This is a genomic window from Streptantibioticus silvisoli (assembly GCF_027947535.2).
Taxonomy (GTDB): Bacteria; Actinomycetota; Actinomycetes; order Streptomycetales; family Streptomycetaceae; genus Streptantibioticus_C; species Streptantibioticus_C silvisoli.
In genome coordinates this window covers 115343-172000 of sequence record NZ_JAAGKO020000010.1, presented here as the reverse complement: position 1 = coordinate 172000, position 56658 = coordinate 115343, and the positions used below count along the sequence as shown (strand labels likewise).

Below are 56658 nucleotides of genomic sequence, written 5' to 3'. Positions count from 1 at the left end.
GCTCTGCGGCAGCACGTCGTACCCGGGCGAGTGGCTGCCGCCCGGGTACGACGTGCTGCCGCAGAGCGGCGGCGGCCTGGACGAACGGCTCGCCGCCGCCTTCGCCGCGCACGCCGGCGCTCCGGCGCTGCTGGTCGGCATGGACACCCCGCAGCTCACCGCGGCCGACCTCGCGCCGGCCACCGGTCCTGCCGCCTGGTCCCGGCACGACGCCTGGCTCGGACCGGCCGAGGACGGCGGCTTCTGGGCGCTCGGGCTGGCCGCCCCCGACCCGGCGCTGCTGCGCGGCGTACCGATGTCCACCCCTCGCACCGGGCAGGCCCAGCGCGACCGGCTCACCGCGGCGGGACTGCGCGTCGGCACCCTGCGGCGGCTGCGGGACGTCGACACCGCCGCCGACGCCGAGGCGGTCGCCGCACTGGCGCCGCACTCCGCCTTCGCCGCGCGACTGGCGCACTGCGCGGTCCACCCGGCCGGGGCCGTGACCGCGTGAGGGACCAGCTGACCGCGCGCCGCGTCGCGTTGCTGCGTCCCTGGGTCGACGACCCCTACGCGCGGGCGGTGCGGGCCGGCCGCGGACCGCTGTTCCTGCGCAGGTCGGACGGCTGGATGCTGCCGCTGGACGTGGAACGCTGGTGCGCCGAGGCGGACGGCGCCGACACCGCGCTGCTGCGCCGCTGCCGCGGTCCGGTGCTGGACATCGGCTGCGGGCCGGGCCGGCTGGTCGCCGCGCTGGCCGCCCGCGGGGTGCCCGCGCTCGGCGTCGACCTGAGCCCGGCCGCGGTGCGCCGCACCCGGCGCACCGGCGGCGCGGTCCTGCGGCGTTCGGTCTTCGACCGGCTGCCGCGCGAAGGCCACTGGTCCACCGCCCTGCTCGTCGACGGCAACCTGGGCATCGGCGGCGACCCGCTGGCGCTGCTCGCCCGCATCCGCCAACTCGTCGCCCCCGGCGGGCGGTTGCTCGTGGAGGCCGCCGCCCACGAGGTGGACGAACGCCTGACGGTACGCGTCGAGGACGCCGTCGGCCGGCACGGCGGCGAGTTCCCCTGGGCCCGGCTGGGCAGCGCCGCCCTGCGCGACGTCGCCACCCGCACCGGCTGGCTGTCCGGCGAGCGCTGGACCGACGACGGGCGGCCGTTCGCCGAACTGATCCGGCCGGCCTGACGCCCGGGCCCGGCGCCGGAGACCGGGCCGGTCCGGTGGGAGCGCCAGGACGCGTCGGCCCGCCGGCCCCGCAGCCGGAAGGAGTCTCGCGGCCGGTGGGAGCCCCGCAGCCGGAAGGAGTCTCGCCCCCGCCGAGGGAGTTCCGCGGCCGAGGGAGGTCCCCCCGAAGCGAGCCCCACCGCCGGAAGGAGCCCCGCGACCCGGTGGCAGCCCCACCGCCAGAAGCAGCCCCACGCCGGAGGCAGCCCCACCGCCGGAGGCAACTCCACCGCCGGAGGCGGCCCCACCGCACGCGGGCGGCTCACGGCTGGAAGCGGTAGCCGATGCCCGCCTCGGTGATCAGGTGGCGCGGGTGCGCGCGGTCCGGTTCGAGCTTGCTGCGCAGGGTGGCGAAGTAGACCCGCAGGTAGTTGCCGTGCTTCTCCGACCCGGCCCCCCACACCTCGCGCAGCAGCTGATGACCGGTGACCACCCGTCCGGGGTTGCGCAGCAACGGCACCAGCAGTCGCCATTCGGTGGGCGTCAGGTGTACCGGGGCGGCCCCCTCGCCGGTCGCGGTGATGGTGAACGTGGCCAGGTCGACGTGGTACCCGCCGATGTCGACGGCCGCCGCCGCGTCGAGCACCGGCGGGCGCCGCAGGACGGCGCGCAGCCGGGCGAGGAGTTCGCCCATGTCGAACGGCTTGGTGACGTAGTCGTCCGCACCGGCGTCGAACGCGGCGATCTTCCCGGTGGTGTCGGTCCGCCCCGACAGCACGATGATGGGCGCCGACGAGCCGGCCCGCAGCCCCTCGATGACGTCCAGGCCGGACACGTCGGGCAGGCCGAGGTCGAGCAGCACCAGGTCCGGCGGCCGGCGGGACGCCAGGCGCAGGGCGCTGCCGCCGTCGCGGGCGGTGGAGACCTGGTAGCCGCGGGCCGTCAGGCCGATCTTCAGGGCCCTGAGCAGCTGGGGTTCGTCGTCCACGATCAGTACCCGTCGCACCCGGCGGCCTCCTCACCGGTTCGTCGCGACGCGCCGGCCTCAGCGGCGTGCGGTGACGCGCCGGCCTCCGCTGTTCGCGGATACCCGGTCGCCCCACCGCCGTGCGGTAACGCCGTGGCGGCCGGCAGGGAGACGACCATGGACAGGCCGCCGCCGGGCGTGTCCTCCGGGGTCAGCGTGCCGCCCATCGCCTCGGTCAGGCCGCGTGAGAGCGCCAGGCCCAGGCCGAGCCCGGTGGAGTTGTCGGTGTCGCCCAGCCGCTGGAAGGGCTGGAAGACCCGGTCGCGGTCCTGCGGTGCCAGTCCCCGGCCGCGGTCGACCACCCGCAGTTCGACCCGGTCGCCCAGCGCGCTGGCGCTGACCAGCACACCCTTGCCGGGCGGGCTGTGCCGCAGCGCGTTGGCCACCAGGTTGGCGACGACGCGTTCCAGCAGCGGCGGGTCGGCCCGGATGTCGGGCACGGTCTCCAGGCCCTGGGTGGTGACCGGCACGGTGGTGGCCGGCAGGCCGTCCAGCGCGATCGGCAGGATGTCGGCGAAGGCGGTGGGCTCCAGGCGCAGGGTCAGCGCGCCGGCCTGAAGGCGGCTCATGTCGAGCAGGTTGTCGATGAGCCGTTTGAGGCGGCCGAGCGACTCGTCGGCGGTGGCCAGCAGTTCGTCGCGGTCCTCGTCGCTGAACTCCACGTCGCGGCTGCGCAGGCTGCTGACCGCGGCCCAGCCGCTGGCCAGCGGCGTACGCAGGTCGTGGCTGACGGCGGCCAGCAGCGCGGTGCGCATCCGGTCGGCGGCCCGCACCGGTTCGATCTCGGCGGCGGCCTCGGCGAGCCGGGCACGTTCCAGGGCGGCGGTGACGTGCGCGGCGAAGGCGGTCAGCACCCGGCGTTCGGAGGCCGCCAACTGCCGCCCGCGCAGCACCAGGACGCTGTCGGCGCCCACCGCGACGGTCTCGGCCGGCGGGTCCTCGCCGGCACCGCGTGGCGGCCCGCCGGAGTCGACGAGGGTGGCGGACTCCATGCCGAACGTCTCGCGGGTGTGCTCCAGCAGCGCGGCCACCGCCTGGTCGCCGCGCAGGATGTTGCCGGCCAGCGCCGACAGCGTCTCCGCCTCGGCGGTGGCGTTCGCCGCCCGGCGCGACCAGCGCAGCGACCGGTCGACCACGGCGGCGACGGTGACGGCCACCAGGGAGAAGACCGCCAGGGCCAGCGCGTTGTTGAACTCGTTGATGGTGAAGCGGCCGATGGGCGCGATGAAGTAGTAGTTGAGCAGCAGCGAGGCGGTCACCGAGGCGAGCAGCGCGGAGACGACCCCGCCGATGCAGGCGACGCCGACCACGGTGAACAGGAAGAGCAGCGCCTCGCTGGTCAGGTTGAGGTCGCCGCGGTCGTGGGAGAGCAGCAGGGTCAGCAGCACCGGCAGGACGAAGCCGGCCACCGGCCCCGCGACCTTGCGCGACAGCGGCAGCGAACTGCTGGGGGCCGGCGGCAGGCGCCCGCGGCCGGCCCGTTCGTGGGTGACGATGTGCACGTCGATGTCGCCGGACAGCTCGGTCGTGGTCTCGCCCACCCCGGACCCGGTCAGGAAACGCAGCAGCCGGCCGCGGCGGCTGGTGCCCATCACGAGCTGGGTGGCGTTCGCGGCCCGTGCGAAGTCCAGCAGCGCGGACGGCACGTGGTCGCCGATGACCGAGTGGTAGGTGCCGCCGAGCGATTCGGCCAGCTCCCGCTGCCGGGCCAGCGCGGCCGGTGAGGCGCCGGCCAGGCCGTCGCTGCGCGCGATGTGCACGGCGAGCAGGTCCCCGCCGGCCGACCGGTCGGCGATCCGGGCCGCCCGGCGGATCAGCGTGTCGCCCTCCGGGCCGCCGGTCAGCGCGACCACCACGCGTTCCCTGGTCTCCCACACCCGCCCGATGCCGTGTTCGAAACGGTAGCGCCGCAACGCCTCGTCGACCCGGCCGGCCACCCACAGCAGGGCCAGTTCGCGCAGCGCGGTCAGGTTGCCCACCCGGAAGTAGTGCGACAGGGCGGCGTCGACCTTGTCGGGGGCGTAGATGTTGCCGTGGGCCATCCGGCGCCGGATCGCCTCGGCGGGCATGTCGACCAGCTCGATCTGGTCGGCGCGCCGGACCACCTCGTCGGGGATCGTCTCGCGCTGCGGAACGCCGGTGATCTTCTCCACCACGTCGTTGAGCGACTCCAGGTGCTGGACGTTGACGGTGGTGACGACGTCGACGCCGGCCGACAGCAGGACCTCCACGTCCTGCCAGCGCTTGGTGTGCCGGCCGCCCGGCACGTTGGTGTGGGCGAGTTCGTCGACCAGTGCGACCTGCGGGCGGCGGGCCAGCACCGCGTCGAGGTCCATCTCCTCGAAGTCCGAGCCGCGGTAGCCGCGCCGGGCGCGGGGCAGCACCTCCAGGTCGTCGAGCAGCGCACCGGTCAGCGGGCGGCCGTGGCATTCGGCGAACGCCACCACGACGTCGACCCCGCGGGCGGACCGGCGGCGTCCCTCGTCCAGCATCCGGTACGTCTTGCCGACCCCCGGCGCCGCACCGAGGAAGACCTTCAGCCGGCCGGGGCGTGCGGCGTGGGGGGATGCACCGGTGACGGCGGGCTGCGTCACGTGCGAACCTCCTGAGTCGTGATCGCGCACGGCCCGGAAGCGGCAGGCGTGCTGCGCGCTTCCGGGCGGTGACAGTGGTGGGAGGCGCGGCTATCCGAGCCGGGCCAGTGCCAGGTTGAGGTCCACGACGTCGACCCGCGGCTCGCCCAGGAACCCCAGGGAGCGCGACCGGACGTGGCCGGCTACGAGCCGGTGGACCTCGGCCGCCGGCAGGTGGCGGACCCGGGCGACCCGGTCGACCTGCTCGTAGGCGTACGCCGGGGAGATGTCCGGGTCGAGTCCGGAGCCGGAGGCGGTGACCGCGTCGGCCGGCACCCGCGACTCGGGGACCCCGTCGAACGCGGCGACGGCCGCCTTGCGCTGCTTGATCGCCTTGATCAGCACCGGGCTGTTCGGGCCGAGGTTGGAGGCGCCGGACGCCGTCGGGTCGTAACCGCCGGCCGACGGGCGCGGCTGGAACCACTTCGGGTCGGGGCCGGCGTCCTTGCCGGGCAGGGTGAAGTCCTCACCGAGCAGGCTGGAGCCGACGACGCGGCCGCCGCGCTCGACCGGGGACCCGTCGGCCTGGTGCCGGAAGGCGGCCTGGGCGACGCCGGTGACCAGCAGCGGGTAGGCGATGCCGGTGATCACGGTGAAGACCAGGAGCATCCGCAGGGCGGTCAGGTGGGTGCGGACCGCGGGGGGAAGATGGCTGGGCATGATGGGTGCCTTCTGTCCTTGGTGTGCCGGTCAGCGCAGGCCGGGGATGAACTGGACGACCAGGTCGATGAGTTTGATGCCGGCGAACGGCAGCACCAGCCCGCCGGCGCCGTAGACCCAGATGTTGCGGTTGAGCAGCGCGGCCGCCGAGGCGGGCCGGTAGCGCACGCCGCGCAGGGCCAGCGGGATCAGCACGACGATGATCAGCGCGTTGAAGATGATCGCGGAGGTGATCGCGGACGCCGGGCTGTGCAGGCCCATGACGTTGAGCCGGTCCAGGCCCGGGTAGGCGCTCGCGAACATCGCCGGGATGATCGCGAAGTACTTCGCGACGTCGTTGGCGATGGAGAAGGTGGTCAACGCGCCCCGGGTGATGAGGAGTTGCTTGCCGATCTCGACGATCTCGATGAGCTTGGTCGGGTCGGAGTCCAGGTCGACCATGTTCCCGGCCTCCTTGGCGGCCGAGGTGCCGGTGTTCATCGCCACCCCGACGTCCGCCTGGGCCAGCGCCGGGGCGTCGTTGGTGCCGTCGCCGGTCATCGCGACCAGCTTGCCGCCCTCCTGCTCCTTCTTGATCAGCGCCATCTTGTCCTCGGGCGTGGCCTCGGCGAGGAAGTCGTCGACGCCGGCCTCCTCGGCGATGGCCTTCGCGGTGAGCGGGTTGTCGCCGGTGATCATCACCGTCTTGATGCCCATCCGCCGCAGCTCGTCGAAGCGTTCGCGCATGCCGGGCTTGACGACGTCCTTCAGGTGGATGACGCCCAGCACCCGGGCGGTGCCCCCGCGGCGTTCCGCGACGACCAGCGGGGTGCCGCCGGCCGCCGAGACCCGTGCCACGATGTCGGTGACCTGGGTGCCGGTGGCCCCGCCGTGTTCGGCGACCCAGGCGGCGACCGACGCGGCGGCGCCCTTGCGGACCTGCCGGCCACCGTCCGCGGACGGCAGGTCCACGCCGCTCATCCGGGTCTGTGCGGTGAACGGTACGAACTCTCCGCCGTCCGCCGAACCGTCGCCGCGCACCCCGTACCGCTCCTGGGCCAGTACGACGATCGAGCGGCCCTCGGGCGTCTCGTCGGCCAGCGACGACAGGTGGGCGGCGGCGGCCAGTTCACCGTCGCCGACGGCACCGACCGGCAGGAACTGCGCGGCCTGGCGGTTGCCGAGGGTGATGGTGCCGGTCTTGTCCAGCAGCAGGGTGTTGACGTCGCCGGCGGCCTCGACGGCGCGGCCGGACATGGCCAGCACGTTGCGCTGCACCAGCCGGTCCATGCCGGCGATGCCGATCGCCGACAGCAGCGCGCCGATGGTCGTCGGGATGAGCGCCACCACCAGGGCGGCCAGCACGACGATGCTCTGGCCGGCGCCCGCGAAGATCGCGAAGGGCTGGAGGGTGACCACCGCGATGAGGAAGACGACGGTCAGCGAGGCCAGCAGGATGTTCAGCGCGATCTCGTTGGGCGTCTTCTGCCGGGCCGCGCCCTCCACCAGGGCGATCATCCGGTCGATGAACGTCTCACCGGGCCGGGAGGTGATCTTGACGACGATGCGGTCCGACAGCACCTTCGTGCCGCCGGTGACCGCCGAGCGGTCGCCGCCGGACTCGCGGATGACCGGTGCCGACTCCCCGGTGATGGCCGACTCGTCGACCGAGGCGACCCCCTCGACCACGTCGCCGTCGCCGGGGACGACCTGGCCGGCCTCCACCACGACGTGGTCGCCGAGCGTCAGCGTCGCGGCGGCCACCTCCTGCTCGGCGACCCCGGTCGCGCCGGGCCGCCAGTCGGTCAGCCGGCGGGCCACGGTGTCGGTCCTGGTGCGGCGCAGCGTGTCGGCCTGCGCCTTCCCGCGCCCTTCCGCGACGGCCTCGGCGAGGTTGGCGAAGACCGTCGTCAGCCACAGCCAGGCGGTGATGACCCAGGCGAAGACCGACGGGTCCTTGACCGCGGACAACGTGGTCAGTACGGCGCCGACCTCGACGACGAACATCACCGGGTTCTTGGCCATGACCCGCGGATCGAGCTTGCGGCAGGCCTCGGGCACCGAGGCGAGCAGCTGCCCGGGGCCGATGCCGCCGGCCGAGACCCGGTGCGGGGCCGCCGGTTCGGCCGGCGGCTGGACGGTGGTGGTGGACATCAGTGCAGACCTTCCGCGAGCGGACCCAGCGCGAGGGCGGGGAAGTAGGTGAGTCCCACGACGATCAGGACGACGCCGGTCAGCAGGCCGACGAACTGCGGCCGGTGCGTGGGCAGCGTTCCGGCGGTCACCGGGACCGGTTGCTGGTGGGCGAGCGACCCGGCCAGCGCCAGGACGAAGATCATCGGCAGGAAGCGGCCGAACAGCATGGCCAGACCGAGCGCGGTGTTGTACCAGTCGGTGTTGACACCGATGCCGGCGAACGCCGAGCCGTTGTTGTTGGCGGCGGAGGTGAACGCGTAGAGCACCTCGGAGAAGCCGTGCGGGCCGGAGTTGAGCATCGAGGCGCGCTCACCGGGCAGCGACATCGCCACCCCCGCGCCGATCAGCACGATCGCCGGCGTGGTCAGGATGTACAGCGAGGCGAACTTCATCTCCCGGCCGCCGAGCTTCTTGCCCAGGTACTCCGGGGTGCGTCCGACCATCAGGCCCGCGACGAACACCGCGACGACCGCCAGGATCAGGATGCCGTAGAGCCCGGAACCGGTGCCGCCGGGAGCGATCTCGCCCAGCATCATGTTGAAGATCGTCATGCCGCCGCCGCCCGGCGAGAACGAGTCGTGGAAGGAGTTGACGGCACCGGTGGAGGTCAAGGTGGTCGACGCGGCGAACAGCGCCGATCCCCAGATGCCGAACCGCTGCTCCTTGCCCTCCATCATGCCGCCGGCCAGATGCCCGGCCGAACTGCTCACGCTGTGCAGCTCGTTGACGGTGATCAGCGCGACCGAGGCGGCCCAGATCAGGCCCATGACCGCGACGATCGCGTAGCCCTGCCGGTGGTCGCCGACCATGGCGCCGAAGGTGCGCGGCAGGCTGAAGCCGATCACCAGCATCAGGTAGATCTCGACCAGGTTGGTGAACGGGTTGGGGTTCTCGAACGGGTGGGCGGAGTTGGCGTTGTAGAACCCGCCGCCGTTGGTGCCCAGTTCCTTGACGGCCTCCTGGGAGGCGACCGGTCCGCCGGTGATGCCCTGGTGCTGGCCGGCGATCGTGGTGACCGTGTGCACCGCGTGGAAGTTCTCGACCATGCCGCTGGCCACGAAGACGATCGCGAAGACCACGCACAGCGGCAGCAGCAGCCGCCACACCACCCGGGTGAGGTCGACCCAGAAGTTGCCGACCCGGTCGGTGCGGTTGCGGGTGAAGCCGCGGATCAGCGTGGCGACCACCGCGATGCCGACGGCCGCGGAGACGAAGTTCTGCACCGCCAGCCCCGACATCTGCACCAGGTGGCCCATCGCCGACTCGCCCGAGTACGACTGCCAGTTGGTGTTGGTGACGAAGGAGGCCGCGGTGTTGAACGACTGGCCGGGGCCGATCCCGGGGAAGCCCAGCGACAGCATCAGGTGGTGTTGCAGGCGCAGGAAGCCGTAGAGGAAGACCACCGAGACGGCGGAGAACGCCAGGACGCCGCGCAGGTAGACCGACCACTTCTGGTCCGCGTCGCCGTCCACCCCGGCCAGCCGGTAGACGAACCGTTCGGCCCGCAGGTGCTTACCGGTGGTGAGGAGGTGGGCCAGGTAGTCGCCCAGCGGCCGGTAGGAGGCGGCCAGCACGGCGATCAGCGCCAGCACCTGGAGCCAGCCCGCGAGGGTGTCGTTCACTAGAACCTCTCGGGGAAGATCAAGGCGGCCACCAGGTAGCCGACCAGGGCCACGGCGACGACGAGACCGACGATGTTCTCGACACTCACAGCCGTTCAACTCCCTTGGCTATCAGGCCGAGTACCGCGAAAACGGCAACGGTGAGCACGATGAGGACCACGTCAGGCATGGGTAGGGCACCCCGCAGTGAGATGAATGGGACACGCGGCACGGTCTGCCCGTACGGCGGGCGACGCCGCCGCGGGATCCGGGCCGTTCCGGTGCTGGACCGGTGCCCACAGCGAAGCGCAGGAACGGCCCGCCGCACCCGTCGTTGACGGCGCCCTGACGGTCGCCCGGCGCGTTTTAACACCTTCTTGACGCCTGCGCCCTGTCTTATGACCTGCTGATTTGGCATCGTCACGCCGTCGGCCGCTGCTCACCGCGAGCGCGCGGCGGACCGGCACAACGGCCGACCGCCCACCGGCGGCCGGTCATCGGCGTGATGGGAGAACACGGTGACCGCCTCAGTCCCTACGGGACCAGGTACCGGGACAACAGCAGGAACCCGGCTGCGCGCGTGGCTGCTGGAGGGGCTGTCCGACATGGGCAGGCAGCCCGGCGCGCAGGCCGCCGACTCCGGGCACCGGGGCCAGCAGTGGTGGCGGGTGATGTGCCTGACCGGCGTGGACTACTTCTCCACCCTCGGCTACCAGCCCGGTATCGCCGCGCTGGCCGCCGGGCTGCTGTCACCGGTCGCCACCGTCGTGCTGGTGGTCGTCACGCTGGCCGGCGCGCTGCCGGTCTACCGCCGCGTCGCCCGCGAGAGCCCGCGCGGCGAGGGCTCCATCGCCATGCTGGAGCGGCTGCTGTCGGACTGGAAGGGCAAACTCTTCGTCCTGGCGCTGCTCGGCTTCGCGGCCACCGACTTCCTCATCACCATCACGCTGTCCGCCGCCGACGCCGCCACGCACATGGTGGAGAACTCCCACCTCACCAGCCTGCTCCAGGGCCATCAGATGATCATCACCCTGGCCCTGATCGCCCTGCTCGGCGCGGTCTTCCTCAAGGGCTTCCTGGAGGCCATCGGCGTCGCCGTCGTGCTGGCCGGCCTCTATCTGGCCCTCAACGTCGTCGTCGTGATCGTCGGCCTGTGGCACATCGTCAACGCCCCGCACGTCATCCCCGACTGGACCCACGCGCTGACCGTCCAGCACGGCGACCCGCTGATGATGATCGGGATATCCCTGATCATCTTCCCCAAGCTGGCGCTCGGCCTGTCCGGTTTCGAGACCGGCGTCGCCGTCATGCCGCACATCGAGGGCGACCCGTCCGACACCGAGCAGAACCCGGCCGGCCGCATCCGCGGCGCCCGCCAGCTGCTGACCGCGGCCGCGGTGATCATGAGCGTGTTCCTGGTGCTGACCAGCTTCATCACCACGCTGCTCATCCCGCAGTCCGCCTTCCGGGCCGGCGGACCGGCCAACGGCCGCGCCCTGGCCTACCTGGCCAACGAGTACCTCGGCTCGGCCTTCGGCTCGGTCTACGACTTCTCCACCATCGCGATCCTGTGGTTCGCCGGCGCCTCGGCGATGGCCGGCCTGCTCAACCTCATGCCGCGCTACCTGCCCCGTTACGGCATGGCCCCGCACTGGGCCCGCGCGGTACGGCCCATGGTGCTGGTCTTCACCGCCGTCGCCTTCCTGGTGACCTGGCTGTTCGACGCCAACGTCGACGCCCAGGGCGGCGCGTACGCCACCGGCGTGCTGGTGCTGATCTCCTCCGCCGCGATCGCGGTCACCATCGCCGCCCGCCGGGCCGGCCAGCGCGGCTGGACCATCGGCTTCGCGGTCATCTCGGTGGTCTTCCTCTACACCACCGTCGTCAACGTCTTCGAACGCCCCGACGGGGTGAAGATCGGCGCCTGCTTCATCGCCGGCATCGTGCTGGTCTCGCTGCTGTCCCGGCTGGCCCGCGCCTTCGAACTGCGGGTCACCGACATCGCGCTGGACGCCATGGCGGAACGTTTCCTGCGCGACACCGCGCACCGCACGATCCGGCTCATCGCCAACGAGCCCAGTGACCGCGACGCGCGGGAGTACCTCGACAAGACCCGCCAGATTCGCGCCGACAACGACATCCCCGACGGCGACGACCTGATCTTCGTCGAGGTCACCGTCCGCGACCCCTCCGACTTCGAAAGCACGCTGCGGGTCAGCGGCGAGGTGCGGCACGAACGCTTCCGGGTGCTGCGGGTCGACAGCTCCAGCATCCCCAACGCGCTCGCCGCCCTGCTGCTGCTGGTCCGCGACCGCACCGGCCAGCGCCCCCACATGTACTTCGAGTGGACCGAGGGCAACCCCTTCAGCCAGTTCCTGCGGTTCTTCCTCTTCGGCCGCGGCGAGGTCGCCCCGGTCACCCGCGAGGTGCTGCGGGAGGCCGAACCCGACCGCGACCGCCGCCCCCACGTCCACGTCGGCTGACCCCCGCTCCCGCACGGCGACGCCGGCTCCGGCAGATGCGGAGCCGGCGTCACCGGGCGGGCATGCCTACTTCTTGCCCTTGCCGTTCTCGAACTGGGCCAGCGCCAGCCCCAGGCCGAAGAAGGTCGGCGCCCATTCCCCGACGTAGATGCCCCACCGGTCGGCACGGTCCACGCCCTGGCCGGACTCGGCCTTCATCGACCCCGCCCAGCTCAGCACCGACAGGCCGATCGACCCGATCGCCGCCAGATAGGCGTGCTCACTGCGGACACCGGCATCATGAAGCCGCTCGATCACCATGCGAAACTCCCTCGGATGGATCAATTTGCGCAGACCACTCCATTGGCTCACACAATGGACGGCGGCGCATCGCGGAATCCGGCGGCCCGGCCCGGTACCGCGCACCGGACGCGCCGGCGCCGGCCGACCACGGTGCGACGCGGATCGGGTACCGGGTGTACGGACCGGGGCGGGCGTCACCGGTGCCGTGCCCGCCGCCGAAGCGGCTGCCGCCGCAGCGCCTGGCCGTAGCGCCTACCGGGCGTCGCGCCCACCGCCGCAGCGCCCACCGCCGCCGCGCACACCGCCGTAACGCCCACCGCCGTAGCGCAACCGGTGCCGCACGCCGCCGCCGCGCACGCCGGTGCCGCCCTCCCGGTGCAGCCCTGCCGGTGAAACGCCGGCGCGCGGCCCGGCGCCTTGGCCGGCGGGGGAGGCGGATGCCACCGTGAGCGGCGTGCGCCTTCGAACCACCGTCACCGCGGTCCTGCTCACCGCCCTCGTCGCCGTCACCGCGGTCACCGTGCTGGTCGGCGGCACCCTCGGATCGCCCGGCCGGCTGCCGTGGTGGTACGCCGCCGGGTGGGCGCTGTTCGCCGCCGCCGCGTGGTCGGTGCGGGCGGTGCCGGCCCGGGCGGCCGTCGCCCTGGTCGCGGCCGGCGCGGTCGCGCTGTGCGCCGCCGGCCTGCTGGCGCCGCCGCGCACCAGCGACGACATGTACCGCTACGCCTGGGACGGCCGCGTGCAGGCCGCCGGCGTCTCCCCGTACGCCGACCCGCCGGACTCGGCGCACCTGGCACGGCTGCGGGACCGGTGGCTCTTCCCGGCCGGCGCCTGCCACGCCTGGGACCTGCGCCGGACGCCGACCGGGGTGTGCACGCACATCAACAGGCCGTCGGTGCACACCATCTACCCGCCGGTGGCCGAGGGCTGGTACCTCGCCGTCCACGCGCTGTCCCCGGCCGGCGCCCGGTGCCGGCCGTTCCAGATCGCCGGCGCGCTGCTGGCGCTGGCCGTCACCGGCGCCCTGCTGTGGATCTGCCGACGCCGCGGCCTCGACCCGCAGCGGGCCGCCTGGTGGGCGTGGTGTCCGGCGGTGGCCCTCGGCGCCGTCAACGACGCGCACGTGGACACCCTCGGCGTACTGCTGACGGTCGCCGCGCTGGGCGCCGCCGCCGGCACCCCGCGCGGTGCGGTGCTGCGCGGCGCCGCGGCGGGCGGGGCGATCGCCGTCAAGCTGCTGCCGGTGCTCGCCCTGCCGGGTGCGCTGGCCGGCGCCGCCGCGCGCGGTACGGACCGCCGCCGGCCGGCGCTGCTCGTCCTGTCGGCGCTCGCCGTGGTCGCCGCGAGCTACCTGCCGTACGTCGCGGCCTCCGGCGCCGGGGTCATCGGCTACCTCCCCGGCTACCTCCAGCAGGAGGGCTACGACCGAAGCTCCGTCGGCCGCTTCGCCCTGCTGCGGACCGTGCTGCCCGACAGCTGGGCCGGCCCGGCCGCCGCGCTGGCCGTCGCCGCGGCCGCGGTGTACGTGCTGCGCCGCGGCGACCCGCGCCGCCCGTGGAGCGGCGCCCTGTCGGTGTACGGCATCGCGCTCCTGGCCACCTCGCCCGCCTACTACTGGTACGCCCTCGTCATCGCCGCGCTGGCCGCGCTCGACGGCCGCTGGGAATGGCTGGCGGTCCCGGCCGCCTGCACGGCGCTGTACCTGGAGGGAGCCCTCGGCGGGGCCCGGTTCACGGGTCAGGCCACGACGTTCGCCCTGGCGGCCACCGTGATCGCGACCGGCTCACTACTGCGCGCCCGCGCGGCCATCAGCACGCGCACCACGTCGCCCCCCGCACCACTCGCCGACCCCGGCACGCCTCAGCAGACCGATGACCGGGTGGCGCTCGACCGGGTGGACTGACGTGAAAGTGACGAGGCGTCAGCGCGTTGTCGTCAGGCGCCTGTTGGCCTCGCGCGGGCAACTCAGCGCTGCCATAAGCTTGTTGGCCTACGGATGCCAATGCCGGTCAGGGGGGTGGCCCTTGCTGGCTGGGTGCTCAAGGCCCCTTCAGCGCGAGCCCGTTGATGCCCCCGCCCTCAACGCCCGCCCTCCGCCGTCCCGTTGCCCAGGACGATGCCGCCCTCCCTCAGGGCGCCAGCACCGCGCCGTGGCCCACCAGCAGGATCACGTCGATCGCGGCCACCGCGAGCACCGCAAGGAACGGCAGGCGGCCGTCGGTGCCGGGGAGGACTGCCGCGCCGGCCGACAGGGCGACGGTGAGCGCGAGTGCGGTCAGGGCGGCCGGGCCGGGGGAGCCGGGCGGGCCCAGCAGGAGGACGGCGGAGGCGGTCGCCAGCGAGCAGCCGGTCACCGCGCGCGACCAGCGGGCGCCCATGCGCTGCGGCAGGCCGCGCACGCCTGCCGCCAGGTCGGCGTCGATGTCCGGCAGGACGTTGGCCGTGTGGGCGCCGAGCCCCAGCAGCGCGCCGGCCGCCGTCGCCCAGGCGGGCGGCCACGGGTGGGAGGGGAGCCCGAGCGTGACGAAGGCCGGGAGCAGGCCGAAGGCCACCGCGTACGGCAGCCAGGAAAGGGGGGTCCGCTTCAGGCGCAGGTTGTACGCCCAGCCGGCCGCCACCCCGGTCAGGTGTGCCGCGCCCGCCGCGAGACCGGCCGCCAGTGACAGCGGGACGCAGGCCAGCAGGGCGACCAGGGCCGCCGTCGCCACCGTGCGCGGCGCCAACTCCCCACGGGCCAGCGGCTTGTCGCGCCGGCCGGCCGCCCGGTCGCGGGCCAGGTCGACCCGGTCGTTGCACCATCCGATGGACAACTGCCCGGCCAGCGTGGCCGTCCCGACCGCCAGGCAGCCGAAGGGCGCGCGCCCGCAGGAGACCGCGAGCGCCGTCACCACGGCCGCGACCAGCAGCGCGGGGGCCGGATGCGCGGCCCCCAGCAGCACGAACGCCCGCCGGGGCGGCGCGGTGGCCGGTGCGAGCGCGGCCCGGTCCGACGACATGCGCGCATGCTACGCCACCGCCGATGCGTTCCGTCGTCATTGCGCATGCTGTGCGACATCAGTCCGTATGCTGACGTTATGACACGAATCGCGGCGGTCAGCGGAGTTCTCCCGCCGCACCGCTATGCGCAGAGCGAGATCACCGACGCGCTGGCGGCGGTCTGCCTTCCCCCGGGGGCGGACCGCGCCGTGTTCGACCGGCTGCACGCCTGCGCCGGGGTGCGGCACCGGCACCTCGCCCTCGAACTGCCGCGCTACGGGACGCTGTCCGGCTTCGGCGAGGCCAACGACCTGTTCATCGAAACCGCGCTCGACCTGGGGGAGCGGGCGGTGCGCGACGCGCTGGACGCGGCCGGGCTGCGCGCCGACGAGGTCGACCTCGTGCTGTCCACCTCCGTGACGGGCATCGCCGCCCCCTCCGTCGAGGCGCGGCTGGCGGGCCGGCTGGGGCTGCGGCCCGACGTCAAACGGCTGCCGGTCTTCGGCCTCGGCTGCGTGGCCGGCGCGGCCGGCCTCGCCCGGCTGCACGACCACCTCACCGGCCACCCCGCCGACGTCGCGGTGCTGCTGTCCACCGAACTGTGCTCGCTCACCCTCCAGCGCGGTGACACCTCGGCGGCCGGGATGGTGGCCGGCGCGCTGTTCGGCGACGGCGGCGGCGCGCTCGTGGCGGTCGGAACCGACCGGGCCGCCGACCACACCGGGCCGGTGGTGCTGGACACCCGCAGCCGGCTCTACCCCGGCACCGGCGACCTGCTCGGCTGGGACATCGGCGACCGCGGCTTCCGTATCGTGCTCGGCGGCCAACTGCCCGACGTGGTACGGCTGTCGGTGGCCGAGGAGGTGCGCGACTTCCTGGCCGGCCACGACCTCAAACCCGACGACGTCACGGCGTGGATCTGCCACCCCGGCGGCCCCAAGGTGCTCGACGCGCTCCAGGAGTCGCTGGGTCTGCCGGCCGACGCCCTGGAGGCGTCCCGCCGTTCACTGGCCGAGGTCGGCAACCTCTCCTCCGCGTCCGTCCTGCACATCCTGCGCGACGTCCAGGCCGACCGCCGGCCGCCGCCCGGCGCCACCGGACTGCTGCTCGCCCTCGGCCCCGGCCTGTCCTCCGAACTCGTCCTGCTGCGGTGGTAGTTGTGTCCCCCTACACCGTCCTGATCCTCCTCGTCGCCCTCGAACGCCTCGTGGAGCTGCGCGTCGCACGCCGCCACGCCGCGTGGAGCCGGCAGCGCGGCGGCACCGAGTACGGCCGCGGCCACTACCCGGTGATGGTCGCCCTGCACACCGCACTGCTGGCCGGCTGCCTGCTCGAAGTGCCGCTGCTGCACCGGCCGTTCAGCCTCGCGCTCGGGCTGTCGGCGCTCGCCGTCGCGGCCGCGTCGCAGGGCCTGCGCTGGTGGTGCGTCACCACGCTCGGCCCGCGCTGGAACACCCGCGTCATCGTGGTGCCCGGCCTGCCGCTGGTACGCCGCGGCCCCTACCGGCTGTTCGGCCACCCCAACTACGTGGCCGTCGTCGCCGAAGGCGTCGCCCTGCCGCTCGTCCACGGCGCCTGGCTGACCGCTACCGTCTTCACCCTCGGCAACGTGCCACTGCTCGCGGTGCGGCTGCGCTGCGAGAACGCGGCGCTGGCCCACGCGGTCGCAAGCCCGGCGCGGGGCGGTCCTGCTGGAGGCGTGGCGGCGACGGGCGTTGCCGGGGGAGCGGCGGCGGCCAGCCCTGACGGGGGCCTCGCGCCGGCCGGCGTTGACCGAAGCCGCCCGCCGACCGTGCCCCACGGAAGCCCCGCACCGACCGGCCTCGACGGAAGCCGCCCGCCGACCATGCCCCACGGAAGCCCCGCACCGGTCGCCGCTTCCGATGCCGCCGCGCCGACCTCCGCGCCGACCGGTGCACCGACCGCCAAGCCGACCCGGTGATCGACCTCCTGGTGGCCGGCGGTGGGCCGGCCGGGCTGGCCACCGCCATCCACGCCCGGCTGGCCGGCCTCGACGTCACCGTCGTCGAACCGCGCGGCGCACCGGTGGACAAGGCCTGCGGCGAGGGACTGATGCCGGGTGCGGTCCGGGCGGCCGCCGCCCTCGGCATCACCCCGCCGGGGCAGTCGTTGCGCGGCATCCGCTACCTCGACTGCCGCGACGGCGAACCCCGGTGCGCCGAGGCCGCGTTCCGCACCGGGCCCGGCCTGGGCGTGCGGCGCACCGCGTTGCACGACGCCTTCGCGGCCCGCGCGGCGCAGCTCGGCATCCCGGTGGTGGCCGGGCGGGTCGGCACCGTCAGCCAGACCGGCAACTCGGTGAGCGCCGCCGGGCACACCGCCCGTTACCTCGCCGCCGCCGACGGACTCCACTCCACCGTCCGGCACGCCCTCGGCCTGCACCGGCCGGCCGGCCCGCGCCACCCGTCGCGCTACGGGCTGCGCCGGCACTTCGCCGTACCGCCGTGGACCGACCACGTCGAGGTCCACTGGTCGCCGCGTGCCGAGGCGTACGTGACGCCGGTCGGCGCCGGGCTGGTCGGCGTCGCGGTCCTCACCGGCGACCGGGAGCCGTTCGACCGCCTGCTGCCGCGCTTCCCCGTGCTGTGCCGCCGGCTGCGCGGCGCGGACGCCACCGCGGTGCGCGGCGCCGGACCGCTGCGGCAGACCGCGACCGCCCGGGTGGCCGGCCGGGTGCTGCTGGTCGGCGACGCGGCCGGCTACCTCGACGCCCTCACCGGCGAGGGCATCGCGCTGGCCCTGGCCTGCGCGCCGCGCCTGGTGGAGTGCGTGCTCGCGGACCACCCGCAGCACTACGAGCGGGCCTGGCGGGCCGCCTCCCGCCGCTACCGCCTGCTGACCGCCTCACTGCTGTGGCTGCGCCACCGCCCGCTGGCCGCACCCCGCATCGTGCCGACCGCCGCCCGGCTGCCGCTGCTCTTCGGCGCGCTGGTCAACCAGTTGGCGTAGCCCGGCGGTGGGCCTCCTGCGCGGGGACGGCGGTGCGGCTCCGGGGGAGCGGCCAGCCGCCGTTCCGCGACACCGGGCCGGTCGCCGGCGGCACGGGACGTTTCACGTCAATCCCTGCGCGGCGAGCGGGAGTCGGCCTCGTGGCCTGATGGGTTACCGGGCAGGACTGCCTCCGCATCGTGGAACGCGTTACGTCAACCGGTCCACGTGACGGGCGAGTTGGCGCCGCGATCCAGCGGACCGTTCCCCCGACCAGCTCCCGGCGCAGCGGAGTTGGTGCCGCAGGCCGGCCAGAGCCTCGGGCGGGGGCTGCCGCGCCACGGAACGTTCACCGTCAACCGGCCAATACGGGCGGCGAGTTGGCCCCGCCCCAACGGACCGCCCGGCTGCACGCGCCCCGCCGCCCCGCACGACCTCCCCCGTCACCCGCCCCCCGGTGCGGGAGAGTCGGCCCCGACCCTCGGCGAGGCCCCCGGCGGCCCGTCCGGCAACAACGCCGCCGCGTCGTGGAACGCCCGGCGCAGCGCGACGATCCCGGTGCCTTCGCGGGTCGGGTGTACGCGGTTGGTCAGCAGGACGGCGTACCGACCGGTGGCGGGGTCGATCCAGATGCTGGTGCCGGTGAAGCCGGTATGGCCGAAGGAGGCCGGGCCGAAGGTGTGGCCGACGGGGGAGCCGGTGGGGTCCTGCCCCTGCCAGGCCAGGGCGCGGCGCAGGTTGAGGGTGTCGGTGTGGCCGGCGGTCATCAGCGCGAAGGTCTCCGGGCGCAGCAGTTCGCGGCCGCCCGCCGCCAGGGACCGGCCGAGGCGTTCCATGTCGTCGAGGGTCGCGAACAGCCCGGCGTGGCCGCAGACCCCGCCGAGTACGACCGCGTTCTCGTCGTGCACCTCGCCGGCCACCACGCGGCCGCGCCACGGGCAGTCCTCGGTGGCCACCGCCCGTGCCCGGCGTTCGGCGTCGGGGGTGAAGACGGTGTCGGTCAGGCCCAGCGGCACGCACACGTGGTCGCGGACCAGGTCGGCCAGCGACCGGCCGGCGGCGGCCTCGGCGATCAGACCCAGCAGGATGAAGCCCTGCGAGGAGTACTCGACGGCCGTCCCCGGCCCGGTGCGCGCCGGCATCCGGCCGATGGCCGCCAGCAGCGCGGCCCGGGTGGGATGGTCGCGGTAGAGCGGGGTGCCGCCGCGCAGTCCCGAGGTGTGCGTCAGCAGCTGACGCACCGTCACAGTGGCTTTGTCGCTGTCCCGGTAGCCGCTGAGGTGGTCGCCGACCGTGTCGTCGAGGGTGAGGGCGCCGGTCTCGGCCAGCCGCATCACCGCGAGCCCGACGAGCGGTTTGGTGACCGAGGCCAGGTCCCACAGCTCACCGCCGTCCAGCGCGTCGCCGTCCCGGCTGCGCCGGCCGGTCCAGCCGCGGTCGGCCGGCCCGTGCGCGGTGCCGACCGACCAGGCGGCGCCGGAGTACACCTGCCGCTCGCAGCCGGCGGCGAGCAGTTCCGCCAGGGGGCTCACGCCGGTTCACCGCCGCCCGTGCCGTCCAGCGCCGTCAGCCGTGGTCCGGTCGCGCCGAGGTCCGCGGAGATGCTCCGGGCGGCGGCGCGCACCATCGCGCCGTACATCGCGACGGCCTCCGCGCCGAGGGTGAAGGTCAGTCCGCGCACGCCGATCGCGCCCGCCACCCGCCCGTCGCCGCCGAGGACCGGCGCGGCCACCGACCGCACGTCCGGCTCGTCGTACTCGTCGTCCACCGCGTAGCCGACCCGGGCCGCCTCGCGCACCGCCTCCCGCAGGACGCGCGGGTCGGTGCCGCGCGCGGCACCGGCGGCCCGCGGTCCGGCGGTCAGGAACTCCTCGGCGCGCTGGTCCGGCAGCGCGGAGAGCATCGCCAGCCCCGCGCCGCTGCGGTGCAACGGCACCCGGCCGCCGGGCCGCACCCGCATCCGGTACTCCCGGGCCGGTTCCGACACCTCCAGGTAGACCGCCTCGTCCGCGTCCAGCACCGCGTAGTAGGCGAGCTGGCCGGTGCGCTGCCGCAGGTCGGCCAGAGCGGGCCGGGCCAGCCGCAGGTCACGGCCGGTGTCGAGGGCGGCCGCGGCCAGGCCCAGCAGGCGCGGTCCGACCCGGTAGGCGCCGCCGGCCGCGGCGTCCACGAAGCCGTACTCGGCCAGGGTGCGCAGGTGGCGGTGGGCCGTCGGCTTGGACAGGCCGGTGCTGCGCGCTATGTCCGCCAGCCGGTGGGGTCCGGCCCCGCGGGTGAGCGCCTCCAGGACCTCCATCGCCTTGTCGACCGGCCCCTTCGCGGGGCCGGGCTCGGTGGACTGGGTGTTGACCGCTTTCGGCATGTCGCTTAGCTTAGCGCAATCGCATTCCATTTTCCGGAACGGATGTGTTGCCCAGTGGAACGATTGCGTTCAGCGAGAGCGGCCGGCCGAGGACATCCGCCGCGCCGCGCCCTCCTGCGGTTCGGCGGCCTGCTCGTGCCCGCCGTCGCCGCGCCGGCCCTGCTCACCGGCTGCGGGACCGACCCGGCGGGCGCCGCGGGCAACGTCCTGCGGGTCTCGCAGTCCGGCGACCCGAAGACCATGGACCCGCACAAACAGGGCGACATGACGTCGATGAACGCCCTGATCAACATGTTCGACACCCTCACCACCCACGACCTCGCCAACCGGCTGCGCCCCCGCCTCGCGCTGTCGTGGACCGCCCGCGACGAGCACACCTGGCGGTTCCGGCTGCGCCCCGGCGTGACGTTCCACAACGGCGAGCCCTGCGACGCGGCGGCCGTGAAGTTCAGCGTCGAGCGGGTCCTGGACCCGAAGACCGAGTCACCGATCGTCGAACTGCGCTACGTCAAGGACGTCACCGTCGTCGACCGCCTCACCGTCGACCTGCACACCACCCAGCACGACCCGATCCTGCCCGCCAAGCTCTCGCTGTTCGGCGGCGTCGTCGTCCCACCGAAGTACATCGCCGACGTCGGAAGCGCCGGATTCGCCCAACACCCCGTCGGGACAGGGGCGTTCACGTTCGTCCACTGGCAGCCCGACCAGGAACTGCGCATGCGCGCCAACCCCCGCTACTGGAACGGCCGCCCCGCCGCCGACCAGCTGGTCTTCACCCCCGAACCCAACTCCGCCTCCGCGCTCGCCGCCCTGCAGAGCGGCCAGACCGACCTCGTCGCCGGCCTGACCCCGGACGCCGCCCAGCAACTGGCCGGCTACACCGGCGTCACCCTGGAGAGCGACCCCGGCATCCGCACCGCCTACCTCTCCCTCGACACCCTGCACGGACCCCTGCGCGACCGCCGGGTGCGCCAGGCCCTCAACCACGCCATCGACGTGCCGCTGCTGATCAAGGCGGTCCTGGGCGGCAAGGCCCGTGAGGTGCCGGCGATGATCCCGCGCGGCGCCTTCGGGTTCGACCCCTCGCTCAAGGCGTTCAGCCGCTCGGTCCCCACCGCCCGCGCGCTGCTCGCCGAGGCCGGCTACCCGCACGGCTTCAGCACCACGCTCACCGCCTCCAACCTCGACTCCGACGTCGCCCAGGCGATATCCGGGTTGCTGGCCAGGGCCGGCGTGCACGCCTCGGTGAACCTGCTCGACCCCGGCACCTACGCCACCCGGCTGACCTCCGACAACCGCGGCGCCCTCGGCCCGGTCTACCTGGCCGCCAGCACCGTGTGGACCCTCGACGGCGAGAGCATGCTCCAGTCCAACGTCCGCAGCGACCGCCGGCAGAGCCGCTGGCACAACGCGCAGGCCGACCGGCTCGTCGACGCCGAGGAGCTGTCCGTCGACTCCGACGCGCGCATGCGGGCCTTCACCGACCTGCAACGGCTCATGCTCACCGAGGCGCCCTTCGTCTCCCTCTACCAGCTCGACAACATCCTCGCCCGCAACTCCCGCCCCCGCTGGCGGCCCGGCGCCGCCGGCTCGCTGGACATGGCCACCGCGGAGGTGTCGCGGTGAGCACCGTCTCCCTCCAACGCCCTGACGCCCCCGCCGGCCGCCCGCCCCGCACCCGGCGCGGAACCGGCCTGGCCCGCATGCTGCTCGGCCGCCTCGGCAGCGCGCTGCTGGTGCTGCTGTGCACCGCGACCGTCTCCTTCTTCCTGGTCCGCCTGTCCGGCGACCCGGTCAAACTCCTGCTGCCGCCCGACGCCACCGCCCACCAGGAATCCGTACTGCGCGCCTCCCTCGGCCTGGACCGGCCGCTGTACAGCCAGTACCTCGCCTTCCTGCGCGGCATCCCCCGGTTCGACTTCGGCACCTCGATCTTCTACAACCAGCCGGTCGGCCACGTGCTGGCCCAGCGCCTGCCCGCCACCCTCGAACTCGCCGCCGGAGCCCTGGTGGTGACCCTGGTCATCGCGATCCCGGCCGGCATCGTGGCGGCCATGCGACGCGGCCGGGCCACCGACCGCGGCGTGATGACCGGCGTGCTGCTCGGCCAGTCCACCCCGCCGTTCTGGATCGGCATCCTGCTCATCCTGCTGTTCGCCGTCGAGTTCCACCTGCTGCCCGCCTCCGGCTACGGCACCTTCGCCCACCTCGTGCTGCCCTCCGTCACCCTCGCCGTCTACTCGGTGGCCGTCGTCGCCCGGCTGCTGCGCTCCTCACTCATCGACGCCCTCGCCTCCGACCACATCCGCACCGCCCGGGCCAGGGGCCTGGGACCGGTCAAGGTCGTCCTCACCCACGGCCTGCGCAACGCCTCGCTGCCGGTGGTGACCGTGCTCGGCCTGGAGATCGGCAGCCTGCTGGGCGGCGCGATCCTCACCGAACAGGTCTTCTCCTGGCCCGGCGTCGGACAACTGACCATCGAGGCCATCACCAACCGCGACTTCCCCCTGGTACAGGCCACCGTGCTGTTCTTCGCGGCCACCTTCGTCGTGGTGAACCTCCTGGTCGACCTGTCCTACACCCTCCTCGACCCGAGAGTGCGGACCACCCGATGACCGTCACCTCACCCGTCCTGCCCGCCGCGGCCGGCACCGCGACCGCCCACCGCCACACCGTGCTGCGGACCCTGCTGCGCAACCGGCTGGCCGTCGTCGCGCTGGCGGTCCTGGCCGTCCTGGTGCTCGCCGCCGTCCTCGCACCGCTGATCGTCCCCTACGACCCCAACGCCCAGAACCTGCTGCAACGCCTCCAGCCCCCCGCCTGGCTGGCCGGCGGGCACCGCGCCCACCTGCTCGGCACCGACGAGCTGGGCCGCGACATGCTCTCCCGCGTCATCTACGGCACCCGCGTCTCGCTGCTGGTCGGCGCCGGCGCGGCCCTGCTGGCCGGCACCGTCGGCACCGCCGTCGGCCTGGTCGCCGGCTACTTCGGCGGCTGGCCCGACCGGCTGCTGATGCGGCTGGCCGACGTCCAACTCGCCTTCCCCGCCATCCTGCTGGCGCTGGCCGTCATCGGCTTCCTCGGCTCCGGCCTGGGATTCGTCATCCTCGTCCTGGGCTTCACCGGCTGGGTCTCCTACGCCCGGGTGGTGCGCTCCGAGGTCCTGTCGCTGCGCACCCGCGACTTCGTCACCGAGGCCCGCGCGATCGGCGTCACCGACACCGCCATCATCCGCCGCCACCTGCTGCCCAACGTCACCGCACCGCTGGCGACCATCGCCACCCTGCACGTGGCCGCCGCGATCGTGGCCGAGGCGTCGCTGAGCTACCTGGGCCTCGGCGTGCCCAAGGAGACCGTCACCTGGGGCGGCATGCTCGCCGACGGCCAGCTCTACCTGGGCACCGCCTGGTGGGTCGCCGTCTTCCCCGGCCTGGCCCTGATGATCACCTCCCTCGCCGTCAACCTCACCGGAGACGCCCTGCGCGACGTCGCGGACCCGAAGGCGTACCGACGATGACCACTCCCGCACCCCTGCTCGAAATCGACGACCTGCGGGTCGACTTCCGCCTCGACGACACCACCGTGCACGCCGTGCGCGGCGTGAGCCTGGAGGTACGGCCCGGCGAGACCCTCGCCGTCGTCGGGGAGTCCGGCAGCGGCAAGACCGCCACCGCCTTGTCCGTGCTGCGCCTCAACCCCGAACCGCCGTGCGCCTACCCGGCCGGCGCCATCCGCTTCGACGGCCGCGACCTGCTCACCGTCCCCGACCGGGAACTCGGCCGGATCCGCGGCGCCGACATCTCCATGGTCTTCCAGGACCCGATGACCAGCCTCGACCCGCTGCAACGCGTCGGCGCCCAGGTCGCCGAGGTGCTGCGCCACCACCACGGCCTGCCGCGCTCCGCCGCCCGGCACTCGGCGCTGGAGGCGATGGACGAGGTCGGCATCCCCGACCCCGAACGCCGCTACCGCCAGTACCCGCACGAACTCTCCGGCGGCCTGCGGCAACGCGTCATGATCGCCGCCGCCCTGGTGGGCCGGCCCCGGGTGCTGATCGCCGACGAACCCACCACCGCGCTCGACGTCACCGTGCAGCGGCAGATCCTCGACCTGCTCGTCGGGCTGCGGCAACGGCACGACATGGCCGTCGTGCTGATCACCCACGACCTCGCGGTGGTCGCCGAGACCGCGGACCGCGTCGTGGTGATGAACGCCGGCGAGATCGTCGAGACCGCGGACGTCCACGACCTGTTCGCCCGCCCCGCCCACGACTACACCCGCCGTCTGCTGGCGGCCACGCCCCGATTGGAGCCGGCATGACGCTGCTCGAACTCGACGGACTGCGCAAGGAGTTCGGCGCACGACACCGCACCGTCGCGGTCGACGACGTGACGTTGACGGTGCACGAGGGCGAAACCCTGGCCCTGGTCGGGGAGTCCGGCTGCGGCAAGACCACCTTGACCCGGCTGCTGCTGCGCCTGCTGGAACCCACCGCCGGCACCGTGCGCTTCGACGGCCGGGACCTCGCCGCCTTGTCCACCGCCGAACTGCGCCGGGTCCGCCGCCAGATGCAGGTCGTCCTCCAGGACCCCTACTCCAGCATGAACCCGCGCATGCGCGTGCACGACATCGTCGCCGAACCCCTCGTCACTCACGATCCGGCCGCCCGCGGCCGCCGCGGCCGGGCCGCCACCGCGCAACGCGTCGCCGCCCTGCTGGAGGCCGTCGGCCTCGACCCGGGCATCCGGGACCGCTACCCGCACGAGTTCTCCGGCGGCCAGCGCCAGCGCGTCTCCATCGCCCGCGCCCTCGCCCTGGAACCACGCCTGGTGGTGCTCGACGAACCCACCAGCGCGCTCGACGTCTCCGTGCAGGCCCGGGTCCTGGACCTGCTGGCCGAACTCCAGCAACGCCTGGGCCTGACCTACCTGTTCGTCTCCCACAACCTCGCCGTCGTCCGCCAGGTGGCCGACCGGGTCGCCGTCATGCGCCGCGGCGCCCTGGTCGAGGTCGGCACCGCCGCCGACGTCTTCGGCGCCCCGCGGCACCCCTACACCCGCCAACTCCTCGACGCCGTCCCCGTACCCGACCCGCGCCGCGCCCGGCGCACCCGCGACACCGCGCCCCCGGCGAACGCCCCGCGCGACCCCGCCGGCCCCGACCGGCCCGCCGACCCCACCGGGCAGGTCCGGTGACCGGCGCGAACGGGAGGGGCCCGGCCGTGCGCTCAGCGCTGCGACAGGACGAGCCCGGCCCCGCCGAGCAGCGCCACGTCGTCCACGGCCGCCGCGCTGACCAGCACCGTCGGCTCCTCGGCGGCCACCGAGGCGCCGTCGGCCCGCAACCGCTCCTCGATCAGCGTCCGGAAGCGCTCCCCGCCCTCGCGGGCCTCACCGTGCAGCACGAACAACCCCGGCGCGAACAACTGCTGAACGTTGACCAGCCCCAGGGCGAGGTTCGCCGCGTACTCCTCGACCACCGCACGGGCCGCCGGGTCGCGGCTGGTCACCAGGGCGCCCAGCGTCAGACCGCTGCCGAGCCCGGCCTCGCGGGCCCGCTCCCGCAGCCAGCGGGTGGTGGCGACCGACTTCCAGCAGCCGCGGCCCCCGCAACTGCACCGGTTGCCGCTGGCCGCCACCGTCATGTGGGCGCCGCTGCGGCCGCCGTGCGGGGCCAGCACCTCGCCGTCGTAGAGGATGCCGACGCCGAGGACCTCACCGGTGGAGACCGAGGCGAAGGTGCGCCGGCCCCGGCCCGCGCCGAACCACCGGTCGCCCAGCACCTGCAACCGCGCCCGGTGCTCGACCCGCACCGGCCGGCCGGTCAGCGCCCGCAGCCGCTCGGTCACCGGATAGCCGCGCAGCGCCGGCACGTCGTTGACCTCGATGATCAGCCCGGCGCCCGGATCGACCAGGCCGGCCGCCGCGACCCCGATGCCGGTCGGCTCGTGGCCGGCGAAGACCCCGGCGGCCCGGGCCAGCGCCGCGTCGATCTCCCGCCGGCCGGCCGAGACCTCGTACACCGCCTCCTCGCGGGCCAGCACCCGGCCGGACATCGTCAGCACCGCCGCCCGTACCCGGCCCGGCACCAGCTCGACCGCGCCCAGCGTCCGCGCGCCGCCGGGACCGGCCGGCGCCGGCCGGGACTCGGGCACCAGTCGCAGGGGAGGGCGTTCACGGGCCATACGCCGACTCTGTCACGTCAGCCATGGAGGGAAGTAGCCCCGTGACCCTTTTGACGCTCACCGAACTGACCTGGCGGGAAGTGCGCGCGGCCGGTGCCGAGGGCATCGCGCTGCTGCCGATCGGCTCCCAGGAGCAGCACGCCGGCCACCTGCCGATGGGCACCGACACGCTGCTCGCCGAGGCCGTCATCGACCGGGCGGCCGTCCACCTGACCCGGCACGGACCCGCGCCGCGGCTGGTCCGGCTGCCCGCCCTGCCGTTCGGGCACAGCCCCCACCACCTGTTCGCCGCCGCCGTCTCGCTGTCCGCCGCCACCCTCGGCGCGGTGCTCGACGACGTCCTGGACTCGCTGGCCACCAGCGGCTACCAGCGGATCATGGTGGTCAACGGCCACGGCGGCAACGACGAGATCATGCGGCTGGCCGTCAAGCGGTTCGCGCTGCGCGCCGAGGTCACCGTCGCCGCCTGCTCGTACTGGACCGTCACCGACCGTGACGGCGCCGGCGACACCGGCGACGCTGACGACACCGGCGACGGGGAGCGGCCGGACGTCACCCCGGGCCACGCCGGCTGGTTCGAGACCTCGCTGATGCTCGCCGCCCACCCCGGCCTGGTCCGCACCCCGGTACCGTCCCGCGCCCCCGTCGAGCCGCCCCCGCTGTTCGACCGGCCGCCGTACCCCGGCCTGACCGTCGAACGGCACGGCGAATGGCAGCGCGTCGGCGGATCCACCGACGACGCCTGCGGCGCGGACGCCGCCGCCGGCCACCGGCTGCTGGACGCCAGGGCCCGCGGGCTGGCCCGCGCCATCCGCGCGTTCGACGCGGCCACCCACCCCGGGCGGGCAGCCGCCCACCCGAGTCAAGGAGAAGAATGAAGATCACGGATGTCGACGTCTGGGTGGTCAACCTCCCGCTGGTCAACCCGTTCACCAGCTCGTTCGAGACCAAGACGGGCGAGACCCGCACCGTGGTGCGGCTGCGCACCGACTGCGGGGTGGAGGGCTGGGGCGAGACGATGTGGGGCCGGCCGGTCGCCGCGGTCGTCCGCTCGATGGCCCAGGACCTGATCGGCACCAGCCCGTTCGCGCTGGAGGCCTTCCACCGCAAGCAGCACATGGTGCCGTTCTTCCACGGCTACCTCGGGTACGCCGCGATCGCCGCCCTCGACGTGGCCTGCTGGGACGCCATGGGCAAGGCCACCGGCCAGTCGGTCACCGACCTGCTCGGCGGCGCGGTGCGCGACGAGGTCGCCATCACCGCGCTGGTCACCCGGGCCGACGCCCCCGGCGCCGGTGCCGCCGACCTGCCCGGCGCGCTGGCCGAGCACGCCGCCCGGGTCGTCGCCGAGGGCGGCTTCCGGGCCGTCAAGCTCAAGGGCACCAAGGACGTCGCCGGCGACGTCGCCATCATGCGGGCGCTGCGCGGCGCGCTGCCCGCCAGCGACCTGCGGGTCGACCCCAACGCCGCCTGGTCGGTGCCCGACTCGGTACGGGCCGGCATCGCCCTGGAGGAACTGGACCTGGAGTACCTGGAGGACCCCTGCTCCGGCATCGAGGGCATGAGCCAGGTGCACGCCAAGGTCCGCATCCCGCTGTGCACCAACATGTGCGTCGTGCGCTTCGAGGAGTTCGCCCCCGCGATGCGGCTCAACGCGGTCGACGTCATCCACGGCGACGTCTACAAGTGGGGCGGCATCGCGGCCACCAAGGCGCTGGCCGCGCACTGCGAGACGTTCGGCCTCGGCATGAACCTGCACAGCGGCGGCGAACTCGGCATAGCCACCGCCGCCCACCTGGCCGTGGTGGCCAGCACCCCGGTGCTCTCCCGCGCCATCGACAGCATGTACTACCTGCATGCGGACGACATCACCGAACCGCTGCACCTGGCGGACGGCCGCCTGCGGGTACCGACCGGCCCGGGGCTCGGCGTGACCGTGGACGAGGACAAGCTGCGGCACTTCGCCGCCGTCAACGAACGAGAAGGAGACCTCACCGGATGACCCGCCACCCCGTCCGCACCGCCGGCGCGCCGCTGCCCAAGGGCGCCTACAGCCAGGGCGCCGAGGGCGGCGGCCTGCTGTTCACCGCCGGCTTCGGCCCGCAGGACCCGCGCACCGGCGAGGTCGCACCGACCGCGCGCGAGCAGACCGCCCAGGTCCTGCGCAACATCGCCGCCGTGCTGGCCGAACGCGGACTGACCCTCGACGACGTCGTGAAGGTGACCGCCCATCTCCAGCACCTGCGGCGCGACTTCGCCGAGTACGACGCCGCCTACCGCGCGTTCTTCACCGAGCCGTTCCCGGTACGCACCACCGTCGGCTCCGACCTGATGGACATCCTGGTGGAGATCGACGTGGTCGCCACGACACGCTGACCGCACCCGCGGTTCGTACCGCACCGGTGCCGGGAAGCCGCCGGTTCGGATCGCGCCGGTACTGATCGCCGCCGCCGGGGGCCGCCGTACCGGTGCCGGGCCTGCGCCGGAGGCCGCCGCACCGCCGCCGGTACGCACCGCACCCCCGCCGAAGGCCGCCACACCGGTGCCGGGCCCCCGCCGGCGGCCGCCGCACCGGTGCCGGGCCCCCGCCGGTACGCACCGCCCCCCGGGGAGCCGCCGCACCGGTGCCGGGCCGTCGCCGTCAGGGCGGTCCGGCCGGGCGGCGGCCCCACGGCCGGCTGAAGCGGACCGCGACACCGGGGGAGTACAGCACGCTGACCGGGGCGCCCACCGGTTCCGGCAGGCCGGCCGCCCGTACCACGTCCTCGCGCAGGTGCAGCAGTTCGGCCCGGTACAGCGGCCAGCGCGGGTGGGCGTTCGGCAGGAAGGCCGGCCGGCCGAAGAACGCGCTGTGCATGCCCCAGCGCGCCGTCAGGAAGTGCTCCAGCGCGGTGGGCTCCTCGATGCGTTCGCCGACCCGGACCGTCAGGTCGCAGCGCGCGCCGCGCGGCCCGGGCCACCGGCGCCGGCCGGTGTAGGCGACGGTGTCCGCCTCTTTGCGCACCGCCATCCGCGACCACAGGTACGGCAGCCGGAACAGGCCGCGGGCCACCAGCACCGGCGCCAGCCGGGAGGCGTCCAGCGAACGGAAGACCACGCCCCGCCGCCCGTGCGCGTCCACCGCGTACAGCCGCACGTTGGTCTCCGGGAACGACCCGAAATACGGGATGCCCGGCAGCCGGAACCACCCGATGCGATGTATCCGGAAGGCGACCAGACCGACGTAGGTGTCCGCTCCCAGGGTGTCGGGCACGGTCCCCGGCGGCAGCAGCGGCGCCACGTCCCGCGGCGCGGCCGGCCAGTGCAGAAAGGTCAGGTCCAGCCACTGCTGGCTCAGCAGCGGCCGTAGGGCGGAGACGGGCGGGTCCGCGGTGATGGCCTGCGGAACGGCGGGGTCACCTGTCACCCGGTCAGCATGCCAGCCGCGGGCCGCCGCCGGCCGCAGCGGTGGAACGCGTCGCGCCGCACGGGCTGCGATGATGGGCGACCGGTGATCACCGCGCCCCGGGACCGGCCGGCGGGCGCGGTCGGCGTCGCGACGGCGGCCGTACCGGGTCCGGTACCGCGGCCCGCCGGGGGCGGCGGAGCACATCCGACGAGGAGTCGAGTGACATGAGCGTGGTCTTCGTGCACGGCAACCCCGAGACCGACGCGATCTGGGACGCGCTCGTCGCACGGCTGGAGCGGGATGACGTCGTGCTGCTGTCGCCCCCCGGGTTCGGCGCGCCGGTGCCGGACGGGTTCGGCGCCACCGTCACGGACTACCGGGCCTGGCTCATCGCCGAACTGGAGGCGCTGGAGACCCCGGTCGACCTCGTCGGGCACGACTGGGGCGGCGGTCACGTCGTCAACGTGGCGATGACCCGCCCCGACCTGCTGCGCAGCTGGGCCACCGACGCCATCGGGGTGTACGACCCGGACTACGTCTGGCACGACATGGCCAGGGGCTGGCGTACGCCGGGCCGGGGCGAGGCGATGATCGCCCGCGCGATGGGCGGCACCATCGAGGAGCGCACCGCGCGGGCGCTGCGCATGGTCGGCCGGCCGGAGGTGGCCGCCCGGCTGGCCGAGGCGCAGGGCCCGGAGATGGGCCGGTGCGTCCTGGACCTGTACCGCTCCGCGTCCGAGCCGGTGCTCCAGGAGATGGCCCGGGACCTGCCGGTCGCCGCCACCCGCCCCGGACTCCAGATCACCGCCACCGACGACACCTACGTCGGCACCGCGGACATGCGCCGGCGCACCGCGGAGCGGGCGAACGCCCAGGTGGTGGAGCTGCCCGGCCTGGGCCACTGGTGGATGCTCCAGGAACCGCGGCGGGCGGCGGAGGTCCTGACCGACTTCTGGGCGCAGCTGCCCTGTTGATGTCGGGGACGGCGGGATGAGGTCAACCACACTGCCTAGCAGGACGGTTGACGGTGTGTCAGGCGGCCGGGGATGGGCCCGGCCTGCCGACCGCGCCTGAACTGCCCGGCGGCATCGACCACTTCAGGGACCGGGGTCGGCCTCGAAGTCTCCCGGCACACCCGGTCGTGCGGTCGGTCGACCGCCTCTCCCGCACCGGCCCGCCGGTCCACCGGGCGGGTCCGCCGGGCCTGGTGCGCGGCGGACCCGGTCGGCTCACTCGCTGAGGGCGGGGGGCGTGTAGCCGCCCATCGGGCGCACGCTCAGGCTCGCGGCGGCCGCGCACGGCTCGCTCGACGCCGCCTTGAGGATGCTGGCGTGCAGCTGGGTCCCGCTGATCCGGGTGGGCGCCGCGTGGCTCTCGGCGGCACCGGCCGGCGCGGCCGCGACGAGCCCGGCGGCCAGCAGGGTGGCGGCCACCGCGGCGGCGCGTGCGGCGTTACTGGGTTTCATGGTGTTCCCCTCTACGTCGTTGCTCACGTGAATGAACTCGGTGGGACGGAACAGGACCGGGCGCCTGGCGCGACTGTAGAGGAACGGTGCCCGCCCGGGGAGGCGGAACCGGCCACCGCGAACGGCAACATGCTGGCGGTACGGACCGGTTGACGGAACGTCAAACGGGGTGTCGCGGGCGAGAGCGCCCGTGCGGTGCGCTTCCGGTGCGGTCTCCGCGCGGGAGCGTCCGGTGCCGTGCTCAGTGCCCCGCGGCGGCGGAGTCCGGCCCGAGCGCGATCGGGTTGCTCCAGGCACGCCCCGCGCCGCTGTCCTCGACGGTGACGCGGCAGTACCCGTGCCCGAACATCGCCACCGGCAACGAGCACTCCGTCAGCGGCGGCCGTGGTGCCCGGTGCCGGGGCTGCCGCTCACCGCCCGCCACCTACCGCTCACCGCCTACCGGCCGTCCCCGCCCCCGTCCTCCTCCGCGCCCCCACCCCGCTCCTCCGCCAGGTCCTCCACCGTGCGGCCCGTACGTACCGAGGCGGGTTCCGTGCTGACCGGGTCGCGGCGGCGGTCGGCGGTCTCGTCGGCGGTCTTGACGAGGATCCAGCGCTCCTTGCCGCGGTCGGAGCCGGTCCGGGTGAGGGCGTAGCCGCCGTGCAGCTTGCGGCCGTCCAGCCAGAACTTCACGTGGCCGCGTTCCACGCCGTCGGCGATCGCGGTGACCTCGCCGTCCTTGCCGGGCAGCGGGCGGTACTCGCCGGTGTCCCAGACGATGACCTCGCCGCCGCCGTACTCGCCGCGCGGGATGACGCCCTCGAAGTCGGCGTAGTCCAGCGGGTGGTCCTCGGTGCGCATCGCCAGCCGCTTCTCGCGGGGGTCGGTGGACGGGCCCTTCGGCACCGCCCACGACTTGAGCACGCCGTCGGCCTCCAGGCGGAAGTCGTAGTGCAGCGACGAGGCGGCGTGCTTCTGGATGACGAACCGCCGTCCGCCCCCGTCACTCCCGCCGTCCGCCCCGCCCGGTTCCGGCGTGCGGTCCCGGTGCCGTTTGGCGCGGTACTCCGTCAGCGGCGCCCGGTCGCCGGACCGGCCTGCTTCGTCCTTCTTCGCCATGTCCGCCGGGTGCCCCTGGCCGCTCCGGGCAAACGGCGACCCGCCGCGGCGCGGCAGGGCCGCCCCTCCCGGTGCCGGGCCCGCCGCTCAGGGGCCGCCGGGCAGGTGCCTGCGGTGGGACCGCAGGACGAGCAGGAACGCCGCCGCCACCAGGGCCGTCACGGCCAGCAGGAGTGCCGTCGTCGTGAACGGCGGGGTCAGCGCCGCCATCGCGGCCGGGGTCAGGAAGCCGAGGTAGGCCAGCGCGTAGAAGACGCCGGTCAGCCGGGCGAGGTCGCCGGGCGGTGCCATCCGCTGCACCTCCAGCAGCCCGCTGACCAGCCCGACGCCGATGCCGGCGCCCATGACGCACGCGGTGACCACCCCCAGCGCCGGTGACCGGGTGGCCGCGGCGGCGGCCGTCAGCAGCAGTCCGGCGGCCACCGCCGCGAGCGCGACGAGCAGCCCCCGCGCGCTGGAGGCGGTGTCGATCCGCTTGGCGAGCGGCTGGACCAGCGCGGCCACGCCGAGGGTGAGCACCGTCAGCCCGGTCGCGTACGGCAGGCCCCAGCGGCCGGTCGACGGCGACAGCAGCACCGGCAGGTACCCGTAGGCGAGCGCGGCGCCGGCGAACAGCCAGGGGGCGGCGACCGCCACCACGCCGGCGAAGCGCCGGTGGCGGGCGGCGGACAGCCGGAACCGGACGCCCGGCGTGCCGTTGAGCCGGCCCGCACTGGTCTCGGGGACCCGGGGGAGCAGCCACAGGAACGGCACCGACACCGCCAGGTGCACCACGAAGGGCAACTCCTCGTCCCACGGCCCCCATTGGGCCAGGACGCCGGCGACCAGCGCACCGATGCCGGACCCGAGGGTGAACGCCAGCGAGGCACGCCGCGCGCCGGTGCCCGCCTCGGCGGTGACGTCCCAGGGGGCCTGGGAGACCTCCTTCAGCCAGCTGTTGCCGACCGCCATGGCGATGCCGACCGCGGCGCCGGACAGCAGCCGGCCGGCGTAGATCGGCCCGGGGCCGGTCGCGCCGAAGGCGAGGGTGGCGCTGGCGGCGGTGGAGGCGAGCAGGCCGGCGAACATCAGTGGCCGGCGCCCGTACCGGTCCGACAGCGCGCCCGCGACCAGCAGCGCCGGGGCCAGCCCCAGCACGTACACCCCGAGGAAGAGGTTGACGGTGGTCGCGTCGTAGTGCTGGCGCTCCTTGTACATCACCAGCAGCGGGGTGAACTGGTTGCCGCACCAGCAGGAGACGAACACCGCGCCGAAGACGGTCCACCAGGGCCGCGGCCGGCCGGCCGGTGCGAGGGGGCCGGCGGGGGCCGGTTCGACCGCGGTGCCGCCGCTCACAGCGCCCCCCGGTTCCGGGCGACGTGCGCGCGCAGCAGGTCGCGGTAGGCGTCGGCGTCCCGGCGTTCCAGGCAGCCGACGAGGTCGCGGTGGTCGGTCAGGATGACCGGCAGCTCGTCCGGCCGGATGGCCAGCAGGTGGTGGCGCAGCCGCTGCTGGCGGTCGCGCAGCAACGCGTAGAAGTGCCCGGCGATCTCGTTGCCGGACGCCTCGACCACCGTGCGGTGGAATTCCTCGTCGGCCTCGACGAACGCCTCCAGGTCGCCGGCCGCCGCGTGGCCGGCCTGCACGGCCAGGTTGGACCGCAGCCGGTCCAGCGTCGCCGGGGCGGTCCGCTCCTCGTCCACCACGCGCTGCGCCGCGGCGCCCTCGATCGCCTCGCGCATCTCCAGCACATCCCGCGCCTCCTGCGGTGCCATCGGGAGCACCACGGCACCCTTGCGGGAGGACAGCGCGAGCAGCCGTTCGGTGTCGAGCCGCAGGAACGCCTCGTGCACCGGGGTGCGGCTGACGCCGAGGTCGTCGCAGATGCTCCCCTCGCTGATCAGCCGCCCGCCCGGCAGCGCGCCGCGGATGATCAGGTCCTTGGTGTACCGGTAGACGCGTTCGGCGGCATGCGTGGTGGGCTTGTCAGACATGCGTATCAGCCTACGTCTTGCATGCAAGGTTGCGTGCATCGCTCCCCGCGCGGATCGCGGACGCCCCGCACCCACCGTTTCGACGGCAGGTGTTGACCGGTTCCGCCACAAGGGCTCGCTCCACATCCTCTTTCGCTCACCCGGTGCCGTCCGAACGCCGCCGGAACCCGGCCCGGCCCGACGATGGACGCATGACGACAACCGAAGCGCACCCACACGTTCCCCAGGCCGTGACCCCTCTGCTGGCGTCGATGACGGCCGCCGCGCACGCCGTCGGGGCGTTCCTCGCGCAGGCGCCGGTGACGATGCCGGCGGCCACCGACTGGGCGGAGTTCAAGCGGCGGTTCGACGCCCTGGACCGGCCCGCGACCGAGCTGTTCAGGGAGCGGCTGTCGGCGGTGCGCCCGCAGGCGGTGTGGGCCGACGAGCTGGACACGCGGTTGCCGGCGACCGGCGAGGCGTGGGTGGTGGACGCGCTCGACGGCGCGGTGCAGTTCCTCCAGGACCTGCCGCACTGGTCGGTGAGCGTGGCGCTGGTGCGCGACGGTCGGCCGGTCGCCGCGGTGCTGCACGCGCCGGTGCGCGGTGAGACGTACACCGCCGAGGCCGGGCGCGGCGCCCACCGCGACGGGCGGCCGCTGGAACCGTCCCGCAAGACGGACCTCTCGCTGTGCGTGCTCGGCGCCGGCCAGCCGCCGACGGTCGCCCGGGAACCGGCGGCGGTCCGCGCGGCCGGCCGGTCGCTGTCGGCGGTGCTGCCGCACGCCGGCGCGGTGCGCAACCTCGGCCCCACGTCCTGGCAGATCGCCGACGTGGCGGCCGGCCGGCTCGACGGTTTCTGGCAGTACGGCACCGACGACGGCAACCTGCTGGGCGCCGCCCTGGTGGCCGCCGAGGCCGGCCTGCCGGTGACCGACCTGGCGGGCCGCCCCTGGCAGGCCGGCGCCACCGGCTTCCTGACCGCCCCCGCCCCGCTGCACGCCCGCCTGCTCGACCTCCTCGGGACCGCCGGCTGACCCGAGCGGCACCGGCCGCCCGCGCCCGCACCGGCCGCCCCGCCGCCCCGCGGATCGCCCCGCCGCCCCGCGGACCGCCGCGCCGCCGGGCGGACCACACCGGAAGGACGCCGCCGCACCCCCGTACCGGCGGGCGCGTCACCCCTGGGAGTGACCCGTGGGTCCGGCGTGTCGCCGGTGGACGGTGGTAAGGCTGTGACGTGCTCCGGAAGTGACCGCGAGGGCGGGCGCGGCACAGGCGGTGGGGAGAGACATGCGGGCACTCGCACGGTTCGTCGTCCGGTACCGGTGGTGGGTGACGGCGGCGTGGGTGCTGCTCGCCGCCGCCGGGGCGTTCGCCGCGCCGCGCGCCACGAGCGCGCTCAGCTACGACTTCGGTCTGCCCGGCCGGCCCGGCTACCGGGCCAACCAGGAGATCCTCCACGGGTTCGGCTCCGGCGGTGACGACGCGCCCGTGCTGCTGGTCGCCGGGAACGGGACGCGGCCGGTGCGCCCGGCCGACGCCGCCGCGATCGTCCCGGCCGTGCGCGCGGCGGTGCCCGGCGCCCGCGTCGCCTCGTTCGGCACGGACACCGCGCTGCGCTCCCGCGACGGCCGCACCGGCGTGGTCCTGGTCTACCCCCGGCCCGGCCACGGCCAGGACCCGTACGCCGCCGCGCTCCCCGCCCTCCAGCGGGTCGCCCGCTCGTCGCGGGTGCCGCTGGCCGTCACCGGTCAGGACGCGCTGATGCGGGGCGGGGGCGGCGGCGGGGCCGGTGTGCTGGCCGAGACGGTCTTCGGCGGGGTGGCGGCGCTGGTCATCCTGCTCCTGGTCTTCGGCTCGGCGCTGGCGGTGATGCCGCTGGTGGTCGCCGCCGTGTCGATCCTGACGACGTTCCTGATCATGTGGGGCCTGACCCGCGTCACGGACGTGTCGTTCATCGTGCAGTATCTGCTGGCGCTGATCGGGCTGGGCGTGGCGATCGACTACGCGCTGCTCGTGGTGACCCGCTGGCGCGAGGAACGCGGCCGGGGCGCCGTCGGGACCGCGGCGGTGGAGAACGCCCTGGCCACCGCCGGGCGCTCGGTGCTCTTCTCCGGCCTGACGGTCGCGGTGAGCCTGGCGTCGCTGACCGTGCTGCCGGTGCCGTTCCTCCGCAGCGTCGGCTACACCGGGCTGCTGATCCCGTTGATCAGCGTCACCGCCGCGATCACCCTGCTGCCCGCGCTGCTGGTGACGGCCGGCGAACGGCTGGAGTGGCCGCGGCGCCGGTCGCTGTCCCCGGTCAGCCGGCTGTGGACCGCGGTCGGCGGCGCGGTGGTGCGGCACCGGTGGACGGCGGCCGTCGGGTCGGCCCTCGTCCTGCTGGCCCTGGCGTCACCGCTGCTCGGCCTGCGTCTGGGCCAGCCGTCGGCCGCGTCGCTCGCCACCTCCGGGGGACCGGCCGCCACCGCCCTGCACCGGGTGCGCGACGCGGGGCTCGGCGCCGGGATGACGCACCCGGTGGAGATCGTGACCGCCGACCCGTCCCGCGCCGAGGCCGCCGCCCGCGCGGTGCCCGGCGTCGCCGGTGCCGTGGCGCCGGCGTCCTGGAGCCGCGGCGGCCGGCGGGTGGTCGACGTGTGGTCTACCGACGACACCGCCACCGCCGCCGGTTCCACCGCCGCGCGCCGGGTACGGACCGCGGCGCGCGCGACCGGCGCCCGGGTCGGCGGCATCCCCGCCCAGGACGCGGACTTCATCACCGCCGTCTACGGCAACGTGCCGTGGATCGTCGCCGTCATCGTCGTGGTGACCTTCGCGCTGCTGCTGGCCGCCCTGCGCTCGGTGTGGCTGCCGGTGAAGGCGCTGGTGCTCAACGTGCTGTCGCTCGGCGCGGCCTACGGCGTCACGGTGCTGATCTGGCAGCACGGCGTCGGCACCGAGGCGCTGTTCGGCCTGCCCGCCTCGGGCGCTGTCACCGTGTGGATCCCGATCGCGGTGTTCGCCTTCCTGTTCGGTCTCTCGATGGACTACGAGGTCTTCCTGCTGTCGCGCATCCGTGAGGAGCACGACGCCGGTGCCACCACCGACGACGCCACGGTGGCCGGCGTGGCCCGCACCGGACGGCTGGTCACCTCCGCCGCCCTCATCCTGTTCTTCGCCTTCGTCGCGCTGTCGCGGGTGCCCGCCACCGACGTCAAGATCCTGGCGACCGCCCTCGCGCTGGGCATCCTCATCGACGCCACCGTGGTCCGCGGCGTGCTCGCCCCGGCCCTGGTCGCCCTGCTGGGCCGCGCCAACTGGTGGTCGCCGTTCCACCGCCGCGCCCCGGCCCGCACCCCGGGGGAGTGACCCGCACCCCGGGGGAGTGAGCGGGGCGTCCGGCGCCGCGAACGCGTCCGGCGCCGGGGGAAGCCCCCCGGCGCCGGATCGGTGTGGCGGTCTCACGCGGTCCCGCGTGGTCGGACCGTCACGCGGTGGTCGTCGTCGTCACCTGCCCGGCGCCGCTGGCAGCCAGCCACGTCGACCACGTCAGGTTGTAGTCCGCGTAGCCGTTGTCGCCGGGCGCCTTGCCGCGCGGGGTACCGGTGATGGTCACCGGGTCGCCGGTCCTGACGAAGTTGTAGAACCACTCCGCGTCGGCCAGCGACAGGTGCACGCAGCCGTGCGAACCGACGGAGTGGCCCGGGTAGGGGTCACCGGTCGAGTAGTGCACGTAGGTGCCCGAGGTCGTCAGGTGGACGTCCCACGGCAGGGTCAGGTCGTAGTAGTTGGGGCTGCTCTTGTCACAGCTGATGCCGACGCTGCACGAGGTCATCCGCACCTCGCGCGACTTGTCGATCACCGCCATCGTCCCGTCCCACGACGGCCAGCTGGAGCTGCCCGCGTCGATGGGGAAGGTCTTGACCACCGTGCCGTTGTGCGTCACGGTCATCCGGTGCCCCGGCGCGGAGACCTTGGCCTCGTCGTCCGCGCCGATGGTGAAGGTGTGGTGGTAGCTGTGCACGCCGTAGCGGCCGTTCCCGTCCGTGACACCGGTCAGGTCCGCGTCCACCGACACCTTGGTGCCCGGCTTCCAGTACGTCTCGGGCCGGAAGTCGACCCGCGTGCTGGTGAACCAGTGCCAGGCACCGGTGACCGGCACCGACGTGCTGATCTTCATGTGCCGTTCCACGGCCGCCCGCGCGGACGTCGCCACCGGGTTGCTGAAGACCACCGACACCGGCATCGCCACCCCGACGGTGGACCCGCTCTCCGGCGCGATGGTGTTCAGCAGCATGGGCGGCCCGGCCGGCTTGGTCGGCGACGGGGAAGAACTCGGGGTCGGCTTCCCCGTGGCCGCGGCGCCGGACGCCGTCGACCGCCCCGACGGTTTGGCATCGGCCGATGACCCCGAGGAAGAGCTCCCGTTGCAGGCGCTCGTGCCGGCGAGTACCGCCCCGGCCACCAGAGCGATGCCCACGCTCCTCCAGACCCGATTCATTCCTCAGCCTCACTCTTGTCACGCGCTTCAGACAACATCTGTACCTGAGGACACCCGCCCCCGCACCACGGTTGCACGCGCCGTGTAAAACACAGGTCAAGGCTTCGGCGTACGGCCGAACGGGTGAACCCGTGGTAGACGTACATCATCGCCGCCCGCCGGTGAGGGCCGTACGCCGGGTGGCGGTTCCCTACCCCGAGACCCTGGGAGCAGTCACCGTGCCCGACGCAGTCGACGAAGCCGACGTCCGCCGGATCGCCCTGTCCCTGCCCCGGACCGCGGAGAAGATCCGCTGGAACCACCCCACCTTCGACGTAGCGGGGCGGATGTTCGCCACCGTCCCCGACGACGCCACCTCCTTCGCCGTGCGGTGCCCGCGGCACGAACGGGCCGAGCTGATCGCCGCCGAGCCCGCCAAGTTCTGGGTGCCGCCGCACGAGGCCCACTCCGCGTGGGTCCGGGCCCGGCTCGCCGCCCTGGAGGACCTCCAGGAGCTGTACGACATCCTCCTCGACTCCTGGCGCCAGTCCGCCCCCGCCGACCTCGCGGACTCCTTCACCGGAGGGGACCCGTTCACCGGAGGGGACCCGTTCACCGGAGGGGCGGCGGACCGCTGAAGTGGGCGCGGGGTGCTGACGGGGGCCCGGCCGGGCGGCTGCTCCGGGCGATGGGCCGCTCCCTGCCCAACGCTCCCTGCTCACCGGTCGGCGTGGCAGGCGCCCCGGAACGGGCTCACCGCTCACCGATCCCCGCTCACCGGCCGGCGGTGGCGTGGCCGGAAAATCCCGGGTGCCGCACCGACGGCCGGGATACAGTGCGAGCGTCCTGTCGTCTCCGACAGAGGTGGACAATGCGTAACTGAGGTCCGCGAACATCGCGCGGTACGGCATCGGCCGTAACCCGTCACGCGTGGCCGGCTTCCCGCCGGCCCGTGACCCCGCGTACACGCGACCTCGGTGCGCCTTACCGTCCCCGGCCCGGTCCCTCGGGCCCGCGGAGGGACCCGCACCCTCGACCTGTCCGGCCTGCGACAGCTGACGAGCGCGCGGCACTCCTACGAGGGCGCGCTGCTGGTCGCCGGGCACGACCTGACCTTCCTGGAGTCGATCGGCGTCACCCGCTGGCTGCTCGTCGCCGAGGACCTCCGCGAAACCACCGCCGAGGAGGCCCGCGACCTGCTCACGGCCCCGGATCCCGGCTGACGGTCCGCGGGGTTGGGGTGCCCGGCGGGGGCCGGGTGCGTTGAACGGCGGCCGGTTCTTCCGGCGGGGGCTGTCGGCGTGAGGCGGCGGGCGGCACCCCTGGCGGGAGCTGTCCGCGTGCGGGGTGGCCGTTCCCCGGCGGGGGTTGTCGGCGTGGCCGGTTCCCCGGGCGGAGACTGCCTGGATAGGGGGCGCTGACGTGGCCAACTTCCCGGCGAAGAACCTCACCGGCGGAGCCTCACCCCCCGGGGATCACGACCCCCCGGGATCACGACCCCCCGGGATCACGACCGCCCTCCGCCCTCCGCGTTCCGCGTGGTGTCGAACGAGATCCAGACGTCCGGCGGCAGTTCCGGGCGGTCCGGCACCGGAAGGCGTTCCTCCGTCCAGGCGTCGCCGGCGCACTCGGTCGCGACGAGGTGCCAGAAGCGCACCGCGGCGGCGTTGGTGTCCTGGAAGGCGATCCGCCACGGACCGGGGTGCCGGGCGACGACCTCGCGGGCGGCCCGCAGTCCGAGGCCCGTCCGCCTGGCGCCGCGCACCACGAAGAAGCTGCCCATGACCCGCGCCGGTCCCGCCAGCCCGCGCACGAAGGCGAAGCCGGCGGGCTGTTCGCCGCTCATGAGCAGGTACGGCACCCGGTCGGCGTCGTCGAAGGCCGCGTGCAGCCGCTCCGCGCGGAACGTCCCGTCCGGGTGCGGCAACCGGGCGTCGAACTCGGACATGTCATGGCGGAACATCAGCCAGAGCCGCTCCGCCAGCGGCCGGTCGGCGGCCTGCGCGAGGCGTACGCATACGTCGGTCATGGGTCTCCGTAAGGTGTTGGACGGCGTGGGAGGACGGGGTGCCGGAACCGGTGAACGGGTCCGGGGCCGAGCCGGGGGCATGAAAAAAGCCTCCCCGGCGGCGGTGTTCCGCGCCGGGAAGGCTGAGGTACTGTCCGATATTCTACCAGCAGCCCTCAACGGCCGTGGCCATGCCGGCCGTTGACCCGCTTCCGAACCCCCCGGGTGCCCGGGGACGTCGACGGCGACCCGGGACGGCGAAAGCACCTCCCGGATGCGTCACTCCCCGGAGGGCCTCCCGCTCAGCGTGCTCTCGAACGGGGTGATCAGCTTTGCGGAACCGGCGGTGTCGCCGGCGACCTGGTGGAGTCGCAGGTGCATCGCGCGGTCGCGGACCGTCAGCGTCATGAACTGGTTGCCGAACCACGGGCCGCCCAGCCGGCGCCAGGCCACCGGGAGCCGCGGCAGCCGCCCGTGCCGGGACAGCAGCGCGCCCACGCCCTTGCCCAGCCAGCTCCACCCGACCCGGAAGCCCAGCCGCATGGCCGCCGGGACGCTGTTGTGGACCGGGGAGCAGGTCAGCTGGAACACCCGCCCGGCCGACGGGTGTTGGGCGCCGTCCCGCCGGCGGGCCTGTGCGGCGTAGCCGTGGTGCACGTCGCCGGACAGCACGCAGACCGTGGCCGGCCCCGGGGTGCCGTCCTCGCGCGGTCCGGCAACCTCGCCCAGCAGGTCGGCCAGCGTGTCGAACGAGGAGCGGAACGCCGCCCAGTGCTCCATGTCGGCGGCCCGCCGCAGCCGTTCACCCAGCCGTGCCCAGCGCGGGCCGCGCACCCCGGCGCACAACGCCTCGTCCCACGACTCGGCCGCGTGTATGCCGTGCGGCAGCAGCCACGGCAGCGAGGTGCCGACGAGCAGGTGGTCGTAGTCGCGGTCCTTCAGCACCTGTTCGCGCAGCCACGCCGCCTCCCCGTCGTCGAGCATCGCGCGCTTGCCCTCCTCCAGCACCCGCGCGGAACGCGAGTCGACCACCACGATCCGCACCCGCCCGATGTCGCGGCGGTAGCTCCAGCGGGTGCCGGCGCGGTCCCGGTCCGCCCCCTCGGCGAACCGCCGCAGCTCCGCGGTGCCGTCACCGGCCGCCCGCACGGCCGCGTACAGCGGGTCCTCGGCCAGCTGCCGCGGCGACAGGTTGCCCAGGTGCTGGTAGACCCAGTAGCTCATCATGCCGCCGGTGACCCGGTCCGCCCACCACGACTGCCGGCGGATGTCCTCCAGCCACGCCTGCGAGGTGTTCCAGTCGTCGATGACGTCGTGGTCGTCGAAGACCATGTACGACGGCACGCACGACAACAGCCAGCGGATGCCCGGGTCCAGCCAGGATTCGGCGTACAGGCGGGTGTACTCCTCGTAGTCGGCCACCTGCGTCCACGGCGGCTCGTCCAGGTCGCGCCGGGCCGCCAGCCACCGCTGGGTGGCCGGGGAGGTCTCGTCCGCGTAGACCTGGTCGCCCAGCAGCAGCATGAGGTCCGGCAGCCGGCCGCCGGACCCGCGCGCGTAGGTCCGCGCCAGCGTGTCGAGCGCGTCCGGCCCGATCCGGTCGGTGCCCTCCGAGGCCGGCGCCGACCAGCGGCACGAACCGAACGCCACGCACAACTCGCCGTCGCCGCCGGAGGGCCGGGTGCGCACCGTGCTCGGCGGGTACGGCGAGTCCGGCAGCGGCCAGACCCGCTCCCCGTCCAACTCCACCGTGTAGCCCGTCTCCCGGCCGGGCGCCAGCCCGGTGAGCACCACCAGGGCGTAGTGGTGCCCGGCCACGCACCAGCTCGCCGCGGCGGCCGCGGTCCCGTCGTCGCAGACCACCCGCGCCTCGCACGCGCCGTCGGTCTCCACCCACACCGTCGCGCTGTCGTCGTCCACGTACCGCAGCACGGGCCCCAACCGGAGTTCAGCCATGCTGCGACCCCTACCCCGGGCGGGGCGGTTGATGGCGACCCGGTGACGGCGGGTCGGCGGGGACCGGTCGGGCGGGGGCCGACGAGGCGGCAGCCAGGGGTCAACGACCTCCGGACGGCGACGGGTTGACGCCCGGCGCGGTGACCGCGGGGCGGCGACGGCACGCGGCGCACCGGGGCGAAGACGGCCCGCGGCGGACCGGGGTGACCGGCCGTCCCCGCAAGCCGCGCCTCCGCGACGATCCGACCCCGCCCGCCCTTGCGCGCCCCCGATCCGACCCGACCCGACCCGACGTGCCCGCGCCGCCTCCTCTCAGCCCGTCGCCGCCGAACGGTAGGGGCGGAAGAACGCGCGCAGTTCCTCCGCGTAGAGCTCGGGTTCCTCGAACGGCGCGAAGTGCCCGCCGCGCGCGGGTTCGGTCACGCGGACGACGTTCGCGGTGCGTTCCAGCCACGCCCGCGGCGGGCGGGTGATGTCGCCGGGGAAGAGCGAGAAGCCGGACGGCACCTCGACCCGGCGGGCGTGCTGCGCGGGCGGGATCGCGCCGTTCGCGCCGTACATGCGCATCGAGGAGCCGATCGTTCCGGTGAGCCAGTAGAGGGTGACGTTCGTGAGGATCTCGTCCTTGGTGAAGCTCCGCTCGATGTCGCCGCCGCAGTCGCTCCACGCCCGGAGCTTCTCCACGATCCACGCGGCGAGTCCGACCGGTGAGTCGGTCAGCCCGAAGGCGGCGGTCTGCGGCTTGGTGCGGTGCATGGCGGCGTAGGCGCCCTCGGCCGCGCCCCAGCCGGCGGTGTCGCCGAGCCAGGCGCGTTCCTCGGGCGTGAGGTCGGCGGGGTCGCCGGTGAAGACGGGCGCCCCCGCGTCGGTGCGGTGGACGGCGACGACCCGGTCGGGGTGGTCGAGGGCGAGGTAGCGGCTGACACCGCTGCCGATGTCCCCGCCCGCGGCGCCGAACCGGGGGTAGCCGAGAACGTCCATGAGCTCGGCCCACAGCCCGGCCACGGCGATGCTGTCGGGGGCCGGGCCGGTGGGGCGGTCGGAGTACCCGTAGCCCGGCATGTCGGGCACGACCACGTCGAACGCGTCGGCCGGGTCGGCGCCGTGCGCGCCGGGGTCGGTCAGGAGCGGGACGACCTTCGCGTAGCGCCAGAACGAGTCGGGCCAGCCGTGGTTGAGGACCAGCGGCAGCGCGGGCCCGGCCGGTGCGACGGCCCGCTGGTGCACGAAGTGGATGCCGAGGCCGCCGAGCGGGACGCGGAAGCGGGGGAGCCGGGCGAGCGCCGCCTCCTGGGCCGGCCAGTCGAAGCCGTCCGCCCAGTGGGCGACGAGTTCCCGCAGGTAGGCGAGGTCGGTGCCGAGTGACCACCCGGCGTCCTCGGGCGCGTCCGGCCAGCGCGTCAACCGCAGCCGGGTGCGCAGGTCGTCGAGCGCCGCGGGGGCGGTCTGCGGGGTGAACGGTTCGGGGCGGGGCGAGGCGTCCGGCATGGGACGCATTTTACGGGCGGTACCGCGCGGTGCCGCTGCGTGACCGCGGCGGGGAGTCGCCGGAGGCGGTGACCGGGGGCGGTCACCGGCGGGCGTCGTCGCCCGGGCCGGGCCGCGGTGCGTTCGGTCGTGCCGCCCGCCCGTGGGGAACCGGGTGGGCGGCGGCGGGTCAGGTCCGGGCGGAGTGCGAGTGCCGGGGGAGGAACATCCGCAGTGTGCCGGTGCGGTACAGGGTGATCTGGGTGATGATCTGGAGGGTGATCCAGGTGACGCCGTACAGCACGCCGTCGAGCAGCGGGACCTCGTCGACCGGCAGGGCGTAGGCCATCAGCACCCGCAGCGCGGCGTCCACGAGCAGCCCGAAGCCCCACAGGGCGGTCAGGCCGCGCAGGACGCGGCGGACCGAGGGGGTGGTGGTCCACAGCTCGTCGAGCTTCTCCTCCTTGCTGGGCAGCAGGGACTTGAGCGCCTGGAAGACGAAGGGCCGGCCGGTCACCAGGGTGACGAGCAGCCACACGGCGGCGAGTCCGGTGAAGACACCGTTGCGCGCGAGGGCGACGCGCGGACTGCCGGTGATCAGTGTTCCCAGCGCCCCGACCACCAGGATCGACAGGGTGAAGATGCCGATGCCGTCGATCTTCCGGTGCTTCACCCCGGAGTAGATCGCGTTGAGACCGGGGGCGGCGCCGCTCAGCAGGAGGGAGGAGACCTCGCCCATGCCGGCCGCGCGCAGCACGTAATAGAGACCGATCGGCAGAATGACGTCACCGACGATGGTGAACAGCAACCGCGTGCCGGAGGAGTCCTTTCGGGCCGGTTCGACCTTTTCGACCTCCTCCTCGCCGGTCGCCTCGGCCTGTTCGCCGTCCTGCTGGGGAGGGTGGGGGGTCACGAAAGACTCCTTGCGTGGTAGGTCAGTTGCTGGCTCCGGCGCCGGGCCGTGTGCACAGGTCGAATATATCGGCCACTTCCCGGCCGTGCCGGGCGATATCGAGGTCGCCGTCGAACATGTGCTGCCGCAGGAAGTTGTCGATCGCCCCCCGGATCGACACGGCCATCGTGAACGAGTCGAACCTGCCGAACTCGCCCGCCGCGCGGCCCTCGCTCAGGAAGTCGGTGAGGCCGTCGACGGAGACGACGGCCTTTTCGAGTCCGCCGAGGCTCGTGGTGTCCCGGAACCGTATTCCGGTGACTATCTCCACCAGTGCCTGGGTGTATGCGGGATGCCGCGCTATGAATTCGAAATTCGATTCGATGTAGGCGCGCAATTTGGCCCGGTACGTGGCTGCCGTCCGCATCCTGGTGGCCGTGATGTCGCCGGCGGCCCTGAGGATCGTGTTCACGACCTCCGCGAAAAGCTCCGGCTTTCTCGCGAAGTGATAGGAGATCATTCCGGTGCTGCTCAGGCCGGCCCGCTGCGCAATCTTGCTGAACGAGGTGTTCGGGTAACCGACCTCGGCGACTGTCTCGATCGCTGCCTGTACGATCTGAGCCCGGCGGGCCTGCTGGGTGAAGGTCCGCGCGTCCTGGTCATCGCCGTCTTTTGCTTTCACGAGTAAAAAATAGCACGGTTGAACAAGACGGTCACCCCCCGCGCGGGCCGCCACCGCCACGCCGGCTATTCGCCGTTCACCGGCACCAGGACCGCTTTCTCGCGCACCGCGTCCACCAATTCCATCGAGGCCACGGCCTCCTGGCGCCAGACGGCCTCCTGCTCGTCGGCGGCCGCCCCCGAACGTATCGCGGCGGCGAAGCCGGCCACGCTGGAGCGCAACTGGTCGCTGGCGGGCAGGGTGAAGTGCTCCTCGTGGTCCTGTTCCTCCAGCACCACCGTGGTCGGGTGGGCCGGCGGCGGGGTGAACGCGCGGTTGACGGAGACTCTGGCCCGGTCCCCCCGCAGGGTGTAGGCCGATGTGTAGGAGTTCTCGAAGCCGAAGGCGACGTCGGCCAGCACCCCGTCCGGGGTGACCAGCAACGCCTTGCCCGACAGGTCGAGGCCGTCGGGCCGCACCCGCAGTGTGGCGCCCGCCACACGCAGCCCCCCGCCCAGCAGCAGCCGGGCGGCGCGCAGCGGATACACCCCGACGTCCAGCAGGGCGCCGCCGCCCATCGCCGCGTCGTACCTGATGTCCTCGGCCGGCAGCGGCGGGATGCAGAAGTCCGCGCTCAGCGCGTTGACCCGGCCCAGCCGGCCCTTGGCGGCCAGGTCCTTGACGAACGTGTGCTGGGGATGGTGGAGGAACATGAAGTTCTCCCGCAGCACCAGCCCGCCGGCCTCGGCGATCGCGGCGAGGTCGGCCGCCTCGGCGGCGTTCACCCCGATCGGCTTCTCGACCAGCACGTGCTTGCCGGCGCGCAGCGCCTTCGCCGCCCACCGGTGGTGCAGGGCGGTGGGCAGGGAGATGTAGACGCCCTCGATGTCGTCGCGTTCCAGCAGGGCGTCGAAACCGGTCGCCCCGCACCCGAAGTGCTCGGCGAACCTCGCGGTCTTCGCCGTGTCCCGCCCGGCCACCGCCACCAGGTCGACGCCGGGGGTGCCGACCGCGGTGGGCAGCACCCGCCGCCAGGCGATGGAGGAGGTACCGAGGGCGCCGATCCGCACCGGGGCGGTCTGCGGGGCCGTCACAGCGACCGCCAGGCGGCGACGAGAGTCCTTGCTTGAACGTTCATCTGGTGACCGTAGCGCAGGAGTTCCTCGACCTGGCGTGCGGACAGCCAGCGGAAGTCGTCCCCGGTGGGCACGTCGGCGTCGTCCTCGGCCTCGATGAGCAGATAGCGGCTGCGGGCGTGCTGGAAGCGGCCGCCCTCCTCCGACAGCGTCGAGTCGAAGAGCGTGTGCTCCGGGCGCCGGGCCAGGACCTGCGACAGGAACCGCGGCTGGTCCTCGGCCGGCAGGTGCGCGTAGTTCTCCGGCGTGCACTGGACGGTGGGGCCGAGCTCCACCACGTCCAGGAACCCCGGTTCCGCCCGGGCGTTGAACAGCGCGTGCGGCACCCCGTCGATCCGCCGCACCATCAGCGCGGCCACCCCCAGGCCGCACGGCCGCAGCAGCGGCTGGGACCAGGCGGGCACCTCGCGGCGGTGCGAGCGGATGTCCGCGCCGATGACGTCGAAGAACAGGCCGTCGCGGTGCGAGACCGTGGTCCCCGACTGGTACCAGTCCTTCAGCTCCGACAGGCCCAGCGGCTCGACGGTGACCTCGTGCTCGGCCCGCCGGCGGGTGAGCCAGCTGCGGATCTCGGTCCCGGTGTGCGCGGCGCCGGGCTGCTCCGTACCGCCGTCCCGCCACTCCGGCAGGCACGACAGCACCGTGCGGGCGTCCATGTTGACCATGTCGTCCTGCGACAGCAGGGTGTTGACCTGGCCGAGGGTCAGCCAGCAGAAGTCCTCGGCGGCCTCCACCTCCGGGCCCACCTCGACGACCATGTTGCGGTTGCGCTTGTGCAGGAACCACGAGCCCTGCTCCGACTGGAGCACGTCCGCCACCACGCTGTGCGGTTCGGGGTTGCGGAACAGGTCGATGTAGGGGACAGCCGACCCGCCGTGCACCCGGGTGTAGTTGCTCTTGGTGGCCTGGACCGTGGGGGACAGCTGCACCCCGTTGACGTTGCCCGGCTCCGACTTCGCCTGCATCAGCAGGTGCAGGACGCCGTCGATCTTCTTGACGGCGATGCCGAGGACGCCGATCTCGGGCTGGTGGATGATCGGCTGGGTCCATTCGCTCACCGGTCCGAAATCAGAACGGACCGCGATACCACCCACCGAGAAGAACCGGCCGCTGCGGTGGGTGAGATTCCCGGTGCGGGAATCGAATCCCCAGCCGTTCAGCTCCTCGAAAGGAACCTGGGTAACCTGTTGCGCCTGTTCGGTTTGCCGTTCCTCACGCCACGTATGGAATTCCGCGTCGCTCATCACGCCTTCGCCGGCGGCGGCCGAGGCCGCCAGGCACGACGATGTCGCGGAGTGGGGGGAAGAATACGTACCGGGCTTCCTCATGAACTCCGCCTTTCAGGCCGGGGCACCGACATGTGCACTCGCCCCTGAACGAGGACGGACACACGAGAAGCATGGCCCCCACAGTTCCGGCGCACGCCTAGTCTTCCTCCCTTGCGCATGAACCGCTGTCGCGCTATACGCACCCGCGAGTTCGCCGCGGCGGCGCCCCGCCGGCCCGAATCACCCCCGGGACCGCTGCCCGCCACCTGCCGTGAATCACCGTCCGCGACGGCTAGGAGTTCCCCTAAAGCTCCCTTCGCAGTCACTGCGCGTGCCGTGCGCTGTGGAACGGTGAGGGCTGCCGCGACCCTGTCACCTTGGTGTTTGGAGTGCTATCGATGAATGAGTCGGTAACTGCGGACTCCTCGGCCCCCGGTCCCCAACCCGAGCCCGTTGCGATCGTGGGACTGGCCTGCCGGCTGCCCGGCGCGGCCGACCCCGAGGCGTTCTGGGACCTGCTGGAAGCGGGACGAAGCGCGATCGGCGACGTCCCCGCCGGCCGGTGGGGACACGAGGCGCACGCGTCCGCAGCCGTCACCCCCGACGGCCGGCCGGTGCCGGCCCGCGGGGGATTCATCGACGCCCCCGCCGGGTTCGACGCCGCGTTCTTCGGCATCTCGCCGCGCGAGGCCGAGGCCATGGACCCCCAGCAGCGCCTGGTGCTGGAGCTGGGCTGGGAGGCGCTGGAGAACGCTGGCATCCGCGCCGACCGCGCCGTGCCGCGCACCGGGGTCTTCGTCGGCGCCACCGTCGACGACTACGCCGAACTCGTGCGCCGCGGCGGCGGGCAGGCCGTCGGCCACCACACGCTGACCGGCCTCAACCGCGGCCTGATCGCCAACCGGCTCTCCTACGCCCTGGGGCTGCGCGGCCCCAGCATGACCGTCGACAGCGCCCAGTCCTCCTCCCTGGTCGCCGTCCAGCTCGCCTGCGACAGCCTGCGCAACGGCGACTGCGAGGTGGCCCTCGCCGGCGGCGTCCACCTCAACCTCGTGCTGGAGAGCACCGTCGCCGCGGCCCGCTTCGGCGCCCTGAGCCCCGACGCGCTCTGCCACACCTTCGACGCCCGCGCCAACGGGTACGTCCGCGGCGAGGGCGGCGGCCTCGTCGTCCTCAAGCCCCTCTCGCACGCCCTGCGCGACGGCGACCGGATCAGGGCCGTCATCCGCGGCGGCGCCGTCAACAACGACGGCACCGGCGCCACCCTCACCACGCCGGACGGCGCCGCCCAGCAGGAGGTGCTGCGCCGCGCCTGCGAACGCGCCGGCACCGACCCGGGCGCCATCGAGTACGTCGAGCTGCACGGCACCGGCACCCGGGTCGGCGACCCGGTGGAGGCGAACGCCCTCGGCGCCGCCCTCGGGACGGCCGCCGAGCGCCGCCGCCCGCTGCACGTCGGCTCGGTCAAGACCAACATCGGCCACCTCGAAGGCGCGGCCGGCATCGCCGGGCTGCTCAAGGTCGTGCTGTGCCTCCAGCACGGCCGCCTGGTGCCGAGCCTGAACTTCACCGCGCCGCCCGCCGCCATCGACCTGCCCGGCCTCGGCCTGCACGTGCAGCAGGAGACCGCCGCGTGGCCCGCCGCCGAGGACGGCACCCCCCGGCTCGCCGGCGTGTCCTCCTTCGGCATGGGCGGCACCAACGTCCACCTCGTGCTCGAACAGGCCCCGCAGCCGGCCGCGACCACGCCGCCCGCGACCGGTGACGCCCCCCGGTCCGTCGTGCCGTGGCTGGTCTCGGCCCGTTCCCCCCAGGCCCTGCGCGACCAGGTCGACCGGCTCGCCGGGTACGCCGCACAGGCCGGCGACCGCACCCCCCAGGACATCGGCTGGTCCCTGCTGACCACCCGCTCCGCCCACCCGCACCGCACGTTCGCGGTGGGCGACGACACCGGGGCGCTCGTCGCCGGACTGCGCTCCGCCGTGCCCGCCCGCCCGGCCGGCGACACCGCGGGCAAGGCCGTCTTCGTCTTCCCCGGCCAGGGCAGCCAGTGGACCGGCATGGCCGTCGAACTGCTCGACGCCTCCCCGGTGTTCGCCGCGCGGATGGCCGAGTGCGAGACCGCGCTCGCCCCGCACGTCGACTGGTCGCTCACCGGCGTGCTGCGCTCCGCCCCCGGCGAACCGGGCGCCGAGCGCTCCGACGTCCTGCAGCCCGTGCTGTGGGCCGTCATGGTCTCGCTGGCCGCCCTGTGGCGCGCCCACGGCGTCGAACCCGCCGCGGTGGTCGGCCACTCCCAGGGCGAGATCGCCGCGGCCTGCGTGGCCGGCGCCCTCAGCCTGGACGACGGTGCCCTGGCGGTCGCGCTGCGCAGCAAGGTGCTGGTGCCGCTCGAAGGGCTCAGCGGCATGCTGTCGGTCGCCCTGCCGCTGCCCCGGGTCGAGGAACTGATCGCCCCCTGGCAGGGACGCGTCACCATCTCGGCGCTCAACGGCCCCTCGTCGGTCGTGGTCTCCGGTGACGTCGACTCCCTGGCCGAGGTGACGGCCGCCGCCGAACGCGAGGACATCCGGGTCCGCCGGGTCGGCATCGACTACGCCTCGCACTCGGTGCACGTCGAGCCCGCCCGCGAGGAACTGCTGCGGGTGCTGGCCCCCGTCACCGCCCGCACCCCCGAGATCCCCTTCTACTCCACCGTCACCGGCGACTGGCTGGAGCCGTCCGGGACCGACGCGGCCTACTGGTACGCCAACCTGCGGCAGCCCGTCCTGCTCGAACCCGCCGTCCGCGCGCTGGCCGAGCAGGGCCACGGCACGTTCATCGAGATCAGCCCGCACCCGGTGCTGACCGTCCCGGTCCGCGAGACCGTCGAGGGCGTCGACCCCGGCACCGTCGTGGCCGGCACGCTGCGGCGCGGCGACGGCGGACCCGCCCGCTTCTACACCTCCCTCGGCGAGCTGTGGACCCGCGGCGTGGACGTCGACTGGACCCCCGCGTTCGCCGGCGGCACGCCCCGCACCGTCGAACTGCCCACCTACGCCTTCCAGCGCGAGACGTACTGGATCACCACCGCGGACAGCCCCGCCCCGGCGCCCGCCGCCGTGACCGCCGCCGCCGAGCCGGTGGCGCTGCCCGCCGCCGCGGCCCCCGCCGCCGACGGCCGGGCGGCCCTGGAACTGGTGCGCGAGCACGCCGCGTTCGTCCTGGGCCACGCCCGGCCGGACGCCGTAGACCCGGCGCTGTCGTTCAAGGAGCTCGGCTTCGACTCGCTGACCGGCGTCGAACTGCGCGACCGGCTCAACGCCGTGACCGGACTCACCCTGTCGGCCACCGCCGTCTACGACCACCCCACCCCCCGCCGCCTCGCGCGCCACCTGGACGCCGTACGCGACGGGCACACCGGCGAGCAGTCGGCCTCCGCCGCGCCGGTCCGCGCCGACGAACCCGTCGCGATCGTGTCGATGGGCTGCCGCCTGCCGGGCGGGGTGCGGTCGCCGGAGGACCTGTGGCGCCTGGTGCGCGACGAGGTCGACGCCGTCTCGCCCTTCCCCGCCGACCGCGGCTGGGACCTCGACGGCCTCTACGACAGCGACCCCGACAGCTCCGGCAAGACCTACGCCCGCGAGGGCGGCTTCCTCGACGCGGCCCCCGAGTTCGACGCCGGGTTCTTCGGCATCTCGCCGCGTGAGGCGGTGGCGATGGACCCCCAGCAGCGCCTGCTGCTGGAGACGACCTGGGAGACGCTGGAGCGCGCGGGCATCGACCCCGGAACGCTCCAGGGCAGCCCCACCGGTGTGTTCGTCGGCGCGATGGCCCAGGAGTACGGGCCGCGGCTGTACGAGGCCGGCGAGAACGTCGAGGGCCACGTCCTGACCGGCACCGCGACCAGCGTGGCGTCGGGCCGTATCGCCTACACCCTGGGCCTTGAGGGCCCGGCGGTCACCGTGGACACCGCGTGCTCGTCGTCCCTGGTCGCCCTGCATCTGGCTGCCCAGGCACTGCGCTCCGGCGAGTGCTCGCTCGCCCTGGCCGGCGGCGCCACCGTCATGTCGGCCCCCGGCATGTTCGTGGAGTTCAGCCGCCAGCGCGGCCTGGCCGCCGACGGCCGCTGCAAGGCGTTCGCGGCCGGCGCCGACGGCACCGGCTGGGCCGAGGGCGTCGGGGTCCTGCTGCTGGAGCGGCTGTCCGACGCCCGGCGCAACGGGCACCCGGTGGTCGCGGTCATCCGAGGCAGCGCCATCAACCAGGACGGCGCCAGCAACGGCCTCAGCGCCCCCAACGGCCCCTCCCAGCAGCGCGTCATCCGCGCCGCCCTCGCCAGCGCGGGCCTGTCGGCCTCCGACGTGGACGCGGTCGAGGCGCACGGCACCGGCACCAAGCTGGGCGACCCCATCGAGGCGCAGGCGCTGCTGGCCACCTACGGCCAGGACCGCGACGAGGACCGCCCGCTGTGGCTGGGCTCGCTGAAGTCCAACATCGGCCACGCGCAGGCCGCCGCCGGTGTCGCCGGTGTGATCAAGATGGTCGAGTCGATGCGGCACGGTGTGCTGCCCAGGACGATCAACGTCGACGAGCCCACGCCGCACGTCGACTGGTCGGCCGGCGGGGTGGAGCTGCTGTCGCAGTCGCGTGCGTGGGAGGAGAACGGCCGGCCGCGGCGCGCTGGTGTGTCGTCGTTCGGCATCAGCGGCACCAACGCCCACGTGATCGTCGAGCAGGCCCCCCAGGAGACCGGGGCCGGGCCGGAGTCGGCGGGGACGGCCACCGACGCGGTGGTGCCGTGGCCGGTGTCGGCCCGTTCGGCCGCCGCGGTGGACGAGCAGGTGGCCCGGCTGACGGCGCACACCGACCGTGCCGGGCTCGATCCGGTGGATGTGGGCTGGTCGTTGGTGTCGTCGCGTGCGGTCTTCGAGCATCGTGCGGTGCTGGTCGATGGTGCTGTGGTGGCGTCGGGTTCGGTGGGTGGTGCGCTGGGTGGTTCGGTGTTCGTCTTCCCGGGCCAGGGTTCGCAGTGGGTGGGGATGGCGGTGGGGTTGCTGGACTCCTCGCCGGTGTTCGCGGCCCGGTTCGCGGAGTGCGGGGTGGCGTTGGAGGAGTTCGTCGACTGGTCGCTGTCGGACGTGGTGCGCGGGGTGGAGGGTGCTCCGGGGTTCGACCGGGTGGATGTGGTGCAGCCGGCGTTGTGGGCGGTGATGGTGTCGCTGGCGGCGTTGTGGGAGTCGTTCGGTGTGGTGCCGTCGGCGGTGGTGGGGCATTCGCAGGGTGAGATCGCGGCGGCGTGTGTCGCGGGTGGTCTGAGTCTGCGTGACGGTGCCCGGGTGGTGGCGTTGCGCAGTCGGGCGATCACGGTGATGGCCGGGCACGGCGGGATGGTGTCGGTGGCTCTGCCGCACGCGGATGCCGAGGAGCTGGCGGGTCGTTGGGACGGTGTGTCGGTCGCGGCGGTGAACGGTCCGACGTCGGTCGTGGTCAGTGGTGACGCGGACGCGTTGGACGAACTGGTCGCGCACTGCGGGGAGTCGGGGGTGCGCGCCCGCCGTATCGAGGTGGACTACGCGTCGCACTCGGCTCATGTGGAGTCGTTGAAGGACGAGTTGTTCGACGTGCTGTCGGACGTGGTGCCGTCGAAGCCCCGGGTGCCGTTCTTCTCGACGGTGACGGGGGAGTGGGTCGAGGAGGCGGTCTTCGACGCGGAGTACTGGTTCTCCAACCTGCGGCGCACGGTCCGGTTGGAGTCGTCGGTGCGGGAGTTGGCGGCGCAGGGGCATCGGGTGTTCGTGGAGATGAGCCCGCACCCGGTGCTGACCATGCCGGTGGAGGAGACCTTGGCGGATGCCGGGGTGGACGCGGTCGTGACGGGGACGTTGCGGCGCGGTGAGGGTGGACTGGCCCGGTTCTACGCCTCGTTGGGTGAGGTGTGGGCCGCGGGTGTGGCGGTGGAGTGGGACAAGGCGTTCAGTGGTCTGGCGCCGCGTCGGGTGGAGTTGCCGACCTATGCCTTCCAGCGTCAGCGGTTCTGGCTGGAGCCGGCCCGCCTGGTGGAGGCGGTTGGTGCCGCCTCCGGTGCGGTGGACGAGGCGTTCTGGGAGACCGTCGAGCGCGAGGACCTGGCGGAGTTGGCCGGGGCGCTGGGTCTGGCGGACCCCGAATCGCTGAGTGAGGTGCTGCCGGCCCTGTCGTCGTACCGCAAGTCCGCGCAGCAGCGCGGCACGGTGGACGGGTGGCGTTATCGGATCGTGTGGCGCCCGCAGGCCGAGCCGGCGGCGTCCGCGCTGCGCGGCACCTGGCTGGTCGTGCTGCCCGAGGGCGGCCAGGAGAACCCGCACGTCGAATCCGTCCTTCAGGCGTTCGGCACGCGGGACGCCGCCACGCGGGTGCTGTTCGCCGGTACCGAGGACACCGACCGGCAGGCCCTGGCGCACCGGCTGAACGCCGAGGCGGAACACGGCCCGATCGCGGGTGTGCTCTCCCTCGCCGGGCTGGACGAGCGCCCGCACGCCGGGAACGAGGCACTGCCCACCGGCCTGGTCGTCGACCTCGCACTCGTGCAGGCACTGGGCGACGCCGGGATCGACGCCCCGCTGTGGTGCGTCACCAGCGGAGCGGTCGCCGCCGCCGGCGACCGCGCCCCCGCGGCCCCGTCGCAGGCCGGCGTCTGGGGACTCGGCAGGGTCGCCGCCCTGGAGTACCCGCAGCGCTGGGGCGGTCTGGTGGACCTGCCGCCGGCCGCGGGCGCCCGCACCGCCGAACTGCTGCTGAACCTGCTCGCCGCCGGCGGCCACGAGGACCAGGTCGCCATCCGCGACAGCGGGCTGTTCGTCCGCCGGCTCGTGCACGCCGCCGCGGGCGGTGCGACGGCCCCCCGCACCTGGCGGCCGCGCGGCACGGTGCTCGTCACCGGCGGCACCGGCGCGCTCGGCGTGCGGATGGCGCGCTGGCTGGCCCGCCAGGGCGCCGAGCACCTGGTGCTCACCGGCCGCCGCGGCGCGTCCACCCCCGGCATGGCCGAACTGTGCGAGGAACTGGAGGGCCAGGGCGTCCGCGTCACCGTCGCCGCCTGCGACACCGCGGACGGGGACGCCGTCGCCGAGCTGGTACGCCGCGTCCAGGAGCAGGACGGCGCGCCGATCCGCTCCGTCGTGCACGCGGCGGGCGTCAGCGAGCTGAGCCCCCTTCAGGACACCAGCGCCGACGACCTGCTCTCCACGTTCGCCGGCAAGGTGCGCGGCGCCGACCACCTCGACGCCGTGCTCGACGCCGCCTCGCTCGACGCCGTCGTCTACTTCTCCTCCATCTCCGGCACCTGGGGTGTCGCCGACCACGCCGCGTACGCCGCCGCCAACGCCGTCATCGACGCGCGGGCCGAGCAGCGCAGGGCCGACGGCGCGCCCGTCCTGTCGATCGCCTGGGGCCCCTGGGACGGCGGCGGCATGATCGCCGAGTCCGTGCAGGACGTCCTGCGCCGCCGGGGCGTACCGGTGATCGACCCGGACACCGCGATCCTCGGCCTCCAGCAGGCGCTCGACGGCGACGAGACGTTCGTCGCCGTGGCCGACGTGGACTGGAAGCGGTTCGCCGGCGTCTTCACCTCCGTACGGCGCAGCCATCTGCTCGACGAGATCCCCGAGGCCCGCACCGCTGAGGACGACACCAGCGGCCAGGACACCGCCTCGCCGGCCCACCGGCTGGCCGAACTGGCGCCGGCGCAGCGCTCGGCGGCGCTGACGGCGCTGGTGAACGACAACATCGCACAGGTCCTCGGCCACGACAGCACCGTCACCGTCGACGCCGAACGCGCCTTCAAGGACCTGGGCTTCGACTCGCTGACCGCGGTCGAGCTGCGCAACCGGCTGGCGAAGGCCACCGGCCTGCGGCTGCCCACCACCGTGGTCTTCGACCACCCCAGCGCCAACGCCCTGGTGGCCTTCCTCGACGAGCGGATCGCCGGCGGCCGGGCCCCCGAGCGCGCCGCCGCCCCCGCCGTCCAGCACGGCCCCGCCGTCGACAACGAACCCATCGCGATCGTGTCGATGGGCTGCCGTTTCCCGGGCGGGGTGCGGTCGCCGGAGGACCTGTGGCGCCTGGTGCGCGACGAGGTCGACGCCGTCTCGGAGTTCCCCGCCGACCGCGGCTGGGACCTCGACGGCCTCTACGACCCCGACCCCGACCACCACGGCACCAGCTACGTCCGGCAGAGCGGCTTCCTGCACGACGCCCCCGAGTTCGACGCCGGGTTCTTCGGCATCTCGCCGCGTGAGGCGGTGGCGATGGACCCCCAGCAGCGCCTGCTGCTGGAAACGACGTGGGAGGCGTTCGAACGGGCCGGCCTGGACCCCAGGGGGCTGCGCGGCAGTTCGACCGGCGTGTACGTCGGCATGACCGACCAGGAGTACGTCGCCCGCCTGCGCGGCGCCTCCGGTGAGGCG

The 56658-nt window shown here is 74.2% G+C and carries 44 protein-coding genes and 1 pseudogene (1 of these 45 running past the window's edge); 21 read left to right on the top strand and 24 right to left on the bottom strand.

What is annotated here, in order from left to right; translation table 11 throughout:
• A partial coding sequence (locus POF43_RS10120) for a TIGR04282 family arsenosugar biosynthesis glycosyltransferase (protein WP_282704514.1) occupies positions 1 to 493 on the top strand: 493 nt, incomplete at its 5' end.
• The gene (locus POF43_RS10115) at positions 490 to 1164 is read left to right on the top strand and encodes a class I SAM-dependent methyltransferase (RefSeq protein ID WP_271314376.1); all 675 of its coding nucleotides are present in this window, start codon (positions 490 to 492) and stop codon (positions 1162 to 1164) included. The genes POF43_RS10120 and POF43_RS10115, both read left to right, overlap by 4 nt.
• Positions 1165 to 1465: 301 nt before the next feature.
• Here the strand turns inward: POF43_RS10115 and POF43_RS10110 are convergent, their stop codons facing one another.
• From POF43_RS10110 to kdpF, 6 genes are all read right to left on the bottom strand, one after another.
• Positions 1466 to 2149, bottom strand: coding sequence for a response regulator (locus POF43_RS10110; RefSeq protein ID WP_271322454.1), 684 nt, complete (start codon positions 2147 to 2149; stop codon positions 1466 to 1468).
• Positions 2134 to 4662, bottom strand: coding sequence for an ATP-binding protein (locus tag POF43_RS10105; protein ID WP_372515941.1), 2529 nt, complete (start codon positions 4660 to 4662; stop codon positions 2134 to 2136). Before POF43_RS10105 ends, POF43_RS10110 begins: the two co-directional genes overlap by 16 nt.
• 192 nt (positions 4663 to 4854) lie before the next feature.
• Positions 4855 to 5463, bottom strand: coding sequence for a potassium-transporting ATPase subunit KdpC (gene kdpC / locus POF43_RS10100; protein WP_271322452.1), 609 nt, complete (start codon positions 5461 to 5463; stop codon positions 4855 to 4857).
• 30 nt (positions 5464 to 5493) lie between these two features.
• Entirely contained in the window at positions 5494 to 7596 is a 2103-nt protein-coding gene (gene kdpB / locus POF43_RS10095; RefSeq protein ID WP_271322451.1) for a potassium-transporting ATPase subunit KdpB, read from the bottom strand.
• Positions 7596 to 9260, bottom strand: coding sequence for a potassium-transporting ATPase subunit KdpA (kdpA, locus tag POF43_RS10090; RefSeq protein ID WP_271322450.1), 1665 nt, complete (start codon positions 9258 to 9260; stop codon positions 7596 to 7598). Before kdpA ends, kdpB begins: the two co-directional genes overlap by 1 nt.
• Positions 9260 to 9349: a K(+)-transporting ATPase subunit F gene (gene kdpF / locus POF43_RS10085; protein ID WP_271314382.1), complete on the bottom strand. Its 90-nt coding sequence runs from the start codon at positions 9347 to 9349 to the stop codon at positions 9260 to 9262. Before kdpF ends, kdpA begins: the two co-directional genes overlap by 1 nt.
• 408 nt (positions 9350 to 9757) lie before the next feature.
• Here kdpF and POF43_RS10080 point away from each other — a divergent pair, with 408 nt between their 5' ends.
• On the top strand, positions 9758 to 11722 hold the full coding sequence (locus POF43_RS10080; RefSeq protein ID WP_372515935.1) for an APC family permease: 1965 nt from the start codon (positions 9758 to 9760) through the stop codon (positions 11720 to 11722).
• 66 nt (positions 11723 to 11788) lie between these two features.
• On the opposite strand, the gene POF43_RS10075 is transcribed toward POF43_RS10080, so the two are convergent.
• Complete coding sequence (locus POF43_RS10075; protein ID WP_271314383.1) at positions 11789 to 12022, bottom strand: hypothetical protein; 234 nt, start codon at positions 12020 to 12022, stop codon at positions 11789 to 11791.
• A gap of 436 nt (positions 12023 to 12458) precedes the next feature.
• On the opposite strand from POF43_RS10075, the gene POF43_RS10070 reads away from it, so the two are divergent.
• Positions 12459 to 13907 (top strand): hypothetical protein, encoded by a 1449-nt coding sequence (locus POF43_RS10070; protein WP_271322449.1) that lies wholly within the window; start codon positions 12459 to 12461, stop codon positions 13905 to 13907.
• 226 nt (positions 13908 to 14133) lie between these two features.
• Here the strand turns inward: POF43_RS10070 and POF43_RS10065 are convergent, their stop codons facing one another.
• Positions 14134 to 15000, bottom strand: coding sequence for a UbiA family prenyltransferase (locus POF43_RS10065; RefSeq protein WP_271322448.1), 867 nt, complete (start codon positions 14998 to 15000; stop codon positions 14134 to 14136).
• Positions 15001 to 15078: 78 nt separating this feature from the next.
• On the opposite strand from POF43_RS10065, the gene POF43_RS10060 reads away from it, so the two are divergent.
• From POF43_RS10060 to POF43_RS10050, 3 genes and pseudogenes are all read left to right on the top strand, one after another.
• The gene (locus POF43_RS10060) at positions 15079 to 16137 is read left to right on the top strand and encodes a type III polyketide synthase (protein ID WP_271322447.1); all 1059 of its coding nucleotides are present in this window, start codon (positions 15079 to 15081) and stop codon (positions 16135 to 16137) included.
• A 2-nt stretch (positions 16138 to 16139) separates the two neighbouring features.
• Positions 16140 to 16658: pseudogene (locus POF43_RS10055) on the top strand (isoprenylcysteine carboxyl methyltransferase family protein); the annotation flags it as partial.
• 260 nt (positions 16659 to 16918) lie between these two features.
• On the top strand, positions 16919 to 17950 hold the full coding sequence (locus POF43_RS10050) for an NAD(P)/FAD-dependent oxidoreductase (RefSeq protein ID WP_271322446.1): 1032 nt from the start codon (positions 16919 to 16921) through the stop codon (positions 17948 to 17950).
• A 422-nt stretch (positions 17951 to 18372) separates the two neighbouring features.
• On the opposite strand, the gene POF43_RS10045 is transcribed toward POF43_RS10050, so the two are convergent.
• Together POF43_RS10045 and POF43_RS10040 are read right to left on the bottom strand one after the other, a co-directional pair.
• Positions 18373 to 19461, bottom strand: coding sequence for a serine hydrolase domain-containing protein (locus POF43_RS10045; protein ID WP_282704513.1), 1089 nt, complete (start codon positions 19459 to 19461; stop codon positions 18373 to 18375).
• Positions 19458 to 20291: an IclR family transcriptional regulator gene (locus POF43_RS10040; RefSeq protein ID WP_271322445.1), complete on the bottom strand. Its 834-nt coding sequence runs from the start codon at positions 20289 to 20291 to the stop codon at positions 19458 to 19460. Before POF43_RS10040 ends, POF43_RS10045 begins: the two co-directional genes overlap by 4 nt.
• A gap of 63 nt (positions 20292 to 20354) precedes the next feature.
• Here POF43_RS10040 and POF43_RS10035 point away from each other — a divergent pair, with 63 nt between their 5' ends.
• From POF43_RS10035 to POF43_RS10015, 5 genes are all read left to right on the top strand, one after another.
• The gene (locus POF43_RS10035) at positions 20355 to 21917 is read left to right on the top strand and encodes an ABC transporter substrate-binding protein (protein ID WP_271322444.1); all 1563 of its coding nucleotides are present in this window, start codon (positions 20355 to 20357) and stop codon (positions 21915 to 21917) included.
• A 77-nt stretch (positions 21918 to 21994) separates the two neighbouring features.
• Entirely contained in the window at positions 21995 to 22906 is a 912-nt protein-coding gene (locus POF43_RS10030) for an ABC transporter permease (protein ID WP_308217257.1), read from the top strand.
• Complete coding sequence (locus POF43_RS10025) at positions 22903 to 23808, top strand: ABC transporter permease (protein ID WP_271322443.1); 906 nt, start codon at positions 22903 to 22905, stop codon at positions 23806 to 23808. Before POF43_RS10030 ends, POF43_RS10025 begins: the two co-directional genes overlap by 4 nt.
• Entirely contained in the window at positions 23805 to 24611 is an 807-nt protein-coding gene (locus POF43_RS10020; RefSeq protein WP_271322442.1) for an ATP-binding cassette domain-containing protein, read from the top strand. The genes POF43_RS10025 and POF43_RS10020 overlap by 4 nt, the downstream gene beginning before the upstream one ends.
• Complete coding sequence (locus tag POF43_RS10015; protein ID WP_282704512.1) at positions 24608 to 25486, top strand: ATP-binding cassette domain-containing protein; 879 nt, start codon at positions 24608 to 24610, stop codon at positions 25484 to 25486. Before POF43_RS10020 ends, POF43_RS10015 begins: the two co-directional genes overlap by 4 nt.
• Positions 25487 to 25518: 32 nt before the next feature.
• On the opposite strand, the gene POF43_RS10010 is transcribed toward POF43_RS10015, so the two are convergent.
• Positions 25519 to 26475 (bottom strand): ROK family protein, encoded by a 957-nt coding sequence (locus POF43_RS10010; RefSeq protein WP_271325910.1) that lies wholly within the window; start codon positions 26473 to 26475, stop codon positions 25519 to 25521.
• A 23-nt stretch (positions 26476 to 26498) separates the two neighbouring features.
• Between POF43_RS10010 and POF43_RS10005 the strand changes: the two genes are divergently transcribed.
• From POF43_RS10005 to POF43_RS09995, 3 genes are read left to right on the top strand one after another with little or no spacing between them, the layout of a single operon-like run.
• On the top strand, positions 26499 to 27353 hold the full coding sequence (locus POF43_RS10005) for a creatininase family protein (RefSeq protein WP_372515933.1): 855 nt from the start codon (positions 26499 to 26501) through the stop codon (positions 27351 to 27353).
• Positions 27350 to 28477, top strand: a complete 1128-nt coding sequence (locus POF43_RS10000; protein ID WP_271316036.1) for a mandelate racemase/muconate lactonizing enzyme family protein — start codon at positions 27350 to 27352, stop codon at positions 28475 to 28477. The genes POF43_RS10005 and POF43_RS10000 overlap by 4 nt, the downstream gene beginning before the upstream one ends.
• Positions 28474 to 28851, top strand: a complete 378-nt coding sequence (locus tag POF43_RS09995; RefSeq protein ID WP_271324288.1) for a RidA family protein — start codon at positions 28474 to 28476, stop codon at positions 28849 to 28851. Before POF43_RS10000 ends, POF43_RS09995 begins: the two co-directional genes overlap by 4 nt.
• A gap of 265 nt (positions 28852 to 29116) precedes the next feature.
• On the opposite strand, the gene POF43_RS09990 is transcribed toward POF43_RS09995, so the two are convergent.
• On the bottom strand, positions 29117 to 29881 hold the full coding sequence (locus tag POF43_RS09990; protein ID WP_271324287.1) for a YqjF family protein: 765 nt from the start codon (positions 29879 to 29881) through the stop codon (positions 29117 to 29119).
• 206 nt (positions 29882 to 30087) lie between these two features.
• Here POF43_RS09990 and POF43_RS09985 point away from each other — a divergent pair, with 206 nt between their 5' ends.
• Complete coding sequence (locus POF43_RS09985) at positions 30088 to 30837, top strand: alpha/beta fold hydrolase (protein ID WP_271324286.1); 750 nt, start codon at positions 30088 to 30090, stop codon at positions 30835 to 30837.
• Between the two features lie 255 nt (positions 30838 to 31092).
• On the opposite strand, the gene POF43_RS09980 is transcribed toward POF43_RS09985, so the two are convergent.
• From POF43_RS09980 to POF43_RS09965, 4 genes are all read right to left on the bottom strand, one after another.
• The gene (locus tag POF43_RS09980) at positions 31093 to 31329 is read right to left on the bottom strand and encodes a hypothetical protein (RefSeq protein ID WP_271324285.1); all 237 of its coding nucleotides are present in this window, start codon (positions 31327 to 31329) and stop codon (positions 31093 to 31095) included.
• A 438-nt stretch (positions 31330 to 31767) separates the two neighbouring features.
• On the bottom strand, positions 31768 to 32430 hold the full coding sequence (locus POF43_RS09975) for a DNA polymerase ligase N-terminal domain-containing protein (protein WP_271324284.1): 663 nt from the start codon (positions 32428 to 32430) through the stop codon (positions 31768 to 31770).
• A gap of 87 nt (positions 32431 to 32517) precedes the next feature.
• Positions 32518 to 33765, bottom strand: coding sequence for an MFS transporter (locus POF43_RS09970; protein ID WP_271324283.1), 1248 nt, complete (start codon positions 33763 to 33765; stop codon positions 32518 to 32520).
• Positions 33762 to 34403 carry a GntR family transcriptional regulator gene (locus POF43_RS09965; RefSeq protein ID WP_271316044.1) on the bottom strand — a complete coding sequence of 214 codons (642 nt, stop codon included), beginning with the start codon at positions 34401 to 34403 and terminating at the stop codon, positions 33762 to 33764. Before POF43_RS09965 ends, POF43_RS09970 begins: the two co-directional genes overlap by 4 nt.
• Positions 34404 to 34594: 191 nt before the next feature.
• Between POF43_RS09965 and POF43_RS09960 the strand changes: the two genes are divergently transcribed.
• Complete coding sequence (locus tag POF43_RS09960; RefSeq protein ID WP_271324282.1) at positions 34595 to 35419, top strand: inositol monophosphatase family protein; 825 nt, start codon at positions 34595 to 34597, stop codon at positions 35417 to 35419.
• 253 nt (positions 35420 to 35672) lie between these two features.
• Entirely contained in the window at positions 35673 to 37733 is a 2061-nt protein-coding gene (locus POF43_RS09955) for an MMPL family transporter (RefSeq protein ID WP_271325098.1), read from the top strand.
• 118 nt (positions 37734 to 37851) lie between these two features.
• On the opposite strand, the gene POF43_RS09950 is transcribed toward POF43_RS09955, so the two are convergent.
• On the bottom strand, positions 37852 to 38865 hold the full coding sequence (locus POF43_RS09950; RefSeq protein WP_271325099.1) for a L,D-transpeptidase: 1014 nt from the start codon (positions 38863 to 38865) through the stop codon (positions 37852 to 37854).
• 218 nt (positions 38866 to 39083) lie between these two features.
• Between POF43_RS09950 and POF43_RS09945 the strand changes: the two genes are divergently transcribed.
• Both POF43_RS09945 and POF43_RS09940 read left to right on the top strand, forming a co-directional pair.
• A complete protein-coding gene (locus POF43_RS09945) occupies positions 39084 to 39482 on the top strand; it encodes an MmcQ/YjbR family DNA-binding protein (RefSeq protein ID WP_271325100.1) in 399 nt (132 codons plus the stop codon).
• 339 nt (positions 39483 to 39821) lie between these two features.
• A complete protein-coding gene (locus POF43_RS09940; protein WP_372515932.1) occupies positions 39822 to 40067 on the top strand; it encodes a hypothetical protein in 246 nt (81 codons plus the stop codon).
• Positions 40068 to 40351: 284 nt separating this feature from the next.
• Here POF43_RS09940 and POF43_RS09935 read toward each other — a convergent pair whose 3' ends face one another.
• The 7 genes from POF43_RS09935 to POF43_RS09905 all read right to left on the bottom strand — a co-directional run bounded on the left by POF43_RS09935 (position 40352) and on the right by POF43_RS09905 (position 48208).
• Positions 40352 to 40873, bottom strand: coding sequence for a GNAT family N-acetyltransferase (locus tag POF43_RS09935; protein WP_271325605.1), 522 nt, complete (start codon positions 40871 to 40873; stop codon positions 40352 to 40354).
• Between the two features lie 258 nt (positions 40874 to 41131).
• The gene (locus POF43_RS09930; RefSeq protein WP_271325606.1) at positions 41132 to 42808 is read right to left on the bottom strand and encodes an alkaline phosphatase D family protein; all 1677 of its coding nucleotides are present in this window, start codon (positions 42806 to 42808) and stop codon (positions 41132 to 41134) included.
• A 312-nt stretch (positions 42809 to 43120) separates the two neighbouring features.
• Entirely contained in the window at positions 43121 to 44296 is a 1176-nt protein-coding gene (locus tag POF43_RS09925) for an epoxide hydrolase family protein (RefSeq protein WP_271322005.1), read from the bottom strand.
• Between the two features lie 169 nt (positions 44297 to 44465).
• Positions 44466 to 45188, bottom strand: coding sequence for a VC0807 family protein (locus tag POF43_RS09920; protein ID WP_271314290.1), 723 nt, complete (start codon positions 45186 to 45188; stop codon positions 44466 to 44468).
• A gap of 22 nt (positions 45189 to 45210) precedes the next feature.
• A complete protein-coding gene (locus POF43_RS09915) occupies positions 45211 to 45849 on the bottom strand; it encodes a TetR family transcriptional regulator (RefSeq protein ID WP_271314291.1) in 639 nt (212 codons plus the stop codon).
• Between the two features lie 65 nt (positions 45850 to 45914).
• Positions 45915 to 46922 carry a Gfo/Idh/MocA family protein gene (locus POF43_RS09910; protein ID WP_271314292.1) on the bottom strand — a complete coding sequence of 336 codons (1008 nt, stop codon included), beginning with the start codon at positions 46920 to 46922 and terminating at the stop codon, positions 45915 to 45917.
• Positions 46919 to 48208, bottom strand: a complete 1290-nt coding sequence (locus POF43_RS09905; RefSeq protein ID WP_372515931.1) for an NDP-hexose 2,3-dehydratase family protein — start codon at positions 48206 to 48208, stop codon at positions 46919 to 46921. Before POF43_RS09905 ends, POF43_RS09910 begins: the two co-directional genes overlap by 4 nt.
• A gap of 422 nt (positions 48209 to 48630) precedes the next feature.
• Here POF43_RS09905 and POF43_RS09900 point away from each other — a divergent pair, with 422 nt between their 5' ends.
• On the top strand, positions 48631 to 56658 hold the 5' portion of the coding sequence (locus POF43_RS09900; RefSeq protein ID WP_282704510.1) for a type I polyketide synthase. The gene runs 4389 nt beyond the window's last position; only the first 8028 of its 12417 coding nucleotides appear in the window; the start codon lies at positions 48631 to 48633; its stop codon lies beyond the right edge, outside the window.

Coding starts and splice junctions, on each gene's coding strand:
- POF43_RS09925 (WP_271322005.1), bottom strand. CDS start 44,296: ATGCCGGACGCCTCGCCCCGCCCCGAACCGTTCACCCCGCAGACCGCC.
- POF43_RS09950 (WP_271325099.1), bottom strand. CDS start 38,865: ATGAATCGGGTCTGGAGGAGCGTGGGCATCGCTCTGGTGGCCGGGGCG.
- POF43_RS10000 (WP_271316036.1), top strand. CDS start 27,350: ATGAAGATCACGGATGTCGACGTCTGGGTGGTCAACCTCCCGCTGGTC.
- POF43_RS10060 (WP_271322447.1), top strand. CDS start 15,079: ATGACACGAATCGCGGCGGTCAGCGGAGTTCTCCCGCCGCACCGCTAT.
- POF43_RS10005 (WP_372515933.1), top strand. CDS start 26,499: ATGGAGGGAAGTAGCCCCGTGACCCTTTTGACGCTCACCGAACTGACC.
- POF43_RS09930 (WP_271325606.1), bottom strand. CDS start 42,808: ATGGCTGAACTCCGGTTGGGGCCCGTGCTGCGGTACGTGGACGACGAC.
- POF43_RS09985 (WP_271324286.1), top strand. CDS start 30,088: ATGAGCGTGGTCTTCGTGCACGGCAACCCCGAGACCGACGCGATCTGG.
- POF43_RS10020 (WP_271322442.1), top strand. CDS start 23,805: ATGACCACTCCCGCACCCCTGCTCGAAATCGACGACCTGCGGGTCGAC.
- POF43_RS10040 (WP_271322445.1), bottom strand. CDS start 20,291: ATGCCGAAAGCGGTCAACACCCAGTCCACCGAGCCCGGCCCCGCGAAG.
- kdpB (WP_271322451.1), bottom strand. CDS start 7,596: ATGTCCACCACCACCGTCCAGCCGCCGGCCGAACCGGCGGCCCCGCAC.
- POF43_RS09960 (WP_271324282.1), top strand. CDS start 34,595: ATGACGACAACCGAAGCGCACCCACACGTTCCCCAGGCCGTGACCCCT.
- POF43_RS10075 (WP_271314383.1), bottom strand. CDS start 12,022: ATGGTGATCGAGCGGCTTCATGATGCCGGTGTCCGCAGTGAGCACGCC.
- kdpC (WP_271322452.1), bottom strand. CDS start 5,463: ATGCCCAGCCATCTTCCCCCCGCGGTCCGCACCCACCTGACCGCCCTG.
- POF43_RS10025 (WP_271322443.1), top strand. CDS start 22,903: ATGACCGTCACCTCACCCGTCCTGCCCGCCGCGGCCGGCACCGCGACC.
- POF43_RS09975 (WP_271324284.1), bottom strand. CDS start 32,430: ATGGCGAAGAAGGACGAAGCAGGCCGGTCCGGCGACCGGGCGCCGCTG.
- POF43_RS10065 (WP_271322448.1), bottom strand. CDS start 15,000: ATGTCGTCGGACCGGGCCGCGCTCGCACCGGCCACCGCGCCGCCCCGG.
- POF43_RS09955 (WP_271325098.1), top strand. CDS start 35,673: ATGCGGGCACTCGCACGGTTCGTCGTCCGGTACCGGTGGTGGGTGACG.
- POF43_RS09980 (WP_271324285.1), bottom strand. CDS start 31,329: ATGAAACCCAGTAACGCCGCACGCGCCGCCGCGGTGGCCGCCACCCTG.
- POF43_RS10030 (WP_308217257.1), top strand. CDS start 21,995: ATGCTGCTCGGCCGCCTCGGCAGCGCGCTGCTGGTGCTGCTGTGCACC.
- POF43_RS10010 (WP_271325910.1), bottom strand. CDS start 26,475: ATGGCCCGTGAACGCCCTCCCCTGCGACTGGTGCCCGAGTCCCGGCCG.
- POF43_RS09965 (WP_271316044.1), bottom strand. CDS start 34,403: ATGTCTGACAAGCCCACCACGCATGCCGCCGAACGCGTCTACCGGTAC.
- POF43_RS10015 (WP_282704512.1), top strand. CDS start 24,608: ATGACGCTGCTCGAACTCGACGGACTGCGCAAGGAGTTCGGCGCACGA.
- POF43_RS10105 (WP_372515941.1), bottom strand. CDS start 4,662: ATGCTGGACGAGGGACGCCGCCGGTCCGCCCGCGGGGTCGACGTCGTG.
- POF43_RS09935 (WP_271325605.1), bottom strand. CDS start 40,873: ATGACCGACGTATGCGTACGCCTCGCGCAGGCCGCCGACCGGCCGCTG.
- POF43_RS09905 (WP_372515931.1), bottom strand. CDS start 48,208: ATGAGCGACGCGGAATTCCATACGTGGCGTGAGGAACGGCAAACCGAA.
- POF43_RS09995 (WP_271324288.1), top strand. CDS start 28,474: ATGACCCGCCACCCCGTCCGCACCGCCGGCGCGCCGCTGCCCAAGGGC.